This window comes from Jeotgalibacillus marinus (assembly GCF_040801915.1).
Lineage (GTDB): Bacteria > Bacillota > Bacilli > Bacillales > Jeotgalibacillaceae > Jeotgalibacillus > Jeotgalibacillus marinus.
On sequence record NZ_JBFMIA010000001.1, the window covers coordinates 518,764 to 576,434 of the forward strand.

The 57,671-nt window shown below is 38.6% G+C and carries 53 protein-coding genes, 1 pseudogene and 2 other annotated features (1 of these 56 running past the window's edge); of the genes and pseudogenes, 19 read left to right on the plus strand and 35 right to left on the minus strand.

What is annotated here, in order from left to right; all coding sequences use genetic code 11:
- Positions 1 to 449: the 3' portion of a 30S ribosomal protein S4 gene (rpsD, locus tag AB1471_RS02645; RefSeq protein WP_367778013.1), read on the plus strand. It extends 154 nt beyond the left edge of the window; only the last 449 of its 603 coding nucleotides appear in the window; its start codon lies beyond the left edge, outside the window; it ends in the stop codon at positions 447 to 449.
- A 205-nt stretch (positions 450 to 654) separates the two neighbouring features.
- Here rpsD and AB1471_RS02650 read toward each other — a convergent pair whose 3' ends face one another.
- Positions 655 to 843 carry a MerR family transcriptional regulator gene (locus tag AB1471_RS02650; protein ID WP_367778121.1) on the minus strand — a complete coding sequence of 63 codons (189 nt, stop codon included), beginning with the start codon at positions 841 to 843 and terminating at the stop codon, positions 655 to 657.
- Positions 844 to 1,657: 814 nt separating this feature from the next.
- On the opposite strand from AB1471_RS02650, the gene AB1471_RS02655 reads away from it, so the two are divergent.
- Positions 1,658 to 1,885 (plus strand): hypothetical protein, encoded by a 228-nt coding sequence (locus AB1471_RS02655; protein ID WP_367778014.1) that lies wholly within the window; start codon positions 1,658 to 1,660, stop codon positions 1,883 to 1,885.
- Positions 1,860 to 2,192: a hypothetical protein gene (locus AB1471_RS02660; RefSeq protein WP_367778015.1), complete on the plus strand. Its 333-nt coding sequence runs from the start codon at positions 1,860 to 1,862 to the stop codon at positions 2,190 to 2,192. The genes AB1471_RS02655 and AB1471_RS02660 overlap by 26 nt, the downstream gene beginning before the upstream one ends.
- A 110-nt stretch (positions 2,193 to 2,302) precedes the next feature.
- Here AB1471_RS02660 and tyrS read toward each other — a convergent pair whose 3' ends face one another.
- Positions 2,303 to 3,562 (minus strand): tyrosine--tRNA ligase, encoded by a 1,260-nt coding sequence (tyrS, locus tag AB1471_RS02665; RefSeq protein WP_367778016.1) that lies wholly within the window; start codon positions 3,560 to 3,562, stop codon positions 2,303 to 2,305.
- Positions 3,563 to 3,615: 53 nt separating this feature from the next.
- Positions 3,616 to 3,831 (minus strand) — a binding site (T-box leader).
- A 160-nt stretch (positions 3,832 to 3,991) separates the two neighbouring features.
- Here tyrS and AB1471_RS02670 point away from each other — a divergent pair.
- Positions 3,992 to 6,868, plus strand: a complete 2,877-nt coding sequence (locus AB1471_RS02670) for a transglycosylase domain-containing protein (RefSeq protein ID WP_367778017.1) — start codon at positions 3,992 to 3,994, stop codon at positions 6,866 to 6,868.
- 195 nt (positions 6,869 to 7,063) lie between these two features.
- On the opposite strand, the gene acsA is transcribed toward AB1471_RS02670, so the two are convergent.
- Positions 7,064 to 8,782 carry an acetate--CoA ligase gene (gene acsA, locus AB1471_RS02675; protein WP_367778018.1) on the minus strand — a complete coding sequence of 573 codons (1,719 nt, stop codon included), beginning with the start codon at positions 8,780 to 8,782 and terminating at the stop codon, positions 7,064 to 7,066.
- Positions 8,783 to 9,186: 404 nt separating this feature from the next.
- Between acsA and AB1471_RS02680 the strand changes: the two genes are divergently transcribed.
- From AB1471_RS02680 to AB1471_RS02695, 4 genes are all read left to right on the plus strand, one after another.
- A complete protein-coding gene (locus AB1471_RS02680; RefSeq protein WP_367778019.1) occupies positions 9,187 to 9,819 on the plus strand; it encodes a GNAT family N-acetyltransferase in 633 nt (210 codons plus the stop codon).
- 23 nt (positions 9,820 to 9,842) lie between these two features.
- Positions 9,843 to 10,490, plus strand: coding sequence for an acetoin utilization AcuB family protein (locus AB1471_RS02685; RefSeq protein ID WP_367778021.1), 648 nt, complete (start codon positions 9,843 to 9,845; stop codon positions 10,488 to 10,490).
- The gene (locus AB1471_RS02690; RefSeq protein WP_367778022.1) at positions 10,460 to 11,686 is read left to right on the plus strand and encodes an acetoin utilization protein AcuC; all 1,227 of its coding nucleotides are present in this window, start codon (positions 10,460 to 10,462) and stop codon (positions 11,684 to 11,686) included. The genes AB1471_RS02685 and AB1471_RS02690 overlap by 31 nt, the downstream gene beginning before the upstream one ends.
- 278 nt (positions 11,687 to 11,964) lie before the next feature.
- Positions 11,965 to 12,615: a hypothetical protein gene (locus AB1471_RS02695; RefSeq protein WP_367778023.1), complete on the plus strand. Its 651-nt coding sequence runs from the start codon at positions 11,965 to 11,967 to the stop codon at positions 12,613 to 12,615.
- A gap of 170 nt (positions 12,616 to 12,785) precedes the next feature.
- On the opposite strand, the gene ccpA is transcribed toward AB1471_RS02695, so the two are convergent.
- Together ccpA and AB1471_RS02705 are read right to left on the minus strand one after the other, a co-directional pair.
- The gene (ccpA, locus tag AB1471_RS02700) at positions 12,786 to 13,787 is read right to left on the minus strand and encodes a catabolite control protein A (protein ID WP_367778024.1); all 1,002 of its coding nucleotides are present in this window, start codon (positions 13,785 to 13,787) and stop codon (positions 12,786 to 12,788) included.
- Between the two features lie 254 nt (positions 13,788 to 14,041).
- Positions 14,042 to 15,121, minus strand: coding sequence for a bifunctional 3-deoxy-7-phosphoheptulonate synthase/chorismate mutase (locus AB1471_RS02705; RefSeq protein WP_367778025.1), 1,080 nt, complete (start codon positions 15,119 to 15,121; stop codon positions 14,042 to 14,044).
- 268 nt (positions 15,122 to 15,389) lie between these two features.
- Between AB1471_RS02705 and pilM the strand changes: the two genes are divergently transcribed.
- Complete coding sequence (gene pilM / locus AB1471_RS02710; RefSeq protein ID WP_367778026.1) at positions 15,390 to 17,534, plus strand: pilus assembly protein PilM; 2,145 nt, start codon at positions 15,390 to 15,392, stop codon at positions 17,532 to 17,534.
- Between the two features lie 44 nt (positions 17,535 to 17,578).
- Here pilM and ytxJ read toward each other — a convergent pair whose 3' ends face one another.
- From ytxJ to AB1471_RS02760, 10 genes are all read right to left on the minus strand, one after another.
- Complete coding sequence (gene ytxJ / locus AB1471_RS02715; RefSeq protein WP_437342316.1) at positions 17,579 to 17,899, minus strand: bacillithiol system redox-active protein YtxJ; 321 nt, start codon at positions 17,897 to 17,899, stop codon at positions 17,579 to 17,581.
- Between the two features lie 80 nt (positions 17,900 to 17,979).
- Positions 17,980 to 18,489, minus strand: a complete 510-nt coding sequence (locus AB1471_RS02720) for a YtxH domain-containing protein (protein WP_367778028.1) — start codon at positions 18,487 to 18,489, stop codon at positions 17,980 to 17,982.
- Positions 18,490 to 18,549: 60 nt separating this feature from the next.
- Positions 18,550 to 19,023, minus strand: a complete 474-nt coding sequence (locus tag AB1471_RS02725) for a DUF948 domain-containing protein (protein ID WP_367778029.1) — start codon at positions 19,021 to 19,023, stop codon at positions 18,550 to 18,552.
- 382 nt (positions 19,024 to 19,405) lie between these two features.
- On the minus strand, positions 19,406 to 20,728 hold the full coding sequence (gene murC / locus AB1471_RS02730; protein ID WP_367778030.1) for a UDP-N-acetylmuramate--L-alanine ligase: 1,323 nt from the start codon (positions 20,726 to 20,728) through the stop codon (positions 19,406 to 19,408).
- 152 nt (positions 20,729 to 20,880) lie between these two features.
- Complete coding sequence (locus AB1471_RS02735; RefSeq protein ID WP_367778031.1) at positions 20,881 to 23,430, minus strand: DNA translocase FtsK; 2,550 nt, start codon at positions 23,428 to 23,430, stop codon at positions 20,881 to 20,883.
- 205 nt (positions 23,431 to 23,635) lie between these two features.
- Positions 23,636 to 24,244 carry a YtpR family tRNA-binding protein gene (ytpR, locus tag AB1471_RS02740; protein WP_367778033.1) on the minus strand — a complete coding sequence of 203 codons (609 nt, stop codon included), beginning with the start codon at positions 24,242 to 24,244 and terminating at the stop codon, positions 23,636 to 23,638.
- A gap of 12 nt (positions 24,245 to 24,256) precedes the next feature.
- Positions 24,257 to 25,072 (minus strand): DUF1444 domain-containing protein, encoded by an 816-nt coding sequence (locus AB1471_RS02745; RefSeq protein ID WP_367778035.1) that lies wholly within the window; start codon positions 25,070 to 25,072, stop codon positions 24,257 to 24,259.
- Positions 25,073 to 25,212: 140 nt separating this feature from the next.
- Positions 25,213 to 25,530 (minus strand): thioredoxin family protein, encoded by a 318-nt coding sequence (locus AB1471_RS02750; RefSeq protein ID WP_367778037.1) that lies wholly within the window; start codon positions 25,528 to 25,530, stop codon positions 25,213 to 25,215.
- A gap of 3 nt (positions 25,531 to 25,533) precedes the next feature.
- The gene (locus tag AB1471_RS02755; RefSeq protein WP_367778039.1) at positions 25,534 to 26,574 is read right to left on the minus strand and encodes a PTS sugar transporter subunit IIC; all 1,041 of its coding nucleotides are present in this window, start codon (positions 26,572 to 26,574) and stop codon (positions 25,534 to 25,536) included.
- A 98-nt stretch (positions 26,575 to 26,672) separates the two neighbouring features.
- A complete protein-coding gene (locus tag AB1471_RS02760) occupies positions 26,673 to 27,194 on the minus strand; it encodes a hypothetical protein (protein ID WP_367778041.1) in 522 nt (173 codons plus the stop codon).
- A 218-nt stretch (positions 27,195 to 27,412) separates the two neighbouring features.
- Here AB1471_RS02760 and AB1471_RS02765 point away from each other — a divergent pair.
- Positions 27,413 to 27,586 (plus strand): annotated as a pseudogene (locus tag AB1471_RS02765) (protein rep); the annotation flags it as partial.
- Positions 27,587 to 27,852: 266 nt separating this feature from the next.
- On the opposite strand, the gene AB1471_RS02770 reads toward AB1471_RS02765, so the two are convergent.
- The 3 genes from AB1471_RS02770 to AB1471_RS02780 form a co-directional block, all read right to left on the minus strand.
- The gene (locus AB1471_RS02770; RefSeq protein WP_367778043.1) at positions 27,853 to 28,371 is read right to left on the minus strand and encodes a hypothetical protein; all 519 of its coding nucleotides are present in this window, start codon (positions 28,369 to 28,371) and stop codon (positions 27,853 to 27,855) included.
- A gap of 301 nt (positions 28,372 to 28,672) precedes the next feature.
- Complete coding sequence (locus AB1471_RS02775) at positions 28,673 to 29,206, minus strand: DUF84 family protein (protein ID WP_367778044.1); 534 nt, start codon at positions 29,204 to 29,206, stop codon at positions 28,673 to 28,675.
- Between the two features lie 8 nt (positions 29,207 to 29,214).
- Positions 29,215 to 30,288, minus strand: a complete 1,074-nt coding sequence (locus AB1471_RS02780) for a M42 family metallopeptidase (protein ID WP_367778045.1) — start codon at positions 30,286 to 30,288, stop codon at positions 29,215 to 29,217.
- 182 nt (positions 30,289 to 30,470) lie between these two features.
- Between AB1471_RS02780 and AB1471_RS02785 the strand changes: the two genes are divergently transcribed.
- Positions 30,471 to 30,785 (plus strand): hypothetical protein, encoded by a 315-nt coding sequence (locus tag AB1471_RS02785; protein ID WP_367778046.1) that lies wholly within the window; start codon positions 30,471 to 30,473, stop codon positions 30,783 to 30,785.
- A 263-nt stretch (positions 30,786 to 31,048) separates the two neighbouring features.
- Positions 31,049 to 31,222, plus strand: coding sequence for a hypothetical protein (locus AB1471_RS02790; protein ID WP_367778047.1), 174 nt, complete (start codon positions 31,049 to 31,051; stop codon positions 31,220 to 31,222).
- Positions 31,223 to 31,893: 671 nt separating this feature from the next.
- Here AB1471_RS02790 and AB1471_RS02795 read toward each other — a convergent pair.
- The 6 genes from AB1471_RS02795 to thpR all read right to left on the minus strand — a co-directional run bounded on the left by AB1471_RS02795 (position 31,894) and on the right by thpR (position 37,062).
- Complete coding sequence (locus AB1471_RS02795; protein WP_367778048.1) at positions 31,894 to 32,745, minus strand: YtnP family quorum-quenching lactonase; 852 nt, start codon at positions 32,743 to 32,745, stop codon at positions 31,894 to 31,896.
- A gap of 90 nt (positions 32,746 to 32,835) precedes the next feature.
- Positions 32,836 to 33,483 carry a tRNA (guanosine(46)-N7)-methyltransferase TrmB gene (gene trmB / locus AB1471_RS02800; protein WP_367778049.1) on the minus strand — a complete coding sequence of 216 codons (648 nt, stop codon included), beginning with the start codon at positions 33,481 to 33,483 and terminating at the stop codon, positions 32,836 to 32,838.
- 129 nt (positions 33,484 to 33,612) lie between these two features.
- Positions 33,613 to 34,416, minus strand: a complete 804-nt coding sequence (locus tag AB1471_RS02805) for a phosphotransferase (protein ID WP_367778050.1) — start codon at positions 34,414 to 34,416, stop codon at positions 33,613 to 33,615.
- Between the two features lie 116 nt (positions 34,417 to 34,532).
- A complete protein-coding gene (locus AB1471_RS02810) occupies positions 34,533 to 35,477 on the minus strand; it encodes a diacylglycerol/lipid kinase family protein (RefSeq protein ID WP_367778052.1) in 945 nt (314 codons plus the stop codon).
- Positions 35,474 to 36,490 (minus strand): nuclease-related domain-containing protein, encoded by a 1,017-nt coding sequence (locus AB1471_RS02815; protein ID WP_367778054.1) that lies wholly within the window; start codon positions 36,488 to 36,490, stop codon positions 35,474 to 35,476. Before AB1471_RS02815 ends, AB1471_RS02810 begins: the two co-directional genes overlap by 4 nt.
- Before the next feature lie 23 nt (positions 36,491 to 36,513).
- The gene (gene thpR, locus AB1471_RS02820; protein WP_367778055.1) at positions 36,514 to 37,062 is read right to left on the minus strand and encodes an RNA 2',3'-cyclic phosphodiesterase; all 549 of its coding nucleotides are present in this window, start codon (positions 37,060 to 37,062) and stop codon (positions 36,514 to 36,516) included.
- A 149-nt stretch (positions 37,063 to 37,211) separates the two neighbouring features.
- Between thpR and cysK the strand changes: the two genes are divergently transcribed.
- A complete protein-coding gene (gene cysK / locus AB1471_RS02825) occupies positions 37,212 to 38,150 on the plus strand; it encodes a cysteine synthase A (RefSeq protein WP_367778056.1) in 939 nt (312 codons plus the stop codon).
- A 181-nt stretch (positions 38,151 to 38,331) separates the two neighbouring features.
- Here cysK and dat read toward each other — a convergent pair whose 3' ends face one another.
- The 4 genes from dat to AB1471_RS02845 form a co-directional block, all read right to left on the minus strand.
- Positions 38,332 to 39,198: a D-amino-acid transaminase gene (dat, locus tag AB1471_RS02830; protein WP_367778057.1), complete on the minus strand. Its 867-nt coding sequence runs from the start codon at positions 39,196 to 39,198 to the stop codon at positions 38,332 to 38,334.
- 29 nt (positions 39,199 to 39,227) lie between these two features.
- Positions 39,228 to 40,643 (minus strand): dipeptidase PepV, encoded by a 1,416-nt coding sequence (gene pepV, locus AB1471_RS02835; RefSeq protein ID WP_367778058.1) that lies wholly within the window; start codon positions 40,641 to 40,643, stop codon positions 39,228 to 39,230.
- Between the two features lie 84 nt (positions 40,644 to 40,727).
- Positions 40,728 to 41,867, minus strand: a complete 1,140-nt coding sequence (locus AB1471_RS02840; RefSeq protein WP_367778059.1) for an ABC transporter permease — start codon at positions 41,865 to 41,867, stop codon at positions 40,728 to 40,730.
- Positions 41,868 to 42,560, minus strand: coding sequence for an ABC transporter ATP-binding protein (locus AB1471_RS02845; protein WP_367778060.1), 693 nt, complete (start codon positions 42,558 to 42,560; stop codon positions 41,868 to 41,870).
- 297 nt (positions 42,561 to 42,857) lie between these two features.
- Here AB1471_RS02845 and AB1471_RS02850 point away from each other — a divergent pair, with 297 nt between their 5' ends.
- Positions 42,858 to 43,076, plus strand: coding sequence for a DeoR family transcriptional regulator (locus AB1471_RS02850; RefSeq protein ID WP_367778061.1), 219 nt, complete (start codon positions 42,858 to 42,860; stop codon positions 43,074 to 43,076).
- A 303-nt stretch (positions 43,077 to 43,379) separates the two neighbouring features.
- Here AB1471_RS02850 and AB1471_RS02855 read toward each other — a convergent pair whose 3' ends face one another.
- A complete protein-coding gene (locus AB1471_RS02855; protein ID WP_367778063.1) occupies positions 43,380 to 44,093 on the minus strand; it encodes a pseudouridine synthase in 714 nt (237 codons plus the stop codon).
- Between the two features lie 127 nt (positions 44,094 to 44,220).
- A complete protein-coding gene (locus tag AB1471_RS02860) occupies positions 44,221 to 45,840 on the minus strand; it encodes a putative polysaccharide biosynthesis protein (protein WP_367778064.1) in 1,620 nt (539 codons plus the stop codon).
- A 182-nt stretch (positions 45,841 to 46,022) separates the two neighbouring features.
- On the opposite strand from AB1471_RS02860, the gene AB1471_RS02865 reads away from it, so the two are divergent.
- Together AB1471_RS02865 and AB1471_RS02870 are read left to right on the plus strand one after the other, a co-directional pair.
- Complete coding sequence (locus AB1471_RS02865) at positions 46,023 to 47,291, plus strand: BaiN/RdsA family NAD(P)/FAD-dependent oxidoreductase (RefSeq protein ID WP_367778122.1); 1,269 nt, start codon at positions 46,023 to 46,025, stop codon at positions 47,289 to 47,291.
- A 224-nt stretch (positions 47,292 to 47,515) separates the two neighbouring features.
- Positions 47,516 to 47,755, plus strand: a complete 240-nt coding sequence (locus AB1471_RS02870; protein ID WP_367778065.1) for a hypothetical protein — start codon at positions 47,516 to 47,518, stop codon at positions 47,753 to 47,755.
- A 108-nt stretch (positions 47,756 to 47,863) separates the two neighbouring features.
- Here AB1471_RS02870 and AB1471_RS02875 read toward each other — a convergent pair whose 3' ends face one another.
- The 3 genes from AB1471_RS02875 to AB1471_RS02885 form a co-directional block, all read right to left on the minus strand.
- Entirely contained in the window at positions 47,864 to 48,178 is a 315-nt protein-coding gene (locus AB1471_RS02875) for a rhodanese-like domain-containing protein (protein WP_367778067.1), read from the minus strand.
- 132 nt (positions 48,179 to 48,310) lie between these two features.
- Positions 48,311 to 50,722, minus strand: coding sequence for a leucine--tRNA ligase (gene leuS, locus AB1471_RS02880; protein WP_367778068.1), 2,412 nt, complete (start codon positions 50,720 to 50,722; stop codon positions 48,311 to 48,313).
- A 63-nt stretch (positions 50,723 to 50,785) separates the two neighbouring features.
- Positions 50,786 to 51,010: a binding site (T-box leader), on the minus strand.
- A 92-nt stretch (positions 51,011 to 51,102) separates the two neighbouring features.
- Entirely contained in the window at positions 51,103 to 52,014 is a 912-nt protein-coding gene (locus AB1471_RS02885; protein ID WP_367778069.1) for an RES family NAD+ phosphorylase, read from the minus strand.
- A 505-nt stretch (positions 52,015 to 52,519) separates the two neighbouring features.
- On the opposite strand from AB1471_RS02885, the gene AB1471_RS02890 reads away from it, so the two are divergent.
- Positions 52,520 to 53,707: an MFS transporter gene (locus AB1471_RS02890; protein ID WP_367778070.1), complete on the plus strand. Its 1,188-nt coding sequence runs from the start codon at positions 52,520 to 52,522 to the stop codon at positions 53,705 to 53,707.
- Positions 53,708 to 53,756: 49 nt separating this feature from the next.
- Here the strand turns inward: AB1471_RS02890 and AB1471_RS02895 are convergent, their stop codons facing one another.
- Both AB1471_RS02895 and AB1471_RS02900 read right to left on the minus strand, forming a co-directional pair.
- A complete protein-coding gene (locus AB1471_RS02895) occupies positions 53,757 to 54,638 on the minus strand; it encodes a YihY/virulence factor BrkB family protein (protein WP_367778071.1) in 882 nt (293 codons plus the stop codon).
- Between the two features lie 27 nt (positions 54,639 to 54,665).
- A complete protein-coding gene (locus tag AB1471_RS02900; protein WP_367778072.1) occupies positions 54,666 to 55,079 on the minus strand; it encodes a YtxH domain-containing protein in 414 nt (137 codons plus the stop codon).
- Positions 55,080 to 55,468: 389 nt separating this feature from the next.
- On the opposite strand from AB1471_RS02900, the gene AB1471_RS02905 reads away from it, so the two are divergent.
- Both AB1471_RS02905 and AB1471_RS02910 read left to right on the plus strand, forming a co-directional pair.
- A complete protein-coding gene (locus AB1471_RS02905) occupies positions 55,469 to 56,833 on the plus strand; it encodes an alanine/glycine:cation symporter family protein (RefSeq protein ID WP_367778073.1) in 1,365 nt (454 codons plus the stop codon).
- An 82-nt stretch (positions 56,834 to 56,915) separates the two neighbouring features.
- Complete coding sequence (locus AB1471_RS02910; RefSeq protein ID WP_367778123.1) at positions 56,916 to 57,140, plus strand: DUF1128 domain-containing protein; 225 nt, start codon at positions 56,916 to 56,918, stop codon at positions 57,138 to 57,140.
- Positions 57,141 to 57,671 lie beyond the last annotated feature (531 nt).

The following is a 57,671-nucleotide window of genomic DNA, read 5'->3' on the forward strand; positions in this document are numbered from 1 at the left end:
AGGAAAAACAAAAGCTTCGTCACACTTATGGTGTAACTGAGCGCCAATTCCGTAACTTGTTCGACAAAGCTGGAAAATTACAAGGTAAACATGGTGATAACTTCATGATCCTTCTTGAAACTCGCCTTGACAACTTAGTATACCGCCTTGGTCTTGCTCGCACTCGTCGCCAAGCTCGTCAACTTGTAAACCACGGTCACGTTACAGTGAACGGATCTCGCGTAGATATCCCTTCATTCAGCGTTAAGCCTGGACAAGTAATTGGGATCCGCGAAAAGTCTCGCAAACTAAACATCGTAAAAGAGTCAATTGAACTAAACAGCTACAAGCCAGAATACGTAACTTTCGATGCTGACAAGCTTGAAGGTACGTTTACACGTCTTCCAGAACGTACTGAGCTAGCTGCTGATATCAACGAAGCTCTTATCGTTGAGTTCTACTCACGTTAATAAAACGCTTCTTAGATTCAATTTTTAAAGCCCTCAAAACCTTGATATATGAAGGTTTCGAGGGCTTTTTCTTTAAATCATTTTTAAATCCTTCTAAATTTTCAAGTGTTTCTTTGATGTCCAATAATGTTTCTACAGCTTCACTTTGATAAAGGTACTGGTGGTTAAATTACAGGAGCTTCAGTCCCTTCTGTATTCTTCTTTTTTAAGCAAATCTTTTATCATAATTTTTGAAAGATTTTTTCCTCATGGCTTTGATGTGATTAAAAGTTTCCACTTCAAAATCTGTATAATACCGTCCGATTTCATCTCTGGGAATTGTCAGTTCCAAATCAGCTTCCCACTGTCTCATAGTACCAACGGGTACTCCTATCATTTTTGAAGCCTCTTTAATTCGATAAGGTTTTTAAAAAAAATTTTTAAAACCTTCATCCTACCCTTGGTACATTTCTAAAAATTCCGAGACTCCCTTCTAATAGTTGATATATAAGGTTAAAATCTAATCCAATCTAATCCACTAATCGTAGAAATGCTCGACAATCAATTGTATCTGACACTTAAGAATTAAAAAAGGTATCTAAAAAAACGTGCTAGCCTCCTGCTTTCCAGTGGATTTTCTCTTGAGGTGTTAAATGTCACCATAAATATTTATCAATAAAAATCCCCTTCTCACATTAACTGTACTTAGTTGTAATTTAAATTGCGAATCCTCAAATTTCGTTTGTAAAGGTGTTAATTTATTAAAAATGTTTATAAATCCACCAGTGTAACCTTTATAAATTAAATTTCGTTTATTTTATAAGGAACTATCATGAGAATTTATTCAAAGTAAATCCGTTTGTTAATCATACTTTATAAACTACCTTATTTCATCGCCATCAGCTACTTCACTATTAGTTGTTGTTTTTGAAGTTGGACGCCCCTTACTGATCCACACTATGTCAGAGAGATCATCTTCCTCACAATTAAGAAGAGAATGTTAATAGTTTTTTCATAATACGTTCAAATATTTGTAATATGTTTTTGAGATGATGATTGTGGAATCAGAATCAACGTAAAAAGGTACCAAGCAGACTTTTATGTTCATAACTACAAATTCACAAAAGAGTACCTAGAAGTGTTTGCAATTGACCCAAAATAAAACTAAATATATGGATTACTCGATAAATAAAAATATTAGATTATTAAAACAGAATGGAGAGAATGACATGAAAAAAACAGCCGGTCGGTTGCTAATCAATAAACAAAACCGTGAATACATTAAAATGTATGTAGTACAGACAGCATATGGTTCAATTGATCAATCATTGTTTTCCATCAACCAAGTTAAGAGATCAGTTGATGGAAATGGAAATTCAAATTATATTGACATGAATCAATCTTCTCAAAAACTGATACATGGTGACTTATATGAAATCTATCATCAATTACCCTAGCAGTTCGCATAAAGAAATTGTAGAAGTGTTATATAGCAAACCTTTTAAAGAAGAGTTACGAGGGAAATTAGTTTTCTGCCAATATCAAATTATTGATATTGGTAAGCAGATGTATCAATTTCTCTACGTATGGAAAATCGATTCATGGAAACCGGTAAAATGGTTCAATGAAGATGGAGGTACAATTATAAAAAATAAAGATTTGATGGCGGATATTCGCAACACTTATTCTCTGTTTAATTATGAATTCCTTCCAGAATTAGCAAAAGAAAGGTTTAATACATTAAGTGGTCAGCTAAAAGTTTAAAAAGCGACAGTTTATGGTGATAATTGAGTTATAGGTAGATATTAACAAAAGTTAGAAGATATTGTAAAAAAAGAAGGATGTGTGTATCAACACGCATCCTTCTTTTTTTATTATGAGTATTGAATCATAAAGTATTTCTTCTTGCCGCGACGAATGATTGTGAATTTGTTTTCGAGACGCGTGTCTCCTTCAAGGACAAAATCGAGTTCGGTTACTCGATCTCCATTAATATAGACGGCACCGTTCGATACATCTTCTCGGGCTTGACGTTTTGATGAAGAAATTTTTGCATCAACTAAAACGTCTACAATGTTGGTTGAGTCCTCTTCCCCTACGACATATGTCGGAACATCTTTAAAGCCTTGTTTAATTTCACTGCTAGTTAAACCTTTAAGGTCACCGCTGAATAAAGCAGCTGTAATCTTTTGTGCTTGCGCTAACGCACCTTCACCATGAACCATACGTGTTACTTCTTCTGCTAAAGCTTTTTGAGCTGCACGTTTATGAGGTTCAGATTGAACAGATTCTTCAAGTTTTGTAATCGTTTCTCGATCAAGGAATGTAAAGAATTTTAGATATTTTACTACGTCAGCGTCTGTTGAGTTGAACCAAAACTGATAAAACTCATACGGCGATGTTTTTTCAGCGTCTAACCATACCGCACCGCTTTCTGTTTTACCAAATTTAGTACCATCCGCTTTTGTCACGAGTGGAATGGTCATACCAAACGCTTTAGAATCATCATTCATTTTGCGAATCAATTCAAGCCCTGTAGTAATATTCCCCCACTGATCACTTCCACCAATTTGTAGCTTACAATTGTGTACGTTGTATAAATGGTTGAAATCCATCGCTTGTAAGATCGTGTACGTAAACTCTGTGTATGAAATTCCCGTTTCTAAACGAGAAGCAATCGTGTCTTTCGCTAACATATAGTTGACACCGATATATTTCCCGTAATCACGAAGAAACGAGATCATGTCAATCTCACCGATCCAATCATGATTGTTCACCATAATTGCCTCTGTTTGCCCTTTTACATCAAAGATTTTTTGTAGCTGTGCTTGAATTGATCGTACATTGTGTTGAACTTGCTCTGTTGTTAGCAGCAAGCGCTCTTCTTTTTTGAAACTCGGATCACCAATTAATCCTGTTGCTCCTCCAACAAGTACTACAGGACGATGACCATGCTCCTGAAAACGTCTCATCGTTAAAAATGGTAGCAAGTGACCAATATGCAAGCTATCAGCTGTCGGATCAGCACCACAATACAGAGAAATTGATTCCTTCTCCAATAAGTTTTTCATGCCTTCTTCATCCGTTTGTTGATAAATAATGCCACGCCATGCTAAATCATTTATTAATTCCATGTTCAGTTCCTCCTCCAAATTAAAAAAACGCATAAAAATAGCCCCTTGCACGATGCAGGGACGCTTTAATGCGCGGTACCACCCAGCTTAAGAGCACTTTCGTCTCTTCCACTTCATTGTCATAACGGAATACAGATCCGGTTTTCCACTAAGGCAGAAAACAGCTCCGAGAGTGTAATTCACAGATCCTAATGTAACGGTTTGCAGCAACCACCGTTTCTCTACTTGTACAGGGAAGATCTCCTACTTAGTCTCTTCAACGCAATTGAATATTTATGTGTGTTAAAAATATTTTTATCACAGGTGAACAGTACATGTCAAGCAGCGTTCGATTGATTTTATTTGAAAACGGGCATTTTCTACAATTTCCAACTTGATTTTAACGTAATATGCTATAATAAGAGGATGTTTCAAGGAGGATGATAGCCATTGACGGATCATAAAACAAATATCCAAGAACGTATTGCTTCCATAAAAGCTACTTTAAAAAAACGCGACGTTACAAAAAAACTTCATACGTCATACCAAGTATTCTGGAATATATTTTTATTAGTCATTATATTTGGCGTATTGGGCGGTGCCTTTGCAGGTGGCGTTGGAGCAGGATACTTTGCGTCTCTTGTTAAAGATGAGAACGTGTTGTCATATGAATCACTAGAAAAAGATATATATGACTATACCGAAACATCCGATTTATATTTTGCAGATAATATCTATCTAGGGAAACTTCGAACAGATTTAGCACGTGATGAAGTTAAACTTGAAGATGTTTCACCTATGTTAATTAACGCAATCATTGCAACGGAAGATGAATACTTTGATGAACATAACGGTGTCGTACCTAAAGCAATTGCACGTGCGCTTTTCCAAGAAGTGACGAACTCAGCTAACCAAACGGGTGGTAGTACCCTCACCCAACAGTTGATCAAAAACCAAGTTTTAACGAATGAAGTATCTTTCGATCGTAAAGCAAAAGAAATTTTACTAGCTTTGCGTGTTGAACAATTCTTCGAAAAAGATGAAATTTTAGAGGCCTACTTGAATATTACAGATATGGGTAGGGACTCTTCAGGTCAAAATATAGCCGGAGTACAAACAGCAGCTCTAGGTATTTTCGGTGTGGATTCAAAGGATTTAACCCTACCACAAGCAGCTTTTATCGCTGGCTTGCCTCAAGCACCTTTTGGCTATACTCCATTTACAAGTGAAGGAGAGTTAAGACCCGTAGAGCTGTTACAGCCTGGGCTTGAAAGACAGCAAGAAGTGTTAAGCCGAATGCTTCGAAGTGATGCGATTTCACAAACGGAATACGATGAAGCAGTTAATTATGACCTAACAGCTGATTTTATTCCTCCAGCATCAGCATCGAGTTCTGTTGAGCTATACCTATATGACGAACTTGAGCGAAGAGCCGTTAACATCATGAAAGACGTGTTAGCAGAACGTGATGGGTATTCAGCTCAACAACTTGAGGACAGTGACACGTTAAATGACAAGTACATGACGCTTGCTGAACGTGATATTCGTCAAAATGGATATGAAATTCATTCAACCATCGATAAAGAACTGTATGATTCAATGCAAGATGTTAAAAATGAATTTAATAACTATGGGCCTGACCGGGCAGGAGAACCTGTTCAAGTAGGTAGTATTCTGATGGAAAACACGTCTGGACGAATCTTAAGTTTTATTGGTGGCCGAGACCATGAACAAGAACAGTTAAATCATGCTACGCAATCATACAGATCAAGTGGTTCTACGATAAAACCTTTAGCAGTCTATGCACCAGCGATTGAATATGGTTTAATCGGTGCAGGTAGTCATATTCCTGATGTTGCATTTACCGGTCCTGGTGGTTGGAATCCTTCTAACTTCGTTACAGGAAGAGAGTATGGCATGCTCCCTGCGAGGGAAGCTCTTGCAAAATCACACAATTTATCCGCTGCAAGGCTTTATGCTAAAATGTTGGGATTAGGTTACCAACCTGGTGAGTTCATAGAACGAACAAATCCAAAACGAATACAAGATGATGAATACGATAATCATTCATTTTCATTAGGTGGTTTAAAAGAAGGATTATCTGTAGAAGAAAATGTCGCTGCTTATTCAGCGCTAGGCAACATGGGGCAATACAATGAACCGTATATGATCGAAAAAATTGTCGATAAAAAAGGCAATGTCATATTTGAACATAACACAGACCCATTTGAGATGTTTTCTCCAGCTACTGCTTATGTCACGTTAGATATGATGCGAGATACTATGACAATTGGTTCAGGCCGAGCAGCACCCGGACAATTGAATTTCTCAGCTGACTGGGCAGCTAAATCAGGAACGTCAGATGAGGATTTTGATAACTGGTTTATAGCAACGAATCCAAACATCACTTTCGGAATTTGGTTCGGTTATGATAAACCAGCGGAATTGACACAAGGTAGCACGCGATCCATTCAACTTTGGGCTCAGTTAATGAATCGTGCCAACGAGCTTCGTCCAGAACTTATTAACCCAGGATATACATTCCAACAGCCTGAAGGGGTTCAATATCGGTCGTTCTGTACATTCACAGGTCAATTTGCAAACGAAGCTTGTTCGGATGCAGGCCTTGTATCGAGCGATTTATTTACAACAGCATATACACCAATGGGAACGGGTGATGGTCTACAAGAAAGTAAGTATGTCACGATTAATGGAGAACGTTATCTTGCACTTGATTCAACACCTGACGAATTTTCATCGACCGGAGCAATACTAAGTTCAGACTTTGCTGAGCAATTACTGTTTCCATACGGTGGAGATGCATCGAAACTATTCCCTGAAGATAATTCATTCTTCTCTAGTTTGCTAGCGACTAATAACCGTTTAGAAGATGATGGTAGCACTCCTGGCAGTGTAACAACACGAGTATCCGGGGACAGCATTACGTGGACACCTTCTGCCAGTAAGAATGTTATAGGGTATCGTATATACTCTGGTGACAAAAAAGTTGAGATCAGGCAAGCAGATGATTCTCTATCCGTTAAACTCCCTGATGGCACGTATGAAGTTGTCGCAGTGAATATAGCTGGTAAAGAGTCAAGCAGATCAAATAAAGTCACCATTGGCAATGCACCAGATGAAGATGAGGACAATGAATCTTCACCTCCAAATGATGGAGAAAATGATAATAGTGACGATGACGGTAATGACAGTGGTTCAACCCCTCCACCTGACGATAACGATTCGCCAGATGACAACGATGATGATGATGGCGACGATGATGACGATGATGATGATGATGACGATGACGATGATGATGAAGAATAATCTTTTTTGAAGGCGAGCTAAACCAGAAATGGTTTAGCTCGTTTTTTATATTGAATAGCATTGGATCTGACAAAGCTTATTCGTTCTTAACGGTTAAAAATTACAGTCACACATCCCATTCTATTGGATCACTTCATTACCTAAACAACAAAAAGACTACCCAAAATCTCGGTAGCCTTCTCTCCATTCAAACGATTAATCTTCCATTGTTGACAAATCACCCGTTGGCAAATCTAACTCCCATGCTTTCAGTACTCTTCGCATGATTTTACCGCTTCTAGTTTTTGGAAGCTTGTCTTTAAAATCAATTTCTCTCGGTGCAGCATGAGCTGATAAACCTCTTTTTACATATTGACGTATTTCTTCTTTTAATTCATCCGTCGGCTCGAATCCTTCAACTAGCGCAACAAACGCTTTAATAATTTCTCCGCGAACTGGGTCTGGTTTACCGATGACACCTGCTTCTGTTACAGCAGGATGTTCAAGTAATTTGCTTTCTACTTCGAATGGTCCCACTCGCTCGCCTGAAGTCATAATGACATCATCAATTCGCCCCTGGAACCAGTAATAGCCATCTTCGTCTTTATAAGCTGAATCCCCTGAAACGTACCAACCATTTGGCATAAAGTACGATTCGAATTTTTGCTCGTTGTTCCAAATCGCATTCATCATTGAAGGCCAGCCTTTTTTCACCGCAAGGTTCCCCATTCGATTTGCAGGTAACTCGTTGCCTTGATCATCCACAATCGCCGCTTCAACGCCAGGGAATGGTTTGCCCATTGAACCCGGACGAATATCGATAGCAGGATAATTACAAATCATTTGAGCACCTGTTTCAGTCATCCACCACGTGTCATGAATGCGGTGTTGAAATACCTTCATTCCCCATCGAATGACTTCGGGATTTAGTGGCTCTCCTACACTAAGTACATGACGTAGCCCAGAAAGGTCATATTCATTCACAAGCTCATCGCCAGCACCCATTAGCATTCTAAATGCTGTTGGCGCACTGTACCATACTGTTACTTCGAAATCTTCAAGCGTTTGGTACCATGCTTCTGGACTGAATCGACCACCCACGATGACCGAAGTTGCGCCTGTAAGCCATGGACCAAAAATTCCATATGAAGTTCCCGTTACCCAGCCTGGATCAGCCGTACACCAATATATATCATCGTCACGTAAATCTAGCACCCATTTAGATGTTTGGTAGTGTTGTAGCATCGCCTCTTGTACGTGTAATACTCCTTTAGGCTTGCCAGTCGAACCCGATGTATAATGAAGAATTAACCCATCATCACGCTCTAACCATTCAATTGAAAATGAACGAGTCGCCTCTTTGAAGTGCTTATTGAAGTCAATATGGTTATTTTTTTCTTCTACATTATCCCCAACTAAAAAGATATGTTTAAGGTGTGGTAATTCATCAACAGGTACACGCTCTAGTAGTTCTGGAGTCGTAATAATCACTTTGGCTTCGCTATCTTCTAAACGGTCTTTAACCGCACCTTCCATAAAGGCTTCAAACAACGGTCCAACGATCGCACCAATTTTAAGAGCACCAAGTAAAGCAAAATAAAGTTCTGGTGAACGAGGCATAAAGATGAATACACGATCTCCTTTTTCTACGTCACCATGGCTTTTAAGTACGTTTGCTGCTTTATTTGTCATTTCTTTCATTTCTCTAAATGTATATTTTTCATTACGGTTCGCATCACGATAATACAATGCGACTTTATTTTTCTTCTCACTTTCAGCATGGCGATCGATTGCTTCATAGGCCATGTTCATTTTTCCTGTTTCGTACCAAGAAAAGTTTTTCTCAACTTCTTTCCAATCAAACGAAGAAACGGTGTTCTCGTAGCTTTCCATGTTATACTTTCCTTTAACCAATGGTAACGCTTCCAATTTCATTTGATCGTCCCCCTATGTAAGAAATGTCTATCTAAGTATAGTACAAAACTAGACTTTTCTCAATTTTTAAAATTTCATACAAAAGCGTAAATCGGCTCTCCCATCACCCGAAATAGGCGCTTTTTGTCTACTGAGTGATGTTGCTAAAGTAAATTTTTCCCTACGGAACGAAAGGATACAAAAGCGCACGCAGTCTGTCTAGCACCCCCCCGAAGGGCTAGTTGTTAAAGCTAGTTTTTCACAACATTTTGCTATAATTGTAAACTGCTAGATAGTTAAGAGATTATGTTTCGTAAAAAAGACCAAGCTGATTCTTGTAAATTCAGTTTTTTGTTGAAAACGCTTTAATTATTACGATATGCTATATATATAGGATTATCAAGGAAATGTAGGTGATGACTAAAATGAAACATGTGAAACTATATAATGCGAAAGAAATAAAAACTACTAAAGGACCCATCGTGATTGAAGGGCCCGTGTCAACTAGCCAATTATCCTCTCTCGAATTTCACGAAGACCTAGTTGCTTTTCGTCCTCCTGCACAGCAGCATAAAGCGCTAATTGAGATTTCAACTTTACCTGAGGGCAGAATCATCATTGCCAGAGACCACAATACGATCGTTGGGTATGTCACTTATTTATATCCAGATCCCCTTGAACGTTGGTCGAAAGGCAAGATGGAAGATTTAATCGAGCTAGGTGCGATTGAGGTCATCCCCAAATTTCGAGGAGCTTCAGTTGGGAAAAACCTTCTGCGTGTCTCGATGATGGATGATGCGGTTGAAGACTATATTATTATTACAACTGAATATTATTGGCATTGGGATTTAAAAGGGACTGGTTTAAACGTTTGGCAATATAGAAAAATCATGGAAAAAATGATGAACGCCGGTGGACTCGAATACTACGCAACCGATGATCCGGAAATATGCTCTCATCCAGCCAACTGTTTGATGGCTCGTATTGGAAAGCGCATTAGGCAGGACTCAATTCAGCAATTTGATCAACTCCGATTAATGAATCGCTTTATGTACTAGAACGGTAAAGGGGACGCTTATCTATGATCATTGAAGAAATGATGATAACTGATGTACAAACTTTAGCACCGGATTCCACACTAGCTGACGCGATCTGGAAAATGAATGAACACCGCATTCGTCACCTTCCGATTGTTAACCCAGCAAATAAAGTAGTAGGAATCGTTACGGATCGTGACATAAAAGAATATTCGCCCTCTCCTTCTCAGACAAGTTTAAGCAATGAACTTTTTCAAACAAAGCTTTTGGATGTCATGGCTGCACCCGTAATTACTGGTCATCCGCTAGATTTTGTAGAAGAAGTTGCTGTGTTATTTATGGAAGAACAGATCGGATGCTTGCCCATAGTCAGTGAAGACCAGCTTGTTGGCATGATTACTGAAACCGATTTATTACATACATTAATTCAGTTAACAGGGGCTGGACAACCGGGGTCACAAATTGAAGTAAAGGTTCCGAACAAGGCCGGAATGCTTTTTGAAGTCGCAGGAATCATTCGAAAAAATCACTCAAATATTCACAGCGTTCTCGTTTATCCATATAAGCAAGATGAACGGTTTAAAATATTGGTATTTCGTGTACAAACGATGAATCCGATGTCTGTCATTGAAGATATATGTCAGGAAGGGCATGAAGTGCTATGGCCAAGTCTACCAACAACCCCTCTGTAAAAAAGGAGGCGGTGTTTATTTATTCCGAAGATCTATTAAACTACCATTTCTCAAAAGACCATCCTTTTAATCAAAAAAGACTGCAACTGACACTTGATTTACTACAAAAATCAAACGCGATTACACAAGAAGACATCGTCGCTCCACGGATTGCGACAGATGAAGAGCTTCGACTTATCCATGATCCAGCTTATATCAATGCCGTTAAACTAGCAGGAAAAGGTGAGCTGTCATCTGCCAAGGCAGAAAGTTATGGCCTTGGCACGGAGGATACACCGATTTTCAAAGATATGCATGAGGCGAGTGCAACACTTGTTGGTGGTACACTAACGGCTGTTGATTGGGTTATGACGAATAAAGCCCAACACGCTGTTAACCTTGGCGGTGGATTGCACCATGGTTTCCGTGGTAAAGCTTCGGGCTTTTGCATCTACAATGACAGTTCGGTTGCTATGAAATACATGCAAAAAAAGTACGGGGCTAAAATTTTATATGTGGATACAGATGCCCACCATGGTGATGGTGTTCAATGGTCTTATTATGACGATCCTAACGTATGTACATTATCGATCCACGAAACGGGACGTTACTTATTTCCTGGTACCGGCGCAGTAACAGAACGAGGACATGGCAAAGGATATGGCTACTCATTTAACATCCCGCTTGACGCTTTCACGGAGGATGAATCATTCCTTGAAGTATATGAACAATCTTTAAGAGAAATTATTGAGTTCTTTAAGCCTGACGTGATCTTAACTCAAAACGGTGTAGATGCTCATTGTTTAGATCCATTAACTCACCTTTCTTCGACAATGAAGATTTATCAAGAAATTCCGAAACTTGCTCATCGATTGGCTCACGAATACTGTGAAGGTCGTTGGATTGCGGTTGGCGGTGGTGGCTATGATATATGGCGAGTTGTTCCGCGAGCGTGGGCATATATCTGGATGGAAATGACCCAATATGCACACCAAACGAACGCTATTCCAAAGAGTTGGCTTGAAAAGTGGCAATCAGAATCACCAGTCCCTCTTATATCAACTTGGCAAGATCCTGTAAATCTATATGAAGCCATCCCACGTAAGAAAGAAATAACGGAGAAAAATCAACAATCCCTGGATAAAGCCTTGTATTCGGTTCGTTCAAAAAAAAAAAGAGCGGAGACTAACGTGGTCTCTTTGAAGGAGAAAATATAAATGAACAATTTTAAAAGCAAGCAGTTAGCTACGCTTTTAAAATTGTTCAATTTCTTTTGTTACACTTCTTAAAACATCAATTGATTAAACAGCGTTATTATCATAATTCAAACTATAATTAACATTGGGGAGACAATCTTGAGAAGCTGTTCGGGTTGTTCTTCAATTGATTGTATTTCTCTTCAATGTAACAATGGTCATCGTCTCAGATAACCTCCATTTGGAGGCCGATATGAAATGGATTGACATGTTCCACGAAAAATGAGGAGGAAAAACATATGGACTTTATCCTCGAACACAAGTGGGCATTCTTGATAGCCGCAGAGATCATCTTTTGGGTCTCGATCCTAACCTTTTTGACATTGAGATATTGGTTCAAGCTAAACAAGCTTAGCCTGATTTTCTTTGCCTTCTTCATCATCAACGACCTATGGATTGCAACAATGGGATTCATGGATTATTTAAGGTCAGGAGAATTCACAAGCTACCAATTGGTCATTCTGATTTTTATCGTTTACGCCTTCACGTATGGTAAATCAGACTTCAGGAGACTTGATGCCTTTATCCAGAAGAAGGTGGCGAAACTAAGGTGTGAGCCGGTACCCGATTTCGACCAACCTTGTGCACTTTACGGAAGTGAGTACGCCAAGAAAGAATGGAAACAATTTCTAGGTCACCTATTGATCTTCTCTATTGTCCATATATCCTTAATGTTTATTTTCGGCATATCGAAACAAACAGATGAAATCACTTCGTTGGATACCTTATTCACATTGTGGTTTGCAGAGAGTCCGGCTAGTTTTCCTTTCGATAATTCGGGAGCCAACAACCTTAGCCAAGTTTGGACCCTAGTTCTTGCAATCGATGCAGTCATCACCTCTTCCTATACTATCTTTCCAAAATCTAAGAAGAAAAAAATCACCTTATAACCCCTGATTACTTTCAGAAGGCATTGAGTGATGAGATTGAACCATAAAAGAAGTTTTTGTTTGTCAACCCAAAAAGAGATCACCATGATAGGAGATCTCTTTTTTTATATTCGTTTCATGTCATAAACTTTCAACCAACTCTCATACAGCTTGAAAGCTTCTTTAGAGAATTAGTTTTTCGTTGATTGTCTTTCTTCAATTCGGTGCGGCAATACAATTGTTTGATCATCAGTTGATTCTGCGTTCATTAATTTTGTTAATAAACGCATGGCAACAGCACCTATGTCATAAAGCGGTTGAACAACAGCAGTTAGCTGTGGGCGGACCATTAAAGCTAGTTTTGTGCTATCAAAGCTAATCACATCTAGATCACCAGGAAGCTCTAATCCTTGATCCTGCGCACCGTGAATAACCCCGAGTGCCATTTCATCATTGCCAACAAAAACAGCTGTAGGCTTATTGTGAAGCTCTTGGAGACGTACCCAAGCTTCTAAGCCACTGTCATACGTGTAATCTCCTTCAATCACAAGCTCTTCTTTATAATCGATACCTGCTTTTTGAATCGCTTCACGGTAGCCTTCCAGTTTTAACGCACGGTTGATTGTGTCGTGGAAAGGTCCACTTACAAAGGCAATATCTTTGTGTCCATTGTCTATTAAACGAGAAACCGCATCAAAGGACGCAGTGTGGTAATCGATATTTACCGACGGTGTTTGGTTTGTTGCTTCAACCGATCCTGCAATAACGATCGGTACAGGTGAACGTTTGAATTCAGCTACATGATTTTCTGTAATGTTTCCACCCATAAACACAATTCCATCTACTTGTTTGCCAAGCATTGTATTTAATAAATGAAGCTCTTTTTCTTCATTTTGATCTGAGTTACTTAAAATAATGTTGTATTTGTACATTGTTGCGATATCTTCAATTCCTCGTGCTAGTTCAGCAAAGAAAATGTTGGAGATATCTGGAATGATCACACCAACTGTTGTCGTCTTCTTACTAGCAAGTCCACGTGCTACAGCATTTGGTCGATAACCAAGACGTTCAATTACATCAAGCACCTTTTTTCTTGTTATTGGTTTTACATTTGGATTTCCATTGACAACACGAGAAACAGTCGCCATTGATACGTTTGCTTCCCTAGCAACATCATAGATCGTAATATTCATTGTTAACGCTCCTTTAAACATTTTCATTTTCATTATTTTTCATTTTACACAATCTATACTCTAAGAATCAAAAAAATTTCGTGTTATAGTTATGATTGCTCATTTATGTACATAATCATACGCTAGAGATGTAACGCTTTCAATCATTACAAGAATAATCCACAAAACGTTCTTTTCTAACATAAAAAATTCTTCAAATCTAATGCTTAAAAACAGCGTTAGATTTGAAGAACTAGGTTTAGCTTAAAAGTACCTTATTTAGCGTGACCGTTTGAAAACTTTTGTACAGCATCCCAGAATTCGTCAAATTGATTGAAGTCCATTTGCTGTGCTGAGTCAGACAATGCCACAGCTGGGTCAGGATGCACTTCTGCCATTACACCATCTGCACCAATTGCCAGTGCAGCTTTTGCTGTCGGAAGTAATAAGTCTCTTCTTCCTGTTGAATGTGTTACATCGACAAATACCGGTAAGTGCGTTTCTTGTTTTAAGATTGGCACTGCTGATATGTCTAACGTATTTCGTGTTGCTTTTTCATACGTACGAATACCACGTTCACATAAAATAATTTGTCCATTGCCTTGTGACATTATATATTCAGCTGCATTGATAAATTCATCAATCGTTGCAGCTAGACCACGTTTTAATAAAACTGGTTTATTTGCAGAACCCGCTGCTTTTAAGAGCTCAAAGTTTTGCATATTACGTGCACCAATTTGGATGACATCGATATAATCAACCGCTTCTTCAATGTGAGCTGGGTTAACAATCTCACTGATTACAGCCAAATCATATTTATCTGCTACACGTTTTAAAATTTGAAGACCTTCAAGTCCCAATCCTTGGAAATCATAAGGAGATGTTCTTGGCTTATAAGCGCCACCGCGTAATAATTTAAGCCCTTTTGCTTGAATTTGTTGTGCAACCGCTGCTACTTGCTCATACGATTCAACTGCGCAAGGTCCGAAAATAAATTGCGACTTGCCATTCCCGATTTTTTCACCTTTTAAATCAACAATTGTATCCTCAGCTTTTTTCTTGCGGGATACAAGTAAAGCTTTACGGTGATCATCTTTTTGTAATTCTAGGCCTGCTTTAAAGATTTCTTTAAAGATATGCTCAATCGTGGAATTGTAAAAAGGTCCATCGTTTTTGTCCTTTAATAAATCTAGCATTGCTCTTTCGCGTACGGGTTCGTAGCGATTTACACCTTGCTTTTCTTTTACTCGGCCAATCTCTTGAACTAACTCAGCACGTTGATTAATCACATCAAGCAGCTGCAAGTTCATCTCATCTACTTTTTTTCTCAGCTGATCCAATTCCACATTGCTCATCTAAAACATTCCTTTCTTTTAAAAAATCCAATCGATTCAGGGTTGATTCGTCTTTTCCACTCACCTAAAGTGTGATACATTTTGGGTAGTGAAAAGGGTTAAACCTAACGGAATCAAGGTTTAGTATTTGCTAAAATACAACAAACACGATCAACTTATCAATTGTTCATATTATAATCCAAATTTTCTAGAATGTCACGGAAAACTTTATTCATTAAACGCTTCTCAGCATTAAAGCAATCATTTTGTGAAGGATGTGCGTTTTTTTTTGAACACTGAAAAAATTTTCGCCTTAGATATTGGAACGAGATCAATCGTCGGGTTGATCTTATCAACGAATCAAGAAGATTACTATGTAGAAGACATGATACAAAAAGAACATAAAGAAAGAGCCATGTTAGATGGTCAAATTCATAACGTGCCAGCTGTTGCGGAACTAGTGTTAGAAATAAAAGAAGAACTTGAGAAAACTCATGGCCCATTAACAAAAGTATCTGTTGCAGCTGCGGGGAGAGCCTTAAAAACGAATCAAGCTTGTTTTTCCTTTCCTCTTGAAGGAAAACCTAGGCTAACTGCTCAAGATATTTTGCATATGGAACTAAGCGCTGTTCAATCTGCACAAGAGGCAGCGGCTTCACAAGATGAATATAGTCATCACTACCATTGTGTTGGCTATTCTGTACTTCATTATTCATTAGATGGTCAAGAAATTGGTAGTTTAGTAGATCAGCAAGGTGACGAAGCTGCTGTTGAAATTATTGCAACCTTCCTACCACGAGTTGTTATAGAATCACTTATTGCTTCACTAAAACGTGCAAATCTCCAGATGGGCGCATTAACGCTTGAGCCAATTGCTGCGATTAATGTACTCATTCCACCATCCATGAGACGACTGAATGTTGCACTTGTTGATATTGGCGCTGGTACTTCTGACATTGCCATCACGAATCACGGTACTGTCGTCGCTTATGGAATGGTACCAGTAGCTGGTGATGAAATGACAGAACGCATAAGTGATCATTATCTTCTTGATTTTCCACAAGCTGAGTATGCCAAACGAACCATTTCAACATCTGAAACAGTATCAATTACCGATATTCTAGGCTTTGATACTGAGATTCCTCAAGCGGAAATAACGGAAGTATTAAGACCTTCCGTTGAACGTTTGGCACAGACGATTTCCGAGGAAATAATGAATTTAAATAATCAACGAACACCAAAAGCAATTATGCTTGTCGGGGGCGGGAGTCTTACACCACTTCTACCTCAAATTTTAGCCGAAAAATTACAACTTCCTTCTAATCGAGTTGCAGTGCGTGGGAACGAAGCGATTCAACAATTAACGTTCCATGAATCGATTAAAAAAGGCCCCGAACTCGTGACACCTGTTGGCATTGCGATTGCTGCAAAAAAATCACCTGTTAACTATGTTTCTGTCACCGTCAATAAGCATGACATTCGATTATTTGAAGTAAAAGAGCTTTCTGTTGGTGATGCCCTCCTAGCAGCTGGTATCAAGTTAACCCGACTGTATGGTAAGCCAGGGTTTGCTCGTATGATAACAGTAAACGGACAAGTTCTCACGATCCCTGGTGAGCATGGACACCCTCCTATTCTCAAAAAGAACGGGGAAAATAGTACATTAGAAGAATCGATTGAACAAGGGGATGTGATCAGCATCACGCCGGGCCAAGATGGACAATCCCACTCTATTTCCATTCAAGATGTATTAGAAGAATCTCTTCACACGAGTTGCCACGTAAATGATCAATTAGTTGCGTTCAAAAAAGAAATATTTGTCAATGGTCAGATTGAATCACCAATGTATATCGTTCAAGATCGTGATCAAATCCAAATTCAGAAAGGACTCACGTTACGTGATGTTTGTCATCATATTGGCGTCATTTTTGATGATCAATCGAACAAACAATTCATGCTAGCAATTGATGGCAAACAAATATTTTTCCCTCATTGGGATATGCATGTTTATGTAAATGGCCGAGAAACGAAAAAAGAACAGCTGTCCCTGGAAGTAAAGCAAAATGACCTCATCCGAGTGCAGCCGGCAACAATCCCATCTGTTAAACAGCTGTTAGAACAACTCCATTACCATTTGGAACAAAAAGTGGTTGTTACCTTTAATGGCGATGAGGTCGAGCTAAAAGATCCACATGTGACTGTCAATAAAAATGGTGACATGTTGACACAAAAAGATTCCTTACACTATGGTGATGAAATTCAAACATCGATAAAAGAAACGCTTGAATATACCTTTCAAGATATTTTTAGATTTATCGATTGGCGTCCACCGAACGATCCAAGCGGTGAAATCATCATGCTCAAAAACGGCGTAAAAACATCTCTTACTGATCTCATTCAAACCGGTGACAAACTAGAACTTTATATTAAATAAAAAAATTCTCCATCACAATCTGTGATGGAGAATTTTTTTTATTATTATTCCATTTGTTCCTTTAATGTTTGTTCTTTTATTTTATTATGCGACGTGTGCCATATAGGCTTACCCTCTTTAAAAAAGAATACTTGTGGGGATTCATGTCTCACACCATGCTGCTCGGCGATGCGTGATGAAAGTTCTCGTGACTCTTGAACTGCTAAATAATACGTTTCAACCTCCTCATTATTTTTTGCAAATTGGCTGAATTCCTTATAAGCTGATGCACTTATTGGGCATGTTAGGCTATGTTTAAAAAAGAAAAAGGGATCACCCTTAGTTAGTAATTGATCAAACTGGTCAACTTGTTCAATTTTTTTCATCATTCATTCTCCTTTTTCTTCTGATTGGCAAAGAAAAAAACGATAAAGTCATTCTTCATCGTTTTTTACTATTATGGCTATTACGTGTTCAAATTATTTGGCTTATTAGAATGAGGAACCGGAATTTCTTGTGTTTGAGGAGTAGCAGTACCGACAGCAGTTACAGCCGATTCAGCTTCTGCTCCCATAGTGCTATCTACAGAACCAAATGTTTCTTCCTCAACATTTGAATCTGCATCCAGATCGCCTTTATATGATTTTATTTTTTCAACAAGAGCGTTTGATTGCGCTTGAACAGATTGAGAAAATTCAGCGCTTTTTTCTTTTGCAATTGAAGAAAGCTCTGCAGATTTCACTTTTGCTGTAGTTGCAAATTCAGAGCTTTTCGTGACAGCTTGATCTTTCCACTCATTCGAACGTTCTTTTAATAGAACAGCTTGAGTATTTAAGTCGTTGCGAAGCTCGCTACCGGATTTTGGAGCTAAAAATAACGCCGTTGCAGCTCCAATTGCTCCACCAATGATGGCACCCACAATAAAATCTTTTGAATTTGTTTCTGTTTTAGTTAACTGTTTTTCCTGTTGAGTCAAAGTAATTCCTCCCCCATATTGTAAATTAATCTTTACTTACTACTTTACTTATGGTCGTTGTTAATCAAGAGATCTCATTGCACGCTGTGGCTCAGGTTGCGTAGGTGAATCATACGTTTCTTTTGCTTTACGAGCCTTCCACTTGTCACGGATTTCCATGGCAACATTGCTCCACTGTATAACTTGTGCAATCTTCTCTTCGTTATTTTCAACAGAACGACTAACCGAATGAGTAATTTTTCCGATGGAGTTATTAAGTTGTTGAACATTCGTTCCAACACCTTTCACTGCATCAACAACTGAATTTAATTTCAATGATTTGTCTTGAATATCTTCAGCGAGACTATTTGTTTTATGTAGCAAATCTGTTGTCTCTCGTGTTACACCATCAAGTTGATTCTGCAAAGCACCTACAGTTCCTGTAAGATTGTTTAATGTTTTTTTCATTGCATTTAAAGTAACAGCAAGACTAATACAAAGAATTAAGAAACCACCAGCCGCTAGAGCAGCACTAATATACAATAAACTTTCCACAAACCTTAACTCCCTTCTGCATTCATCATTTAGCTATACACTTGCTTAAACGTACTGCTCTATTTATGTATTTCTATTTTTACAGGATTAAATCCTCCTTCTAGGAAGAAAATTCTTTTTTAAAAATTTCTGACCCACGAAGTAGGATAGCGATAGAGCGAAAGCAAGCGCTTAAACTCGACAGAAGTAAGTGATCCTGCGAGGAGGCAAGTCTTTGCCACCACAGCAGAATCGCTTATACTCCGAGAGACTGTTAATCACAATCAAAGCCTACTTACTGACTGTCTACCCTTAGCCCAAGAATTACTCATTTGAATCTAAGACTCGCTATTGTCGACTCTGTTATAGTATTACCTAACGAGCAGGATTTTTACCTATTAAATTACGCTTGGTCCCTCTGAAAATTAAGTAATAACCAATCCTCATATGATTTTTGAAATTTCTGAACATCTCCAGCACCCATAAAAATAAGAACAGCATCTGAATGGTCAAACAAAGGTGAAGGATCTTCTGCATCCAAAAGCACCGAATTGTCAATTTTATTTTGTAAATCATGAATGGTTAGCTTGCCATGATTTTCACGCGCCGAACCAAATATATCGCACAAATAAACACGATCAGCTTTTTTAAGACAGTCTGCAAATTCGTCTAAAAAAGTTTGTGTACGTGTAAATGTATGTGGTTGGAAAATCGCCACGATTTCGCGGTTCGGATATTTTTTAGATGCAGAATCAAGCGTCGCTTTAATCTCCGTTGGATGATGTGCATAATCATCAATTAGTACTTGATTTCCAACAACCTTTTCAGTAAAACGCCTTTTTACGCCTGAAAATGTTTTTAACTCTGCTTTGACCGTCTCCGTACTAAAACCTTCGTAGTGACAAAGGGCAATAACTGAAAGAGCATTTAAAATCGTATGGTCACCGAACATTGGAATTTCAAATGTTCCGTAAAATTCATTACGGACAAGGACATCAAATGTTGTACCCTCAGGCGTCGTTTCAATGTTACGCGCTTGAAAATCGTTTTCTTCATTAAATCCGTAAAACAATACTGGCACCTTCGCCTGCATTTTTTGTAGTTGTTCATCATCTCCGCATGCAATAATACCTTTATTCACTTGCATGGCCATCTCTTGAAATGCAGAAAATACATCGTCCACATCAGCAAAATAATCTGGATGATCAAAATCGATATTCGTCATGATCATGTAATCAGGTGAATAAGAAAGGAAGTGACGACGATATTCACATGCTTCAAATGCAAAATATTTGCTGTCTTCCATCCCTTTTCCTGTCCCATCACCAATTAAAAATGTCGTAGGATCCCCACCTTGCATAACGTGTGCTAGCAAACCAGTTGTTGATGTTTTACCGTGAGCACCTGACACACCAACTGAAATATATTTTTTCATAAAATCCCCTAAAAACGTATGATAACGAATCACTTCAAGCCCTTGCTTAAGTGCTTCATCAATTTCTTCGTGGGTATCAGGATAGGCATTGCCAGCTATAATGGTCATCCCAGGTTTTATATTATTTCGGTCAAACGGAAGGACGGGTATCTCTCGTTCTTCTAGAGGGGCCTGTGTAAAAAAGTACTTTTCTATATCAGAACCTTGAACGTGAAAATTCATGTCGTGTAAAATTTGAGCTAGAGGACTCATTCCTGAGCCTTTAATTCCTACAAAGTGATAGCTTGTCATAATTGTACCTCCAACAATCCTCTGCCTTTTTACAGTATATGATAGACAGACGATGTGTGTAATCATCTTCCTTAAAAACGGATATTTTTTTATTATAGCACGATTTAGTTTTACAACAAATTATTGACAAAAAAACTCATCAGGCGATTACTTTAAGAACTTGTTCCTGTCTCTTGTAAGGACCGCAAATCTTCCGCTGTCATAAGAACATCTCTAGGTTTACTTCCCTTCGCCTCAGAGATCCAGCCTTGCTTCTGCATTAAATCAATTAAACGTGCTGCTCGGTTGTAACCAATACGGAAATGTCTTTGCAAAAGCGATGTTGAAGCTCCTCCTTGCGTAACAACCAACTCACATGCATCCATTAGAAGTTCATCCCCTTCATCTTGAATTTCTACTTTTGCAAGTAGTTCTTCTTGATGGAACAAATAATTTACTTCCCGTTCTTTACGAGCATGTGCAACAACAGCGTCAATTTCATCGTCAGAAACAAAAGTCCCTTGCAATCGTACAGGCTTTGAAGCTCCATTTCCTAAAAACAGCATGTCCCCTCTTCCAAGCAAACGATCCGCACCAGGTTGATCAATAATGGTTCGAGAGTCTACTTGTGAACTTACAGAGAAAGCTACTCTCGTTGGCACATTTGCCTTAATCAAGCCCGTAATGACGTCAACAGAAGGACGTTGAGTCGCAATTAACAAATGAATTCCACATGCACGTGCTTTTTGTGCAATTCGACAAATAGACTCTTCTACGTCCGCTGGTGACATCATCATTAAATCAGCTAATTCATCAATTATAATAACTAGGTATGGTAGCTTTTGCCCAAATTGACGAGCTTCCTTTGCTTTTTGATTATAACGTCCAATGTCTCGAACACCAGCATGAGCAAACAGCTGATAGCGTCTCTCCATCTCCTCTACTGACCACTTTAGAGCAGCGGTCGCCGCCTTTACATCAGTGATAACAGGACTTACAAGATGTGGAATATGATTGTACGGCGCTAATTCGACCATTTTCGGATCGATCAACAGCAATCTTAGATCGTCTGGTGAAGAATGATACAACAAACTAACTAAAATAGAATTGATGCACACACTTTTTCCTGAACCAGTAGCACCAGCAATCAAGCCGTGTGGCATTTTGCCGATATCTGTCACGACAGGTTGTCCCTCTATATCTAGTCCAAGTGCAATTGGCAGTGTTGCGGTCGACTCTTTAAATGCCTGATGGTCTAGTATTTCCTTTAAAGCCACAGGTCTACTCGTTGGATTAGGAATTTCAATCCCTATCGCTGTTTTTCCTGGGATTGGTGCTTCCATTCGAATATCACGCGCAGCCAAACTAAGTTTGATGTCATCGGTTAAGCCTGTAACTTTACTTACCTTCACGCCCTTCTCAGGAAAAATCTCAAAGCGCGTAACTGACGGGCCTTGCGTCACATGTCTTACTTTAGCATTCACATTAAAATGAAATAATGTTTCATCTAAAAGTTCAGCTTGTTCATTTAGCCATGCATGATCAACTTCGGTATGTATGGGGGACGTCAATAAATCCATTGATGGAAACGCATAGTATGCAGGATCTTCTTCCTTTGATTGTAATGTTGCAGTTGGGATCGAAACAGATTCTGCTTCTTTATTACCGACTTCAGGTTGGACGTCTTTTTTTGGCGTTGATTGAACACTTGGCTCTGCTTTTTCAGTATTTAAAGTTGATGGTGTTGATGGTGTTGCTTCTTTACTTTTCAACTTGCGCCGGTCTTGTTTTAACATCATAACGTTAAAAGGTAATTGACCAGGTTTTTTTTCTTTTACTGGTTGCGGTTGTTGTTTTAATGTTTTAACTTTTGATTTCGGTTGTTGATCTTCTTGTTTAACAGATGGTGGTTCTGGTTCCCTTAGTGCTTCATGTTGATCCGTACATTTCTTCTCGTGCATATTCTGTTCTTCATTTGACGGAAGAGTTTCCTCACTAGGTTTCATTATCGACTTAAAATTTTGTGGGTCAATCTTTCCTGCAACCTTATTTTGTGTCGGTTCAGGTGACGAAACTGCCTCATCAGGCAAATCTGTATGAATGGTATATGGCTGTTGCACCTCAGGCCTAACAATGAGCTCTTCCTCCAAGATAGACGGTGATTCTGACGGAATATTTTTTTGAACAACTGTATTTTCTTCTGTGAACTTAGGATACTGGTCTTTATTTATATCGTCGTTACTGCTTTCCACTACTTTTTGCTCGTCAGTAAGTGGCTTTTGGGGCGATTCAACAACGTTCGTGCTTCTGGATGCCCTTTTTTTAGAATCTGGCAACTCATACTCGATTTCTTGTTCTTTAACCTTTGGACGGTTACGGAATCCATAAACCGGTGATGGCACTTCAGTTGGTATGAATGGTTTTTTGAAAGCATCACTTTTTAATTTTTCCGGTGTTTCATAATCATCCATTTCGTTTCTTATCGGTCGCTTGGCGTGATTTTCTCTTCTCTTTAGGTGCTGATCATGAGGATCGGTACTCTCAATACTTTCATCTGATATTAAAGGAAAGCCAAACTCCCCTTTTGGATACTGGTACACCATTTTCGCATCTAATTCTTTTTTATATATTAACTTTTCATTTTTGGACGGTGAACTTTTATATTCTACTTTTCCTTCTTCTTGGTCTTGTAAAAAAGATAACATCTTTTTAATCCAACTCATTCGTATCACTCATTTCTTTAAGTTCCATTCCATTCTATCAGTTTTTTATTCATTTACGAGTGAAATTGGTGAAATGATTCGATCGAATTAGAACGGTTTTCGAATGCTTGGTACTGCTCTTCATTTTTCCCCATAATAAAAAACCACCCCAGTTAGTTCCCGAGTGTTCCAGAAACTAAACGGAGCAGCCTGACTCATTCTTCGCTTATGTAAGAGAGAAAGATTGTCCCACTTCATATGAATCCTCGAGTACCAATATTCCTTTTTCTTGTGGAGCGTCTTTTAGCGCTAATTCTTTAGCTGAGCAAATCATCCCACGCGATGGAACTCCTCTAAGCTCAGCGTCTTTAATCACAAGACCACTAGGCATAACAGCTCCGACTTTTGCCACTACAACCTTTTGACCTTCGTCAACATTTGGTGCACCACAAACGATTTGGAGTGTTCCATTATCAACGTTTACTTGGCAAATGTTCAGTTTATCTGCATTAGGGTGTTTTTCTTTTGATTGTACAAAGCCTACAACAAATTTTGGTGAAAAGTCAGCTATGATTGGCTCTTCAAAGCCATTTTTGCGTAACGCATCATTGACTACAGATAACTTTTCTTTATCCATTTCAACAACACCATTGGCAGTAATCGTCATATAGTTTGAAGCATTGAATAAATTGTAGCCTGCAACTTCGCCTGATTCGCTATTTGTGATTCTTGCTACATCATTTTTGCGTTCAAATGTGCGTAGATCAGCTGGTACCGATTGCAATGTAATTAAAAGGACATCCCCTACACCGTTTTGATTATAAAATACATTCATATTGTGTTCTCCTTATTCTCTTCGTTTATTTTTCCCTAAAATAAATACTGGTTCTAGCTCTCCATCCTCGTAAATAAAGGAAAGTGCAGTAATTGGTACGTGACCATTCGCGAAAAAAGACATAGCCATTTGAGCAAGCACATCATAGCCCGTTTCATTCCTCATATCACCAATGATTAGTACATCTTGATGCGGCACAGCAACAGTCATCTCACCTTCCATCTTACCTGCCATTTCTTTAAGAAATGAATCATTCAAAATGCGGCTTGCATCGTAGCCGTCATTTGTATTCATAAAATAGAAGACATTTCCAGCTACTTCATCTTTTTTCACAGTTGTTGGAAGTGAGCGCACATTAAATTGAGCTATTTCTTTCACTTGCCCTTTTGTCCATCCTTGCTTAGCTAAAAAGTTTTCATCAATTAGACGATAGGTAGTCCCTAAATCGACTGCATAATAAATACGCGTTTCTGCTGTATGCTCATCAAAGACAAAAGGTACACCTTCACTAGCTTCCTCAGGAAATGAAGTCGAACGAATCACAGGGAGGACTTGCTTTTCAGCTGATTCCACGGTCGTTTCAGTGCCCATAACAGAAAGCGCTTCTTCTACATAATAGGACACCTCATCAATCGCTACATCCTTTTGGGCATTCCACTTGCCTATTACACTTGGAATAGACACTTCTATTCCCTTGCCTGTCGCTTTATTTTCGAACCGAATTTGATCTTTTTCACGATCATATGAGATTTTCCGATCATCTCGTTGTAGTCGTTCCTCTAACAATCGTTTCATCTCAATTGAATCCATTTTTATCTTCTTACTCATCATCTTCCTCCTATCTAGGAGTGTCTTATTTTGTCTCAGGCTCTATTGTACATCAAAATGACCTGGCCCTAAAGGGAGAAACCCTTTAAAAGGACCAGGTCGTTTATTTTTGGTTACAATTTACGAAATGAAGCGAAAAATTAAGCTGGTAATTCCGCTAAAAAGCTTTCAATTTCTTCTTGTGTTTTACTATCTTTACTGACAAATCGACCCTTTTCTTCGCCATTGTTAAAAGCAACAAAACTTGGGATCCCGAATATATCTAATTCGATGCATAAATCAATGAATTCGTCTCGATCAACATAGACAAACGTGAAATCCGAAAATGCTCTTTCTATATCTGGTAAGATTGGTTCAATCACGCGACAATCTCGACACCATTCTGCAGAAAACATAAAAACATGCTGACCTTCATTTTTCATTTCATTAAATTGAGCAATCGATTCTAGCTTTTTCATTTATTACTTACCTCCCGTATGAATCTTCATTTGTCCTTCTTTGATTAAGCCAATCTTTCTCATATAAATAGATAGTAACAAGGTAATTACAATAGGTCCAATAAAATGCAACAAAGCTACCTTAATAACAACATCCATCGTGAATCCCATCGTTTGAAAGGTCATGATTTGTCCAACTAACCCGCTTGTGCCCATTCCTGCTCCAGAAGAGTTATTTTCCATAATCCAAACAGTTGTACCGATTGGCGCAAGTATAATCCCTGCTAATGTAGGCGGAATTAAAATGAATGGGTTCCTTAAAATATTAGGCACTTGAAGCATAGACGTTCCAATTCCTTGAGCAATTAAACCAGCGAACTTATTTTCACGGTAGCTCGCCACAGCAAACCCTATCATTTGGGCGCTACAACCAATCGTTGCTGCACCAGCCGCTAATCCGTTTAAATCAAGCATGAGCGCAATCGCTACACTCGAAATGGGTGCTGTTAATGCAATCCCCATCAGCGCCGCTACGAGCATTCCCATAATGATTGGACGTTGCACTGTAGACCATTCTATCCAACCACCAAAGGTTGTCATAAATTGGGCAATTCCAGGACCCAAAAGTGCAGCTATTGAGTACCCTGAAAAAATCGTCACAAATGGGGTCACAATGATATCAATTTTTGTGGATTGGCTAACCATTTTCCCCACTTCTGTAGAAAATACAGCTGCCAAATATGCACCTGCTGGACCACCAAGAGATGCACCTGCAGCTCCAGTTACAGCAGCAGCAAAAAGTACTAATGGTGGCGCTTTTAAACCATATGCAACAGCTACCCCAATGGCAGGTCCTAGTAATGACATGGCGAGTGTTCCAATGTCTACGAAAAAATCACCTAAAAAAACAGTTGAAAAACCACGATTTATTTGTTCTCCAAGTGTTTTCATAATCAATCCAATAATAAGCGACCCAAAAAGTCCAAGAGCCATATAACTCAGTCCATCGATAAAATATGTTTTTAGCGATGGATTAATTCCTTTTTTCTTTAACCAATTCATCACAAGATCCTCCCTATAGAAGTCAACACCACTAGTGTAAAGACACTTGTCAGCAAAGTAAACAAAAAAATAGGACTTCAGCAATAAAAGTCCTAAATAAGTTATTCACTCTCATTATTCCATTCTACTGACTTCACCGTTTCCATCATCCAACTTGCGTTTTTCGAAAGATCTTCCAATGATGAAATAGTTGTCAGTTTAACATCATCAATGCCAGTAACAAGTTCATATTCCTCTTCATTTTCTTGACGCATCAATACGTATCCAATGCTGTCTCCGTCTTCAAACGTTTCGTTGACCATCCATGGGTTTTCTGTATCTTTTGTCGTCATTGTATAGACAACGTCGTTCCCAGCTTCTTCATTTTGATGATAGAACAGCACAAATGTATCGTTACTTTTTTCAATAATAACATTGTTGTCTGACTCTTCTACAATCGATGTTCTAAAAGGTAAGCGAAAAGATAACTCCTCTATATGTTCATTCGGTCTATTAGGTTCTTCTTCAAAAATTTGCTCTACATCTTCCAACGTTTTCTCTTTCTCTTCTTCGATGGTAGCGCTGCAGGCAACTAACACTGTGGTCATAACAAGGAGGACCACGAGTAGATATTCTTTCTTCATGATTCATTCCTCCTAAATCTAAAAAAGTATTCGCCTAACATGATACCTTTGAAGCCAGCCATTTGACAACCCATTTCCATCTGTAAATTTTTATGTAATTTTCCAACATGCTATACAAGTAAGTAAATTCTCGAGTGTTGTGTAGATAAAGGTGTCTTTTTAACTCAGTATGAAACTTCAATAGTTTAAATAGAACAAGTCCAAAAAACATTTAAATGTTGTCTTATAAACGATTGATTGCTTATGGTGGTCGTCTTTTGAAAGAAATACATAAAGAGTTGAACTTGGGTGATGCGGAAAATGGCGATCTTGTTCATGTGGATGGTGACTCGGATGAAGTCGCTAATGGTACGATTGAGGTCATGGCTTACTGGCATGTCGGGAATTGGTGAAGAGCATAAGGAGAAACTGGTACCATTTCATGGTTACAACCGCAGTGCGGTTGGTTATGTTAGTTTTAACTTGTAGTATTTACGCTTTCGATGTTTCTAGTTAAGTTAGTGGGAAAAATGTCTGATTTTCCTCCTTGAGATTAAAAAGATAATGAACAATATCGTGATTATTAAATTTGCTCTTTTTGTTTGAAAAGCAATTAGAGCGCCTTTAGGCGCTCTTGTTATTGATGGTTGCCCAGCTGGCTATTGATTTCTTTTCTTGATCACTTCACTTTATCCTCTATTAGTTCAAACATTCTCGCATACGCATTTTTTATATTTTTATCTGTTGGCTGATCGTTGTAAAGAGTTGTAGCAAACTTATCATCATTGTAATATCCCTGTAGATACCATCCGCTGTCATTTGGAAACCCTTTGTTGTACGGTACGTCTTTATCTAGAAAAGTTTGTGACATGACCACCGAATCAATAAAAACAAACGCTACATCCGTATCATTGAAAATATCCGTATACTTATTCTCTGCCACTGTATCAAGAAATTTTTTGTTTATGAATACAGCGTCCAGACCATCTTCAAAGCCTTTCTCTAATAACTGGTTAGTATCTAACGGTTTAAAGGTTGCATGATTCTTGTCTGCATCGTGGATCATTGGGAATTCTCCAATTACACCAATTACAAGTTCTCTTCCTTCATAATGATTTATGATATCTTCATTCTTGCCACAAGCAGAAAGAGAAAACATGATGCAGAAAAAACAAAAACTTAGGACGTATTTTTTCATGGCTGAACCTCCCAATTTAAAAGAGCCTCAGAATACTCTGAAGCCCTTAATGGTTTAATCTATCTAACTACTTGTTTATATTTCAAACCAGTATAAACAGACCCAAAGAAACTAGAGGTAGTTGAAACGGAATAATTAGCCGTAAGCCATTACTTAATCCAATAGACCCAACCTGTGTTGAATTTGTTTGATTGTAAAATTTTCCATTCACAACATAATTATATCCGCTTGTTTTTAAATCCACTTGAATAGTTCCGCTAAAATTGTGACTGCTCGCCTTTTCGGACTTGTTTAATTTTGTTTATTTATTACGGTATTCCCACTGACCAATGAGTAGCTCAACAATATGCCCAAACATTGACGCGCGATTTATGCGTCCATTGGTAAAGAAACCTACCGCACCTTCATGCATATGGTTATCAGTCTTTTGACTAAACGATTCCATAACAGGGCCTAACTCCTGCCCCGCTCTTATTCGTTCAGCTATTTCATCTGGCAATCGAAAACGAGCTCCACCAGCAATGAGTGGTTGGTCGTTCGTGTCATCTGTCAAAGCACCCCAATTACAAACAATAAGCCCATGAGGTGTTTCCACGACTCCACCTTCAAGTCCAATACCGATCGAAGCACCAATTTCTTTTTTTGCAGCCATAGAACGGTTAATTGCACCTGTAATCGTTTCATTATCCCCTATTGGTTGTTCAGAAACATCTGAAGGAACCGATACTCCGATTACATTTACATGTGAATAAGATAACTGTGTCAATGCTTGTTCTACAGCTCTTAGTTTTGCTTTATTGAGTGTCCCAACTGCAATCATTAATTGATCAACCATAATCAACCCTATGAGTTTTGCCGGATCGAATCAATTGTTGAACGATCACATGATTTCACTAGCTTCACGAGCAATTCTTTTGCTGCAGCATAGTCATCGATATGAATCATCGAAGCATGCGTGTGGATGTAGCGAGAGCAAATCCCTACAACTACACTTGGTACACCTTCATTTGACATGTGAACACGACCTGCATCCGTGCCACCTTGTGACACAAAGTATTGATAAGGAATTTTGTTCGACTCAGCTGTATCAAGTACAAATTCTCTCATACCATAATGCGTGACCATGCTGCGGTCAAGAATACGTAAGAGAGTCCCTTTTCCAAGCTGTCCAAATTCATTTTTATCACCTGCCATATCGTTTGCAGGACTTGCATCCATTGCAAAGAAAATGTCTGGCTTAATTAAGTTGGCTGCCGTTTGAGCACCACGCAAGCCTACTTCTTCTTGAACAGTCGCTCCACTGTAAAGTGTACTTCCTAATGTTTCCCCTTGAAGCTCTTTTAACAACTCAATCGAAATACCACATCCATAACGATTATCCCATGCTTTTGCTAAAATCTTTTTGTCATTTTCCATGGGTGTGAATGGACAAATCGGAACAATTGAATGACCAGGACGGATCCCCATCGATTCAGCATCTGCGCGATCATCCGCACCAACGTCAATGAGCATATTTTTAATGTCCATCGGTTTGGCACGCTTTTCATCACTTAAAAGATGCGGTGGAATTGAACCAATGACACCGATAATCTTCTTTTTGTCCGTGACGATTTCAACTCTTTGCGCAAGTAGCACCTGGTTCCACCATCCGCCAAGTGTTTGAAAACGAAGCATACCGTTTTCAGTAATGCCCGTAACCATAAATCCAACCTCATCCATATGACCTGCTGCCATGACGACGGGTCCATCCTGAGGTCCTTTTTTCAGACCAAAAATACTTCCTAAACCATCTTGAACAATTTCATCCGAATACTTCGATAGCTCTTGTTTCATAAATGAACGCACGGCATGTTCATTTCCTGGTGCCCCAGGAAGTTCTGTTAAGGTTTTAAATAATGATAAAGTTTCTTGATTCAAAACGGGAATCCCCTCTCTATAAACCTGCTTATGTATGTTATTTGCAATTAGTCTTCATTTTACAGAACTTTCTTTCGATTTTCCAGCATTTCATCCAACCTTTCCGGATAAAAGAATGGTGATTAAAACGCATTCTTTCTGTATACTAAGAATAGTTTGAGAAATTCGGAGGTGAATAACGAATGAATTGGAAGGATGTAACGGTTGGAGCGGTAGTTGGTCTAGCTGCTGGGATCATCATCAGTCAAGGCACATCATGCACCAGTTCAGTTTCAGCAGAGAAAGTGCTACAAGACGTAAAAAATCAATTTAAAAAACGAAGTTCAATTGATGGTTCATGGATACAAATGAAGCCAGAGGATCACCAAATTCTTGCTGTTAAAAACCAAGTCTACCGCGGTGGAATATCACGCCATCATGGAAATGAATTAGAACAGTTTGAATTTATTGCTGACGCAAAAACAGGCACGATTATGGATGTCTATAAAATTAAGTAAGCGTTGAGAAGATTCTTGTCCCAGGTTCATGAGACGAGAATCTTTTTATTGGTGGATTTGTTTCATCCGTAATACCCCAATCAAGCGTTACATCCTTTCCCCTTAACCCATGCCCTGTTGCTCCGCTATACTGCCCTCCATATCCTGCATCAAATTACATTCGACGCTACCCTAGTAGTTGCACAACAATTTAAAGTTCTATTTAAACTAATTATTACATAATTTATAAAGTGCCATTATTAAAAAAGAAAGGGGGATAATCTGTGCGTTTAACATATATAACAGCTCTAGATAAAAATTGTGTAGTTGTCCGTTCATCAAAAGATTCTATTGAAATAGCTGAAGGGGACACAGTAGCTCTACACCATACAGCTGACTTCGTAATTAAGGGGAAAGCAAAAGTGGTTGCTGATGCGGGAACTATTTTTTATACATAACAAAACCATTCTAACTCGGATTTCCAATTTTACTATTTATTTTTAAAATTTTTTAAAGCAGACGCTCTAAACGTAATAGCAGGAACAGCTTTAGTCTACGAAAAAACAAGGAATTAATTCTGCTTTATTGTATACTCTTGTTGTTTTCTGTCCCTTTCAAGAATCTTAGGTTACTTTTCACGAACCGTCTCTTTCAGCCAGTTAGAGGCGGTTTTTGTATTTTTAAAACAGGTGAAAATTGCATGTAATCAGTTTATCCCTTTAAGTAGTAGGAAGGTTTCTACCACCTTGCTACCTCTTTTGCCTGTACTCTATAAACACATTGCCACGATATCCTTCTTGTGCGATTAGCTTATGACGTCCAAGTAAGAGTAATTGGAATTGGTCCCTTATAAAAGCCAACACCTTATTAGGTATGAGGACAGCTTGATGTGGAGCAATGCATGATGACCTATTAGGTGAAGCCAGTAATGATTTGCTAGATTCCTCGGTAGAGAATCTAATGTGACGGGGCTCCATGTCCAGTCAACACCAGCTCAGGGTGAAATTCCGATAAAAAAGGAACAATTACCTTAGAAAGGGTAATTGCTCCCAGAGGTTTTCCATACTTCTACTGTTTTGAGGCTAGTCCAAGTCCTGAATGTGGATTTTTTCTTTACGACCCTATTACTCTATTCAAATGGAACTCTCTTCACGGAGTCAACAATCTCTTTTCCTGCTTCATCCCATTTCAAAGCGCGATAAAAGGAATCATGATAGAACATGAACCACCAGTTGTTCGCTATCCCTTTTTTAATCCAATCCTGCTTCGCAGCAATTGAGGTCATTGGATAATCATCATAAGCAAGCACCCAAAGTGGATTTTGATGCGCGTGTGTCGGCATTAAATCAGCCATGTGCACCATTGTTTCACCGTCTTGTTCCATTAAGACGATAGAATGACCGTTACTATGCCCACCCGTATGAATCATTTTTAAGCCGGGAAGCACTTCAATCTCTCCTTCAAATGTGATCACTTGCTCTTGGATGGGTTTCCAGTTTTCTTCCCAGTATGTATTTCGTGACCGTATGTTTGGACTTCTCATTTCATCCCATTCGACTGCAGACGTATAAATTTTGGCATTAGGAAAAGAAGAGACAAGTTTTTCTCCTTTAAATTCAGTTAGTCCGCTAGCGTGATCAAAATGCATGTGGGTCATTAAAATAATATCGATATCAATCGTTTTCAGGTCCAACTTTTCTAATGACTGCTCAATTTTCGATTCTCTCGTCACACCATAGTTTCGCTTCTTCTTATGTGAGAGCTTACCATGACCAACGCCTGAGTCGATCAAAATATGATGATTGTCAATCGTTAGTAACGCAGGCTCAGTTGTTAGCTCAATTTGATTTGCATCATTGTGTGGATATTTTTTCGACCATAGTGGTTTGGGCACTACACCAAACATCGCCCCACCATCCATATTTGTAATTCCACCATCAAGCCACGATAAATTCCATTGACCAAACTTAAAAGAGTCCATGATTTAACCTCCTTGTTGAATACGCTTTCAATTTTTATCATAGTAAAAACTGCACAGAAAGTAAAACAGAAGGTCATCATGACCTTCTGTTTACGATTCTTTCGGATAACGAACCTCACAACGGTAAATTCGTTGACCCTTCTTTGAAAATTTCTCTTCGTATTCTGTCATAATATTGCCTTCAAAACCGCTTTTATGAAGATCCAAACTCAGATACGTTAACAATAGACCATATGCTGAAAAGCTTTGAAGTGAGTATTCAAATAAACCTTGGTTGTCGGTTTTAAAGTGAATTTCTCCTTCTTCGGGTAGAACTGTTTTATATAAATCTAAAAAACTCGAAAAGGTAAGTCTGCGTTTTTCGTGACGGTTTTTAGGCCATGGATCTGAAAAGTTTAAATAAACACGCGCGACTTCTCCTTTATCGAATATGGTAGTTAAATCATTTGCATTGATATTTAACAATTTCACATTGGGCAAATCAGCTTCAATTAAGCGTTCAAGCGCCATAACGATGACACTTTCTGACAATTCAACTCCGATATAGTTTACGTCTGGATTGGCACGTGCCATTTCAATTACAAAACGTCCTTTTCCAGTCCCAACCTCAATGTGAATCGGATTTGTATTGTTAAATTCTTTTGCCCATAGACCTTTTTTAGATTCGGGTTCATGAACAATATAGTGCGGATGGGACTCAATTCTGTCTTTTGCCCAAGGTTTGTTTCGTGTTCTCATCTTTTTCTTGCACCTCATTTATTTTTTGTTCATCGACACACGTCTTAATTATTTCAAACAATCGTTTCCAAAGCAATTTAAAAATAGCCTCGATGATTTCTAAATCGTTCTTTAGAAAAAGTCACCGGGCTATTTTTTCTTCTCAATTGGGCAATCGCTTTGAAAACAATATTGAAGAAAGTTCATCCATTTTGTTACATCGTGAAGTCGACCTTTATTTTTTTGCCATTGAAGCATATTGAGCGCTTGGCATACAACATACCATTTCATTCGCAATCTGAACTCGTCGGTGAGAATTTCACCATATTGCTGCATCCATTGTGCCCAATTCTTTTCTGGTATATACAAATATAAGAGCATTCCAACATCAACTGCTGGATCTGCAAGCATAGCACCGTCCCAGTCAATTAAAAATAATTCGTTATTATCTGAAAGTAACCAATTATTGTGATTCACATCTCCATGGCAGACTACAAATTCTTTTGTTGTCACTTCACCCACATTTTTCTGTAGGAATTCAATCGCTTCCCTTACAGGTTTTAGAAGTGTTAGGTCTAGATCAAGTGTGGATTTTAGCTCATCAAGCATCACAGTCGCTTCATTCGGTTCTTTTCCTAAACGACGTATCATAGAGGTTAATGGTTTTGAACGATGAATTTTTTTAAGTAATTTTGCAACTCGTAGACCTGTCATTTCCTCTGATTTCAGCTCGCGCCCATTTAACCAATGTTGAGCGGTGATGACGTCTCCGTTTTCAAGGCGTTTGGTCCATTTCAAACGCGGGACGATTCCCTCAGCTGATAATACCGCGATAAAAGGAGAAGAATTACGTTTTAAGAACAGCTTTTGCTCGTCGAATCTAGCAAAAAACGCTTCACCTGACGCGCCGCCTGCCGATATGATTTCCCATTCTTGATCAAACAAGTGTTCCAACTTCATTCACCTTCTATGTGTTCTTTTTTATTAGTCTAGTACGCAATAGAAAAAGATAGCTATTATTTCTTTCATAGACAATAGAATAAAATTTTAACGTTTTATGGGGTGTTTCGTCAAGACCCATATTTATGCGCACGAACAAAAGTCCAATTTTGAGGATGGACCTCTATTTGTATCGAATTTTCTTTTGATAGTTGCCCGGCTTCCTCACCATCAGCATGAATTTTAGCTGTCTGCTCTGAATGAACATGAATTAATTTTCCTCTTCTCGTTGTAACTTCTTTAAAACGTAGATGATTCCCTTTAAATACGCTTATAAAAACAGCAAGAAATTTCCACCTCGATACATTGTGAACAATAGTTAAATCTAACTCACCATCTCTTGAATCGGCATTGGGAGCAATTTTCATCCCCCCTCCATAATATGGTTGATTAGACACCGTGACAAACCATACGTTGTCAACAGATTTTTCCTTACCATCTACTCTAATTTCCATTGTAATGGGGGCGTAAGTGAATAGATGACGGATCAAATAAAATACATAAATTAATTTACCAATTTTCATACGATTAAACCACTTTTTTAAAGGCGATTTGTTCACTGAGTATGCGACAAGTGCATCAAAACCGATCCCCAAATTGTTCACGAACCAGCCACTCTCTATTCCTTCATAAAAAGCACTATCATGTTGTTCTATCATCTCTCCATTCCACTTTGACAACTCAACAATTGACTCGTGTGAACGTGGAAAAGACTGAAAGGATCGCGCAAAATCATTTCCTGATCCAGCTGGAATACATGCAACAAGAGCATTAGTAAAGCCAGCAACACCATTAAGTACCTCATGCATGGTGCCGTCTCCCCCCACCCCAACGAAAAGCGCTTTGTCTGAAGGGTTTTGTAGGCACCAATGTTGAATTCGGCTTGATGCGTCTCCAGGTGCTTTTGTGATCCAATAATCAATCCCTTCGGTGTCACAAACCTTTTGTACAGAACGAAAATAACGAAGCGCTTGCCCACTTTTGGCTTTTGGATTGATGATCAATATTATCTTCATTCAAAAGTCTTGGACAAAGTTGAATCATCACTTTTATCCATACTCCATTGCATTCTTCTCACAGAAGTTGTTTTAGTGTGTTCAATGATCACTTTTGCTGCTTTCATTTGCATGTGCTTTAGTGGTGAGCGCGAGTTTCGCTGTTGTGCAAACCATTCTGAATAGCTTCTTTTATCTACAATGTTTAAGCCAAACGGAGCATCTGGAAAATCAATGTAGCCGTTTCGTGAAAGGATTGTTTTTTTAATTGGTAATTCAACATTTTGTTGTTTAAATAATTGTTTTAAAATATGTTCCGTTCGATCAAGCGAAATTAATGGGCTAAGTATTTTCTTGTCTTGCGTGCCTGTTTTTACTGTCCAAAAACGTTCTGTCGAACCAATATACGCAGACTTATCTAACCCTTCCAAAAGTAAAATACACCATGCAGTTGTAGGTGTAATAACCAAAATATCGAGTTCAACCGGAGCTTTTTTTATGAGAATAATTGGTTTATATAATACTAAATATGTATCTGGAAAACGTTGCAAAAAGTAACGTAATGGTTCTTCGCGCAAATATTTTGAGTCCATATACGATTTGTCCATTAACGTTGAACTGGCCCACTTTAATTGAAATTGATAAACCTGATCTAAATAATTATGCTTTAGATCTTCCAACGACTCCGGACGATTATACATGTGAGGTTCAAAATCAAACGATGATTCGTTACACGCGTTTGACTTTTCTTCAATTAGTTCCTTCATTGGTTCTTCAACAGTTTTTTCTTCTCGCACCCAAACTTTACGAAATCGTTTTATGAGACCGTCCTTACCGTCCTTACCCTCCATACCTTCGACTTCTTCTTTAAATTGTTGGAGGTCTTCCTCGTCCATAAAAGTCGAGCCTTCATCCCACTGCTGTTTAATTTTCTCCCACTTCTTCTTTTTTAAGTGAACGAATTGCGAAGGATAGCGAATCATGTCTTTTTCATAACGAGAAACATAGTCTTGTAGTTTAATTAACTGTGCCACGATGTGTTTCCCCTTTCTAGAATCTATAGAGTAGCTAATTTATATTGAGCAACGACTTCATATTTAGGCATGTTTTTAGGGTGAATGCGAAATAGACTTACAGTGTTTGCAGTAAATTCAATTGGATCGATCATATTAGGTAGCTGGAATCGTTCTTTTCCTTGCCACTTTTTTGCTAATGTAATATGAGGTCGAAATGGTCTGTTCTCAACTGAACCACAAACGTTAGTAACGATATTTTGGATAAGATCGTATAAATGCAAAAGAGGCTTCGAACGTTCCGGTCCTACCCAAAAAATCCGAGGAGCATCACGATGACCGAAATAATTCACCTGATCAATGCGAACAGTAAAGCTTGGACTGGTTGTCACAACGTCAGCTAACCTTTGTTGATATGATTGAAGATCGATGACTTCCAAAGAACCGAGAAAAGCGAGCGTTAAGTGGTAATCTTCCGTGTGAGTCCATTGTTTAAACGAACGCAACTCACACAACTCTTCCTTTTGAAGTTGAATCCTTTCCTTAACAAATGAAGGTAATTCTAGCGCAATAAAATAATGGGATGTGCCCACGAAAACGACCTCATTTCTTTTGAACCTTTTGTTGTTATTATACCCTTTATTAGGATTTTAGACATGAAGTTTTCATCAGAGCAATGATCATTGAATCCATCGCAACTTAACTGTAAAATGATGTGTATGATCGTGAAAGGGTGCATGAAATGAAGGTAGTTAATAATATTGCAGAATTGATTGGAGATACACCATTTGTAAAATTAAACAGATTACAAACACAAACAGGTGCAACGGTCTACGCGAAACTTGAAAATTATAATCCAAGTAAAAGTGTAAAAGATCGCCCGGCTTATAATATGATACTTCAAGCTGAAAAAGCAAGCCTGCTAAAGGAAGGTTCAACGATCATTGAACCGACAAGCGGAAATACTGGAATAGGAATCGCAATGAATGCAGCAGCACGTGGGTACCATTCAATTCTTGTAATGCCTGACACGATGACATCAGAACGCATCAACTTGTTAAAAGCATACGGTGCTGAAGTCGTGTTAACGCCAGGTGATGAAAAAATGCCTGGTGCGATTAAAAAAGCTCAGCAACTGGCCTTGGAAATTCCTAATAGCTTTATTCCGATGCAGTTTGATAATTCAGCGAATCCAGATGCTCATAGGTCATCCACAGCACTTGAAATCATTGAAGCTGTTAAACAACTAGACAAACCAATAGGAGCATTTGTTGCAACAGCAGGGACAGGCGGAACAATAACTGGTACAGGTGAGGTGCTGAAAGAACATTATCCTGACATTCAAGTGCATGTCGTTGAACCAGCTGGCTCCCCAGTCCTATCTGGTGGAAAGCCCGGTAAGCATAAACTCGTTGGCACAAGCCCTGGCTTCATACCACCGATTTTAAATCAATCTGTATACGACGAAATTCATAAAATTGAAGATGAAGATGCCTATGATATAACAAGGAGATTAGCTCGTGAAGAAGGAATTTTAGTAGGTCCTTCCTCTGGTGCAGCTTGCTATGCAGCATTAAAAGTAGCTGAAACACTTCCTGATGAATCCGTTGTCATTTTCATTGCATGTGATACAGGTGAACGTTATTTATCAAGTGATTTATTCCGATATGAAGACAACTAAATCATGAAAAATGAATCATCCGCATGAGAGTGTAGACTCATGCGGATGATTTTTTCGGGAAGAAGAAAACGGTTGGTCTCTGTTTCTGAGTAGATAACCATCATTTTGAGTTGAACTTACATTATTACAGAAAAGTGAACCTCCACTTTTCGCACAACGCCTTCTTACTGTCTCCCAATATTTATTCCTCTGCTCCTACAAGCTCTCCGCACTGCTGTTGGATCGCTCCTTTAAAGGCTACTTGAAGTTTTTTGGTCCATTCACCAGGTTTGCCATCACCAACCGGCACATCTCTAACTTGTACAAGCGGCATAATTTCAGCTGTGGTGCTTGCCATGAACACCTCATCTGCTGCGTATAACTCTTCTACTGAAAATGCTTCTTCTTTATACGTTAAACCAATCTCGTTGCACAATTGTAGAATGACTCTTCTTGTTATCCCATTTAAAATCAGGTTCGTAGCAGGGTGGGTATGTAGCTGATTATCTTTAATGATAAAAACATTTGATGACGAGCCTTCTGTTACCGTTCCATCACGATGTAAAATCGCTTCAAAACTTCCGTTCGCCATTGCTTCTTGTTTCGCTAAAAGATTCCCTAACAAATTTAAACTTTTAATGTCGCAGCGCAACCAACGAACATCATCTGCTACAGTCGCAGTCATACCTTTATTCATTCCTTCTTCAGGGCGACCCACTTCTTTCGTGTATGCGGTAAGAACAGGCTTACTTTGTCCAGGAAATTGATGCTGTCTCGGTGCTGCACCTCTCGTTACTTGTAAATAAATAGTGCCCGTATGAAGTTTATTCATCTCCATCAACTCTTGCAGCTTTGCTGTTAACTCTTCTTGAGTAAACGGTAGCTCCAGTAAGATTTTCTTTGAAGATTCAAAAAGACGAGTAAGATGTTCTTTTCCCGTGAACATTTTCCCACCATATACACGAATCACTTCATACACACCATCGCCAAACTGATATCCACGATCCTCAATATCAATACTTCCTTCTTCACGACTAATGAATTGATCGTTTACTAGAATTTTTCCCATGATGATTTCTCCTTTTGCTTCTAAGCAGATTATTTTTTACATGCAATTTCATAAATGGCTTGCGCGTATATCGCTGTTGCTCTCAATAAGTCGTCAATATCTATGTACTCATCTTTTTGGTGAGCCACATCTTCTCGTCCAGGAAACAATGCGCCAAATGCAACTCCTTTAGTCAATGATCTGGCGTACGTTCCACCACCAATTGCGAGTAATTCCCCCCTTTCCTTTGTTTGTTCTTCATATACACGTAAAAGTGTTTGGACAAACGGATCTTGTCCATCAACATGATGTGGTTTTGAGTCGTCGATGTTAGCGATTTCAATACCTAGTTCTAAAAGTTCTGAAGTCAACTTTTGGATCGCTCTATCCATATCATATGTCACTGGATAACGTACATTCAACCCCAAATAAGCTTCCTCATCGCTGTACCGTATTTTTCCGACGTTCATCGTTAAATCGCCACTTATTTCGTCTTTTCCAGCCAAGCCTAAAGCATGGGCTCTTGAATCATTATGTAAATTCTTTTTAGCAAATGAATAAAACGCTTGTGCTCTCGCATCAAAATCAAATCGTGCTAAAAAGGATAGCAACATCAGACCAGCATTAACACCATTATCTGGTTCCATGGCATGTGCAGATTTCCCGTTACACTCAAGTATCAAGACACCACCATCAATATAATAATCGCCTGTTACGCCCTGCTCTTTTAAAAACTCGTCATATTCTTGTAGTAAAAACGTTTGATCTAAATGCGGGACCAGAATAGCCTTCGCACGATCTGGAATCATATTATATCTTTCGCCCGATGTAAATGATCGCAACTCCATTTTGGGTGCTGTATCGTCTTTTTTGCGTTCTGTTAGGACTAAATCAAAATCAATTATCCCTTTTTCAGCATGAATGATTGGGAAATCTGCGTCCGGTGCAAAACCGATCGTTGGCATTTCTTCATGTTCGAAATAATGATCTACACATCTCCAATTACTTTCTTCGTCGGTACCGACAATCATTCGAACACGCTTTTGAAATGGAATACCTAAATCATTCACCATTTTCATTGCAAAGTAGGCAGCCATTGTTGGCCCTTTATCATCAATCGCCCCACGTGCATAAATACGATTATTGTCGATTTGTCCACTAAATGCAGGGTAACTCCATCCTTCACCAGCAGGGACAACATCAACGTGACAAAGCACTCCTAATATGTCCTCTCCTTCACCGATCTCTATGTGACCAGCAAGATTTCCGACATTTTTAGTTGTGAAACCGTCTTGATCACCTTGTTTTAGCATGTAATCTAATGCTTTTTTTACGTCTACACCGAGTGGGGCTTCTACTGTCGTATTTTTTTCATCTAAAACACTTGGAATTTGAAGCAACCCTTGTAAATCTTGAATGAGTTGATCTTTATACTTTTCAACTTCTTGATCCCATTGAATGGACATTAGCGCTGCACCCCTTACCGAGTAATGGTCCTATTATAGACGATTCGAGTAATACAAGCACGTTTCGAGTGGACAAAGATTCGTTTAAATAAGTAAAAATGCTAGAGCGAGGAGAATGATCGGCGTTAACATTCCAAACATCGTCCATTTTCTGGCACGCAAATAGCCATTATAAAATCTATATTTCCCCCCTATAGAATGGTTATCAATGAGCAACTCCCACATAATGTTCTGTATGGTTATACAGGTAATACATAGAACGGTAACAAGGATAATGAATACCCAATCCGCAGAAACAAAAGCTGCACTGAACGTGACTACACCAAACAAACGGAGATACTGATACAGAAATGTACGGTTTCTTAAATGATGTTTGAAAAAAAGTTCTAACATTCCAGCTGTAGGACTCATCGAACGAAATATTCGTTTTGATTGTCGGAAAAGCTTTGGTTTCTTGGGCAACTTAGTTTTTGGAGGTGTTTCAATATCAATGGCCCTCGCAAAAATACGTCGGATCCATCTCACCTTCCATTCCGCTTCTTGTGAAGCATGATAAGAAAGCTGCCACGTGCGATTTAGCATCGTTCGTTTAAAAAAGTAAATTAACATAGCTGAATAAAAGATTGCTAATACGATCACCATCCACGTCGCATAAACCAAACTGGCAATCACGGCTATCCAACTCAAGATCATCAAAAATACCAATAAAGAAATAAAACAAGCTTTTTGAAAACCGTTATATTTCATGTTCATCCAGTAAAGCAAGACCTTACAATTGCTACGAATAACAGTCAGCATAATGAACAACAAAACGCACTGGTAGACGGATACGTGAAGTATACCAATTAAGTAAGGTAGCAATAAAAATAAACAAACAGCAGAAAAAATGAGTGATGAACCAATATTATAATAAAAGCTTACTTTCAGCATCCCTTCTATCCATCGAGAACGTCGAACTAAAAAGATGGTATCTGCTTCATACAAATAGGTTCGCCACCTTTTCGTTAACGACAATAAGCAAAGAAAGAAAACCCACCCCGTCCAATAAATGAGTTCCAGCCATTCTGGTGGTGCAACCCACCACGATCGATAAAAAACAAACAAAAAAAACAACGAGGGAATAATTGCATACACATAAATCGTCCAATCCAGTACACTCGTAATAATATTTGTCTGATAGCGCCAATCTTTTTTTAATCGAACAAAAAAAAGATCCTGCTTCATTTATTCGTCTCCTTCAGGAAAACAGTCGTATAACGTTCCCCTTTCAACATTACATTGGGATAACACTTCACTCAGTGTGCCGCTTGCATGAAGTGTTCCGCTTTCGATAATGACAAATCGATCGGCGATCCGCTGAGCAGTATCAAGTATGTGCGTACACATTAAAATTCCTGCACCACGTTCCCTCTCTTCTTCCAGCGTGGCAAGTAACAGTTTCGTAGCAGACGGATCAAGCCCCATAAATGGCTCATCAATAATCCACAGTGATGGACGAGACATAAGTCCAAGCAAGATCATTGATTTTTGCTGCATCCCTTTTGAAAATGAACCTGGTAAATGATGGACAACATCTGTTAAACGTAAACGTTGCAACCACTCTTTTACAAAGGGTTCCCATTCATTTTGTTTTAATTCTTCTATTGAAGCGACAAACTGAATATGCTCCCATAACGTAAGATCTTCATAAAAAGTTGGCCTCTCAGGAATAAAAGAATAACGAATTCCTTTTTGTAATTCCACTTCTCCTTCAAGAAATGGCAATTGTCCCATTAATGCTTTAATTGTGGTGCTTTTTCCAGCACCGTTTGAACCAATCATAGCCACAAGTTCACCTTGATTTACCGACAATCGAATGTTTTTAATCGTTGGTTCATTTGGTTCGTAACCACCTGATTGAATCGCAACATGCAACATGCTTTACACTCCCATCAGTACCCTTTTCTCCTTTACGAAAAATAATTTAAAAAGTTTCACCTATTGTTTAATTATGGGCATATTTCACTGATTTTTTGTTAACAAATTAGAAATAATATCATTTCACTAGAAATATACTTACAAAAATTGTACAATGTAGTTGTCAGACAATATTATCGACTTTTTATGAAAAGGGGCTGTCTTAAGGCAAACCAACAAACCGTGTCGTTGATCGTTACTCAACATAGTGGTCTACTGTAGTCATTGCCTAGGGAAAAAAGATGAGGGAGTGGTTTTTTGAAGCCTACTACGAATCGAATGCTAACTCGAATCAAATCGGTCTACATGTTCATTAAAGAAAATGGAACTGTGACGACAAGTGATTTGGTTGATGAATTTGGCATCACACCTCGCACCATTCAAAGAGATTTGAATGTGTTGGCCTACAACGATTTAGTGACTAGTCCTAGTCGCGGCAAATGGACGACAACACAAAAAAAAGTAAAAATATCATAGAAACGAAAACGTAGGCGGCTCGTTTGGCCCTGACACGTTAAGAAGACTTGCACAAATAGGCGCTTTTTGCCTAATGGGCGAGTTAGCTTATCACCTCAAGGGGCTAGCCACTTGCGCTGGAAGATGATTTATTTAAATGTAAGTTATCCACCCAATTGCCGTAATATCGTTGTCTTATTCTATTTCTAAAAGCCCCCATCTCAATGTGTTGAGATGGGGGCTTTTGATTCGACTTAACTTGAAATGTAACAATGCGACTCTACAGTATTTAAGAAAAATAAATTTTCATGACTCCAAATCATATTATTCTCGATTTTGCAATTTTACTAATTCATCTTCTATTAATTCTCTATACTCGCCTATCTTGAGAACCGGATCTAATGTCAACGTTCCCATTGATATTCGCTGTAAATACGTCACTTCTTTGCCGACCGCTTGGAACATACGCTTTACTTGATGAAATTTGCCTTCTGTAATCGTTAATTCAATTTCTGATGTAGAACCAGAAGAAAGAATAACCAGATCGCCGGGTTTCGTTTCGTAACCATCATCTAGTATGATACCCATTTTAAATGCTTCTTGGTCATGCTCGGTCACTTCACCGTCAATACGAGCAAAATATGTTTTTGGCACGTGCTTTTTTGGTGACAACAATTGATGAGAAAGCTGCCCATCGTTCGTTAACAGCAAGAGTCCTTCCGTATCTTTATCTAACCTACCGACAGGAAATGGTTCAAACACTTGATATTCCACTGGCAACAAATCAATCACTGTTTTATGCTCACGATCTTCCGTTGCTGAAATGACCCCTTGTGGTTTATTCATGAGAATATAAATAAATTCACGATACTCAATTTTCTCTCCATTTACCACAACAACTTGTTTAAATGGATCAACTTGAGCCTTCCCTTCTTTAGCAGGAACCCCATCTATCAAGACTGTCCCTGATTTCAATAATTTCTTCATTTCTTTCCGACTACCATAACCCATATTTGATAAAAGCTTATCTAAACGCATATAAGTCACTCCTTTGCGAACCTAACAAAAGCCAGTGCTGAACTGGCTCCTTTTATTTAATAAAAGATAGTAGTGATTGATTTATTGCAACTTACGATAACGTCTACACCTAGCTGTCAAGACTCAACTAAGACGTAAATCTCTTTCTGAGACGTGTAATACGTTCTCCGAATAGTTTATCTGCCAGACGTGATTTCAAGCTTAAGACGAAATACACAAACGCTCCAACGATTCCACATACAGCGAGGATAAGTATCGCTTGCCAGCGGTTTGAAGGGTCAAGGAAAAACGTTAGTCCGAAATAAAACAGTAGCACAGGCACAGCCATAATAACGTTAAATATTACCATTAGCGTTGTGCGCTTAATCACTATTCTATATTTGTAAGCAGCAAAGTGACGAATCACGAGCAAATTGATCATAATAGCAACTACGTACCCAATACTTGTTGCTAAGACAGCCCCTTGAACTTCCATCATCTGCACAAGCGGGATATTGATGGAGAGCTTTACGAGTAAACCAACGAGTAGACTGAGCACACTCCAACGCTGTTCATTGATCCCTTGCATCATTGCAGCAGTAACGTGGAAAAGAGCAAACAAAATGGCCACTGGTGCATACGTACGTAACACTTCCGTACCTAATTCACTAGCACCGTAGAATACCGTATACGCTGGTTCAGCAAGTAACGCCAAGCCAATTGCTGCAGGCATTGTTAAGAAAAGTAATATTTGAAACGTTTGATCAAGCTGATTATTTAAGCCTCGCCAATCCCCCTTTGCAAACGTTTTAGTAACAACTGGAATAAGTGTCAGCGCGAACGCAGTTGCAAGTGAGACTGGGATGATCACGAGTTTATGCGTAGTAAAGGATAAGATCCCATACTGATCATCGGAGACTGCTGCTAATCCAATCGAAGCCATTGCACGGTTAAATGTCACGGTATCGACTAATTGGAACAACGGATTTGCCACTCCAACAAGGACAAAAGGAATGGAGTACAGCAAAATCTCTTTATACATATCTTTAATTGAAATTTGAACTTCACCGCGATTATTCTCAAGCATTTTATCTAAATGAGGCTTTCGTTTAAAGTAATACCAAATGAGTAATGCTAAACTAGCAGCCCCTCCAACAAATGCACCGAACGTTGCGACCGCAATCGCTGTGGTCATCGAACCGTCCATTACGTACAAAACAACATACACACCTACAAGGAGGAAAACAATACGTACGATTTGCTCAATAACATTCGATACAGCTGTTGGTCCCATCGACTCATGCCCTTGGAAAAACCCTCGTATTAAACTCATAAATGGGATAATGATAAGTGCAAAACTTACCGCTCGAATCACGGTCGTCACTTGCTCAATGGTAATTTGTTGCTCATCCGCTGGGATCGCTAAACCAGCAAAAAACGGAGCGAACGTATACATGATCAAAAAGGAGAGAAACCCCGTTAATGTCATTAACCATAGACCTGATCTGAAAAGCCTTCGCCCGATTTCATATTCTTCTAATGCATTATATTTAGCAACAAATTTCGACACAGCTAATGGGACTCCGGCTGTTGCAACCGATATAAAGATCGTATAAGGAATATATCCGTAAGAATAGAGAGCTGTAGCACTCACATCATTTCCTAGTAAGAATGTAAACGGAATCACAAAAAACAAACCAAGAAATTTTGAAATAAATGTCCCAAGCGTTAATATAAACGTTCCTCTTACTAATGTAGATTTTGACATAGATTTTATTTTCACTTCCCAATCTAAGGAAAAACTGATTTTTCGACACTAACCATTAGTTTACTACTCCATTAGAGTAATGACAATCGATTTACGACTCCTATTCGGACAAATCGTTGAACATCATGCGTAGTAACGATAAAATAAATCAAGTATGTATTGAAGAAAAGTTGGTGAGAAAAATGAAATATGACGTCATCGTCGTTGGCGGTGGTCCTTCTGGACTCATGGCCGCAATTGCTGCTGGCGAAAAAAAAGAGCGTGTATTACTCGTTGATAAAGGATCAAAGCTTGGCAAAAAGTTAGCCATATCTGGTGGTGGTCGCTGCAATGTAACAAACCGATTGCCAGTTGATGAAATCATTAAACACATCCCTGGGAATGGACGTTTTTTACACAGCGCTTTTTCCATTTTTAACAATGAAGATATTATTGCTTTTTTCGAAGGGCTTGGTGTGGCATTAAAAGAAGAAGATCATGGACGCATGTTCCCTGTTTCCAATAAAGCGCAGTCGGTGGTAGACGCATTGCTTCGCAGACTTGGAGAACTTCATGTAGAAATTCGAACAAATGTTGAAGTCGCAGATCTTCTTGTCAATGAGGAATCAGTCGAAGGCATCCAGTTAGTAAATGGAGATCAAATTATGGCTAATGCAGTTGTTCTGGCTGTTGGGGGTAAATCCGTTCCACAAACCGGCTCAACAGGTGATGGCTATCCATGGGTCGAAAAAGCAGGACATACCGTAACTGAGCTTTTCCCAACAGAAGTACCTTTGCTATCAAACGAACCATTTATCAAAAACCGAAAGCTACAAGGTCTCGCATTAAGAGGAGCTGCGGTTAGCGTGTTAAATAAAAAAGGCAAGCCACTAGTCACACACGAAATGGACATGCTCTTTACCCATTTTGGTTTATCCGGTCCAGCCATTTTACGTTGTAGTCAATTTGTAGTGAAGGAAATGAAAAAGCAAAAAGGGGAAGCCGTTGTTGTCCGCATCGACTCTATGCCTTCAATTAATGCCGAATCTCTTTTCCAACAGCTTCATAAAGAAGCAAAAGATCAAGCGAAAAAAGCGGTTAAAAATGTATGGAAGGGACTTATTCCAGAACGCTATCTGGACTTTTTAATGGAGCGTTCTGAGATTGATCCAGACCAACAAGCTGGTACCATTGCCACGGATAAATTTCGTTTGGTAGTTCATCTAATGAAATCGTTCGAGCTACGCGTGAATGGTACTCAATCCATTGAAAAAGCCTTTGTTACAGGTGGCGGAGTATCCGTTAAAGAAATCGAACCGAAAACGATGGCATCAAAAAAATGTAGCGGATTATTTGTTTGCGGTGAGTTATTGGATATTCATGGCTACACGGGAGGATACAACATTACCTCAGCGCTTGTAACTGGACGATTAGCTGGGACGAATGCTGGGATGATGGATGTTCCTTTATAAAATGGGGTCGCTTAATACGTTGAATGTAGAACACTTCAATGGTAAAGTGTGCGAACGAATTGAATTTATTGAAAAGGTCATTCTCTCCCTTAAGGTAAATGACCTTTTCAATTGTAGTCCTGAGAATAAATTTAAAAAGCCATTTGTCGGACTTTTTAGCGAATTAAACAAACTATTAAACTAAAGGTATAGTTTAGTGACTCTAGTTAATTGGAGCTTAATTTATGAAAAATAAAAAAACCACTGTTAAACAACTGATTTTAGGTTACATTCTGTTTGGGATATTCATTATACTGGGGTGTTTACAAATTATGTTAACTCCTTTCACTTTCGTTAGAGGTATTAATTTAATAAGTGTTATCGCTTTTTCGATGGGTGTAGGTGCATTTAGTAAGAGAGCATTTTATATTACAAAGAAGATGATTGATGAAAATCATAATCTAAAAATCCCCACCACAAAATAAGTTTCATATTAAAACTACAAAGCGCTTAATCCCTTTATAATCAAGGGATTAAGCGCTATTTTGTGAGTATATTTTTTAAAACCTTATTCAAGAGAGTGACCTATACGTTTATCCTTTTGGTTTTGTTTCGCCACCATATTCAAGCATACCGCCTGTCATGTTTACGACTTTGTAGCCGTGATCGTGTAAGAACCAGCCAACATTTTCACTACGGCGACCTGAGCGGCAGATTAAAATATATTCATTGTCTTGGTCAAGGTCGTCTAAACTCATTGCAATTTCGCCCATCACGATGTGTGTTGCTTGAGGAATCATCCCTTCAGCCACTTCATCTTCTTCACGAACATCGACTAAATGGAGTTCTTCCCCCGCTTTAAGCTTTTGTTGAACCTCTTGTGCTGTGATCGTTTTAAGTTCTGACATCGTTAACTCCCTTTCTTCCCTTTATAATTATTTATAGTATACCAAAAAAGGTCTTACGCCTAAAACAAAAGGTGTCATCCCTTCCCCAAACCTTTTGTGGGAGGAATGACACCGATCATAAATAGCGTTTCTTTAGTTCGCTACAATATTCACAAGTTTCCCTGGAACAGCAATCACTTTGCGAACGGTTTTGCCTTCGATTGCTGACTGGATTGATGCATCTTCCATTGCAATCTGCTCCATTTGATCCTTACTTGCCTCTTTTGCGATCATCATTTTACGTTTCAGCTTGCCGTTCACTTGAACAACAATTTCAACTTCATTATCAACTAACTTCGACTCATCAAATGTTGGCCATGCAGCATAGGTGATCTCTGTTTCACCAAGTTTTTCCCATAACTCTTCAGCTAAATGAGGGGCAAACGGTGACAGCATTTTAACGAATCCTTTCACATATTCAACTGGAAGCACATCTACTTTGTATGCTTCGTTTATAAACACCATCATTTGTGAGATGGCTGTGTTGAAACGAATACCTTCCGTATCCTCCGTTACTTTTTTCACCGTTTGATTATACACTTTATCCAATGCTTCGTTTGATTGATCTTTAACTGTTTCAGCTAGTGTACCTTCATTGGTAATAAACAAACGCCAAACGCGATCAAGGAAACGACGTGCACCATCAAGTCCATTTTCTGACCAAGCGATGGATGCATCAAGTGGTCCCATAAACATTTCGTAGACGCGTAGTGTATCCGCACCATGACTTTCAATGATTTCATCAGGGTTTACAACGTTCCCTTTTGATTTACTCATTTTTTCATTGTTTTCACCTAGGATCATTCCTTGGTTAAACAATTTTTGGAATGGCTCTTTCGTATGAACCACGCCGATATCATACAATACTTTGTGCCAGAAACGAGCGTAAAGCAAGTGAAGTACAGCATGTTCTGCACCACCGATGTAAATATCAACAGGTAACCAGTGTTTAAGTTTTTCAGGATCAGCAAGTGCTTCTTCGTTCGTTGGATCGATGTAACGAAGGTAATACCAGCAGCTGCCTGCCCATTGCGGCATCGTATTCGTTTCACGACGACCTTTTTTACCTGTTTCAGGATCAACAACATTTACCCACTCTTCAATGTTCGCAAGTGGAGATTCACCTGTACCAGATGGTTTAATGTTTGTTGTTTTCGGAAGTTCAAGTGGTAATTCATCAACTGGAACACCTGTTGTTGTGCCATCTTCCCAATGGATAATCGGAATCGGCTCACCCCAATAGCGTTGACGGCTAAATAACCAGTCGCGCAGACGATACGTAATTTTCTTTGAACCAAGTTGCTTTTCTTCTAACCATTCAATCGCTTTACTAATTCCTTCTTCTTTGCCGAGTCCATTTATGAAGTCAGAGTTAACATGGGTACCCTCGCCAGTGTACGCTTCTTTTGAGACGTCTCCACCTTCAACGACTTCAATGATTGGAAGGTCGAATTTTTGAGCAAACTCATAGTCTCGCTCGTCATGCGCCGGGACCGCCATGATCGCACCGCTGCCGTAGCTCATAAGAACATAATCGGCAACCCAAATCGGCATTTTTTCGTTATTTACAGGGTTAATCGCATAAGCACCTGTGAATACACCTGATTTGTCTTTCGCAAGATCTGTTCGTTCAAGGTCACTTTTTGATTTAACTTCGTCGATATAGTTAGCAACAGCTTCTTTCTGCTCGCCAACAGTAATTCGATCAACCAGGGGATGCTCAGGTGCAATGACTGCATACGTTGCACCAAATAAAGTATCAGGACGAGTTGTAAACACGTCAAAAGTTTCGTTAGTGTCTGCAATGTGGAACGTAATTTCAGCTCCTTCAGATTTGCCGACCCAGTTACGTTGCATATCTTTAATGCTTTCTGGCCAATCCAGCTCTTCTAAATCATCAATGAGACGATCTGCGTAAGCGGTGATTTTCAATACCCACTGCCTCATCGGACGACGTTCAACAGGATGTCCTCCACGTTCACTTTTGCCATCGATAATTTCTTCATTCGCTAACACCGTACCAAGTGCAGGACACCAGTTAACAGCCACCTCATCCACATAAGCCAATCCTTTTTCATAAAGCTTAAGGAAAATCCACTGTGTCCATTTATAATAGCTTGGATCTGTTGTGCTAATTTCACGATCCCAATCGTATGAAAAACCAAGTTCTTGAATTTGACGACGGAATGTATCAATGTTTATCTTTGTAAATTCTGCTGGGTCATTGCCTGTATCAAGTGCATATTGCTCTGCTGGAAGACCAAACGCATCCCATCCCATTGGATGAAGAACATTGTAGCCTTGCATGCGCTTGAAACGTGCTAAAATATCGGTCGCTGTATAACCTTCTGGATGTCCTACATGCAATCCAGATCCAGATGGGTACGGAAACATATCGAGTGCATAAAATTTCTTTTTACCAAGATCATCGGTTGTTTTAAATGTTTTGTGGTCAGCCCAATGCTTCTGCCACTTTTTTTCGATTTGTTGATGATGAAAACTCATGACAATTCCTCCTAATGCATCTAGTTCTATTTTCCTACAAAAATACAAAAACCCCCGCCCCTATAATGGGACGAGAGTTAGTTAGAAATCTCCCGCGGTACCACCCAAATTCGTGTACACGCACTTTGAAAAAGTTATCATCCTTATCGCGGAATACGGATTGTGCTACCATTTTTCGCACAATCGACTCAGAGGTGAGTTCATGATTCATTCGGCTAACTTCCACCGTCCGTTAGCTCTCTTTAGGCTCGAATTGAAATCCCTACTAATCCTCTTCAACGTCTAATTTTATAGAATTCTATTCCATTATATTCAATGAAAGACCGACTTACAAGCCTTTTCTTCCATGCAGTATAGTCGAATTCATCATTTTTTATTCATTAACAGAGAGCCTGCGGAATCGACTCAATAGCGTAATCATATCCAACTCCAGAAACGTTACATTTATCGAGAGTAATATATTCGAACTTTTTTAGGGAAAAGAAAACAAAATTCTCTCCTGCACCTAATGAACTCTTAAATTTTAGACCATCATAACCCAGGTTTTTTATTAGTTCTGTAAGGTATTGTGTTGGTATATATTCTATATCTGATTCAAAAGGATTAATTGGCTTGGATAGCTCATCGGAAAGCTTATTCAATAATATAATAGATTCAATATTTTGAGATAAATCATCCATGAGAAAAGGAGAACTAAGAAATACTTTCGAACTTAAATCTATGACTTCGATAGGTTCTTTTAAATGGATTGTAGCAATGGTGATTTCTGCTCCAACCCAAGGTCTTGTTTCGGCAATACAGGTATACTTATTACTTGCTACATAAAGGTAAGGTATTCCTTTTGGATTTCCTCTTCCTGAGGTTGCTTTATCGTAAGGTGGTGGGCCCATCTTTTCTAACGTATAATTACCGATTCTTGCTCTATAAAATACAGAGTTGGGGTCAAATTTTAAACTCTTCTTCGGGAGCAATGATTCTAATTTATTCGATAGATCATTTTTACAAAAGTATCTGTTTTCTTTTTTAATAGAGTCGGCGAAATTGTTCCATATATCGATATTACTAACATATGTAAATGAAGCGCTATCTCTTGAATACAGGTCACTATTATTTAAAGAATCATAATACTCTCTATGATAATTTAAGATATCAAATAAAAGTTTATCATAATCTTTTTCTTCAGAAAATACTTGCCAGTCCTCTTGAATTAATTCTTCCAACATAGCACCATGATCAGTAGGGCATTCAATTTGATGAAAATAATGTTCCCCATGTGTTGTAGGAGCATACATCGAAAACAGGTTTTCAAAATCTTCTACTAAACTTTAAATAGGAATAGATTTAACGTTTTTTTTTCTACAATAATCACAATCAGATATAATCCCGTCAGATTCTATTTTGTCTATTATAAAGTGATCTTCAAAACAATTTATGCAACATTGCATAACATCACAGCCTCTCGTGTTTACCTTTCGACATTAATATATTATACCACCAACTTTAAAGTATTACTTGCTTCTTAATGTACCCCATATAAGGAGCATACAAATTGAGTTATCCAATAACACGTCTTTTTATTATCAAATGATTACCAATTATACATATAGAAAAAAGACACCTATTTTGATACGATGGTAAGCGACAAAACCTACATCCTGTACACAAAGGTGCCTTTTATGAACTGGTTAACACTATTACCAACCTACTTGCACGTTTCATTTCTATAGATGAATGACATACCATCATCGAAAATCATGCTTACATATTCATAATTACTTAAGTCAGGAGCTTGTTTTTATGCACGTATCTACTTCATTTCGCTTTTGGATTTTAGTTTGTATTGTTGCGATATCAGGGTTTTCACAAGGCATGCTTCTGCCATTGATCGCTATTATATTTGAACAAGATGGCGTGTCTTCTACTATGAATGGTTTTCACGCCACAGGGATTTATATTGGAATATTAATTGCATCACCTTTAATGGAGGCGCCCCTTCGAAAGTTCGGATATAAACCGATGATTCTTTTTGGCGGATGTATTGTCGGTGTTGCCCTCCTTCTTTTTCCTTTATGGCCTCATTTTTGGTTTTGGTTTGCCTTACGTTTGCTAATTGGAATAGGAGATCAAATGCTACACTTCTCAACACAAACGTGGATTACTTCTTTTTCATCAGCAGAACGTCGAGGACGAAACATTGCCATTTATGGGTTGTTTTTTTCACTCGGATTTGCAATGGGACCAGCAATGAGTTCATTGGTTGAAATTGATCGGGCACTACCATTTATCGTGTCAGGCGTATTTACTTTTATCACTTGGGGATTTGTATTCTTTCTTCGCAATGACTTTCCAGATCACGGAGGTGTCGGAACAGCATCCCTACTTGGAACGCTTCACCGATTTAAACAAGTTGGAAAATATGCTTGGGTCGCATTCCTCCCCCCACTTTGCTACGGCTTTTTAGAAGCATCGCTGCATGGTAACTTTCCTATTTATGCGCTTCGAAATGGAGTTGAAGCGAGTGCGATCGCGATTATCCTTCCTGCATTTTCAATTGGCGCTATTGTGTTTCAGCTTCCGTTAGGCATTTTGAGTGATAAGTTTGGACGTCATCGTATCTTGATGATGGTCTTATTTGTCGGTGCAATTTGTTTTATTGGCTCAGGCCTTGCTGGAACATCTGCTATTTGGCTATTTATTTCGTTCTTTGTTGCTGGTATGGCAGTTGGATCAACGTTTTCACTAGGTATTAGTTATATGACTGATCTGCTTCCAAAAAATTTATTACCAGCAGGAAATATTATGTGCGGCATTGCATTTAGTTTGGGTAGTGTTAGCGGACCAACTTTTGGAGGTTTAATTATTCAGTGGTTTCCAGGAGGATTTTTCTATTTGATAAGCACCATGCTTCTGGGTGTTTGCTTGAGTTTATGGATCTTTTCCGTTATGCAAAAAAACAAGAGATTTCCTGTTCCTCCTTCGCATTAACGAATAAGGTTCGGCGCAAGCCAAACCTTATTTAAATCGGAAAAAATCATCATGATTCAGTATGACGTTTTTTTGCTGCCATTATGGCATTGACTTGAGCTCCAATCATCATAATGATGCCCGATAAGTAAAGCCAAACCATCAAGACGATAATTCCTCCAACACTTCCGTATGTAGAGGCATAGTTACTGAATCTTCCAACGTAATATGCAAAAAGAAAAGAAATGATTAACCATCCAGCAGTTGCCAAAATCGCTCCTGGAATCACACTTACAAAGCGAATTTTTACATTCGGTACAAAAGCATACAAACCAGTGAATACGATGATCAAAACAAATGGCGTTACGCCAAATCGTAATACGTTCCAGATTGTCAAGAATTGATCGGATAATCCAAAGGCAGAAAAGGCGATATCTCCAATGTGATGCCCGAAAATTGGTAGCAATAATGCAATTATGAAAACTCCTATCATGCCGATTGTCCATACGATAGCCATGCCTCGTGCCACAATAAATGAACGCGTTTCTTCTACTTCATACGCTTGGTTAAAAGATTTCATAAGTGCATTCATGCCATATGATGCGGACCAAAGTGTGCCTAATAAACCTATCGATAAAATGCCAGTGTTATCGCCTGTGTTTACTTCAGTGATCGTTGATTCTATAACGGACATGATTTCACCCGGTGCAAACTCAGAAAAGAAATTTAACATTCCCTGTTGTGTTATTGGTAGGTAAGGAATAAGTGCCAATGCAAAAATTAGCAACGGAAAAAGAGATAGTAAAAAGAAATACGCCAGCTGTGCACTTAGTCCCAATGTATCACTCTTTGTAAATCTTCTTATCACTTCTTTGACAAATCCACTTATTGTGTTTAACTTCCCTTTATCTACAGAATCTGTTCGATCAGCTGAAGGTTTTTTTGTATTCATTGAATCCTCCTAACTGTATACTTTACGTCAACTTTGTCCTTCCGGATGATTTCGTTGGTTAAAGAGATTTTCATTTTCTCCCTTTCCATCCTGATCTTCTGAAAACACTTGCTTATAGTTTTCTCCTGAAGATTCAAACGTTTCCTTTGTTTCTGTAAGGATATTCTGTAGTTGAGGTGTCATGTCTTTAACTTCATTGTATTTTGATGATAAAAATTCGTAATCGTCTTGTATTTGATCTACTGTTCCTTTTAGTTGCTCTACTTTAGCTTGTATTTTGTCAGAAAGCTCTCTCGGATTTGTGGAATAATACGAAATAGCTTGTCCACTTTTTTTAGCAGTATCGAACGTTTGTCTTCGTGTTTCACGATCTAACAAACTAACTGCCCCTCCAATAATTGCTCCAAGAATGATCCCAGTAGAAAATTTGTTTTTTGACATTAAGACTCCCCCAAATAAGATGATATTTTTTATTTTGATAAAAATGCCAGATATCCTTCATCTATTTAATCATAGATTTCTTCAATATCTCCAGAATAATGTGGTTCAGGTACATTAACTGTATAGGAATCGGTTAATTCTAACAATAACAGATTCTGCAATTGTTGACCTGCATGTATTTCTCATACTTACAAATAAAACGCTGATCATGTATAGGTCCCGAAGCCTTACTTCCCCCTTCTTATTTTACCTAAACTAGCCTTTCTAAAACCTACTATATTTTCCAAATGGGAAAAAAACCTTGACAAAACCATTGAATTTTCTTAATATTCGATATAATACGTGCGGAAATTGTTCTTTTTACATCCTATTTGTAGAGGAGGAGTTCCATGGAAGCTTTTGAAAACTTTTTGATTAACGTCAGTGATCTTGTTTGGGGAGCACCATTGTTAATTCTTTTAGTTGGGACAGGGATCTACTTAACATTCCGATTAGGGTTAATACAATTTAGATTCACTGGTTACTCCCTAAAGCTAGCCTTTTCAAGAAATCAGGACAAGCACTCTAAAGGAGATATATCTCATTTTCAATCGTTAATGACGGCAATGGCCGGGACGGTTGGAACAGGGAATATCGTCGGTGTCGCCACAGCTGTGGTTCTAGGTGGTCCTGGAGCGATTTTCTGGATGTGGCTATCTGCAATATTCGGAATGGCTACAAAGTATGCGGAGGCCGTGCTAGCCGTTAAATACCGTGTTCAAGATGCGGATGGTCAGATGTCAGGCGGTCCTATGTACTATCTTGAACGAGGCCTTAAGCAAAAATGGCTTGGTATTTTATTTGCCCTATTTGGTGCAATCGCAGCTTTCGGAATAGGTAATATGGTTCAATCAAATGCCGTTTCTGGTGTTGTGGCAGATACGTTTAGCATTCCAACTTGGATAACTGGAATCGCCTTAACCATTTTTACTGCATTAGTTATTCTTGGTGGTATTAAAAGCATCGGTAAAGTAACGGCTTTTATTGTTCCCTTCATGGCTGCTTTTTATTTAATCGCTGGATTATTTGTTATGATACTAAATTTTGAACTTGTGCCTCAAGCGTTTGCCACCATTTTCTCTCTTGCATTTGGAAATGAAGCCATTGCTGGTGGTGTCATCGGTGCAATTATCCGTTATGGTGTCGCACGTGGCGTATTCTCGAATGAAGCAGGTCTTGGCTCGGCTCCAATCGCTGCTGCAGCAGCTAAAACAGACTTGCCTGGACGTCAAGGACTTGTATCCATGACACAAGTCTTGATCGATACGTTAATTATTTGTTCGATTACAGGTGTTACGATTGTCATGTCAGGACTTTATGAAGTCGGAAATTTAACGGGTGGTGCATTGACGTCTGCTTCATTCGGTTATTTCCTTGGTGATATGGGTAATTTGGTTGTCACGATCGGGTTAATTTTCTTTGCTGCTTCAACCATTATTGGCTGGTCTTATTATGGTGAAAAGTGTTTTCAATATTTAGTCGGAAATAAAAAGTTGAATACTTTTTACCGTTTGCTTTTTGTTGTTGCCATCATGGTCGGTTCAGTCGCTTCCCTTGATGTTGTTTGGCTATTCTCAGACGTCATGAACGGTTTAATGGCATTTCCGAATTTAATCGGTTTACTTGGATTGTCAGGTGTCGTTGCGTATGAGACGAAACGAATCAAAGAAAAGATTAAAGAAGAAAAAGCTGAAGAGAAAAGAAAAATTGCCTAGTGGTGCATGACAAATTCATGTTGACAGAACATTGAAAGCATGGAAAGATGAATAAGAATGGCTGAAAGGACTGATGACAACAATGAATTTGTCTGTTAAATCAACTGAAAATGCTGAATATATGATTGAAGAAATTAAAGATCGTCTTCGCATCGTCAATGCTGGCGCAATCAAAGCTTCTCACTTTGATGCGGAAATGTATGAAGAACTTCATGATCTCTATACGATGGTAATAAAGCGTGAAAAATTTAGCACAAGCGAAATGCAAGCAATTGCTGAAGAGTTAGGTAACTTAAGAGCTACATAAGAACATCCTTCCAATAACAACTGGAATACATTTGAATTAGCATAGGAAAAGGTATGGCTTTTAATCAGCCATACCTTTCTTAATGTTCATATATTCAACTTTTAGAATACTCATCTCAAAAGGTCAATGAATACGCCTTTTCATTTTCAATGTCTACTGAGCGTTTATATCTAACTGACTAAATCCAAAATCAAGCAGTTCTTTCATAGCGGCTAATCCATATCCTTTCCCCTAGAAACTTTTATCTCCCATAGCAATTCCTAATTCAGTGTGGTTATTTAAATTATCGATATTTTTTTAAAATCAACCCAACCAATATGTTTTCCTTCTTCATTAAGGGTCGTCTTTTGCTCACGTCCATTCGTTTTATTAATACACTTTTCTATCCATGTTCTCGTTTCCTCCTTAGTAAAAGGTGGGTATTTTGGACGTAAACATATGTGTTTCGATTATTGAATTTTAAGATTAACTATTTCGCCCAATCATATGAAGAACAAGTAACGCTAAAAGGGGTGGGTTCTTGCAACCGAA

Bases quoted from the DNA above. Each gene is read 5' to 3' on its own strand.
- AB1471_RS02885 (WP_367778069.1), bottom strand. From the start codon at position 52,014: ATGTATGCTCCTACAACACATGGGGAACATTATTTTCATCAAATTGAA.
- AB1471_RS02745 (WP_367778035.1), bottom strand. From the start codon at position 25,072: ATGAGTAAGAAGATAAAAATGGATTCAATTGAGATGAAACGATTGTTA.
- AB1471_RS02775 (WP_367778044.1), bottom strand. From the start codon at position 29,206: ATGGTTGATCAATTAATGATTGCAGTTGGGACACTCAATAAAGCAAAA.
- AB1471_RS02685 (WP_367778021.1), top strand. From the start codon at position 9,843: ATGATCATTGAAGAAATGATGATAACTGATGTACAAACTTTAGCACCG.
- pepV (WP_367778058.1), bottom strand. From the start codon at position 40,643: ATGTCCATTCAATGGGATCAAGAAGTTGAAAAGTATAAAGATCAACTC.
- AB1471_RS02795 (WP_367778048.1), bottom strand. From the start codon at position 32,745: ATGGACTCTTTTAAGTTTGGTCAATGGAATTTATCGTGGCTTGATGGT.
- AB1471_RS02785 (WP_367778046.1), top strand. From the start codon at position 30,471: ATGAATTGGAAGGATGTAACGGTTGGAGCGGTAGTTGGTCTAGCTGCT.
- trmB (WP_367778049.1), bottom strand. From the start codon at position 33,483: ATGAGAACACGAAACAAACCTTGGGCAAAAGACAGAATTGAGTCCCAT.
- leuS (WP_367778068.1), bottom strand. From the start codon at position 50,722: ATGAGTTTTCATCATCAACAAATCGAAAAAAAGTGGCAGAAGCATTGG.
- tyrS (WP_367778016.1), bottom strand. From the start codon at position 3,562: ATGGAATTAATAAATGATTTAGCATGGCGTGGCATTATTTATCAACAA.
- AB1471_RS02865 (WP_367778122.1), top strand. From the start codon at position 46,023: ATGAAATATGACGTCATCGTCGTTGGCGGTGGTCCTTCTGGACTCATG.
- AB1471_RS02870 (WP_367778065.1), top strand. From the start codon at position 47,516: ATGAAAAATAAAAAAACCACTGTTAAACAACTGATTTTAGGTTACATT.
- dat (WP_367778057.1), bottom strand. From the start codon at position 39,198: ATGGGAAAAATTCTAGTAAACGATCAATTCATTAGTCGTGAAGAAGGA.
- AB1471_RS02695 (WP_367778023.1), top strand. From the start codon at position 11,965: ATGGACTTTATCCTCGAACACAAGTGGGCATTCTTGATAGCCGCAGAG.
- acsA (WP_367778018.1), bottom strand. From the start codon at position 8,782: ATGAAATTGGAAGCGTTACCATTGGTTAAAGGAAAGTATAACATGGAA.
- AB1471_RS02760 (WP_367778041.1), bottom strand. From the start codon at position 27,194: ATGAAGAAAGAATATCTACTCGTGGTCCTCCTTGTTATGACCACAGTG.
- AB1471_RS02840 (WP_367778059.1), bottom strand. From the start codon at position 41,867: ATGAAGCAGGATCTTTTTTTTGTTCGATTAAAAAAAGATTGGCGCTAT.
- AB1471_RS02895 (WP_367778071.1), bottom strand. From the start codon at position 54,638: ATGAATACAAAAAAACCTTCAGCTGATCGAACAGATTCTGTAGATAAA.
- AB1471_RS02770 (WP_367778043.1), bottom strand. From the start codon at position 28,371: ATGAAAAAATACGTCCTAAGTTTTTGTTTTTTCTGCATCATGTTTTCT.
- AB1471_RS02680 (WP_367778019.1), top strand. From the start codon at position 9,187: ATGAAACATGTGAAACTATATAATGCGAAAGAAATAAAAACTACTAAA.
- AB1471_RS02905 (WP_367778073.1), top strand. From the start codon at position 55,469: ATGGAAGCTTTTGAAAACTTTTTGATTAACGTCAGTGATCTTGTTTGG.
- AB1471_RS02655 (WP_367778014.1), top strand. From the start codon at position 1,658: ATGAAAAAAACAGCCGGTCGGTTGCTAATCAATAAACAAAACCGTGAA.
- AB1471_RS02810 (WP_367778052.1), bottom strand. From the start codon at position 35,477: ATGAAGATAATATTGATCATCAATCCAAAAGCCAAAAGTGGGCAAGCG.
- ytxJ (WP_437342316.1), bottom strand. From the start codon at position 17,899: ATGAAAAAAATTGAACAAGTTGACCAGTTTGATCAATTACTAACTAAG.
- AB1471_RS02735 (WP_367778031.1), bottom strand. From the start codon at position 23,430: ATGAGTTGGATTAAAAAGATGTTATCTTTTTTACAAGACCAAGAAGAA.
- cysK (WP_367778056.1), top strand. From the start codon at position 37,212: ATGAAGGTAGTTAATAATATTGCAGAATTGATTGGAGATACACCATTT.
- AB1471_RS02845 (WP_367778060.1), bottom strand. From the start codon at position 42,560: ATGTTGCATGTTGCGATTCAATCAGGTGGTTACGAACCAAATGAACCA.
- AB1471_RS02860 (WP_367778064.1), bottom strand. From the start codon at position 45,840: ATGTCAAAATCTACATTAGTAAGAGGAACGTTTATATTAACGCTTGGG.
- ccpA (WP_367778024.1), bottom strand. From the start codon at position 13,787: ATGAATATTACGATCTATGATGTTGCTAGGGAAGCAAACGTATCAATG.
- AB1471_RS02855 (WP_367778063.1), bottom strand. From the start codon at position 44,093: ATGCGTTTAGATAAGCTTTTATCAAATATGGGTTATGGTAGTCGGAAA.
- AB1471_RS02660 (WP_367778015.1), top strand. From the start codon at position 1,860: ATGAAATCTATCATCAATTACCCTAGCAGTTCGCATAAAGAAATTGTA.
- AB1471_RS02690 (WP_367778022.1), top strand. From the start codon at position 10,460: ATGGCCAAGTCTACCAACAACCCCTCTGTAAAAAAGGAGGCGGTGTTT.
- ytpR (WP_367778033.1), bottom strand. From the start codon at position 24,244: ATGAATGTATTTTATAATCAAAACGGTGTAGGGGATGTCCTTTTAATT.
- AB1471_RS02910 (WP_367778123.1), top strand. From the start codon at position 56,916: ATGAATTTGTCTGTTAAATCAACTGAAAATGCTGAATATATGATTGAA.
- AB1471_RS02890 (WP_367778070.1), top strand. From the start codon at position 52,520: ATGCACGTATCTACTTCATTTCGCTTTTGGATTTTAGTTTGTATTGTT.
- AB1471_RS02875 (WP_367778067.1), bottom strand. From the start codon at position 48,178: ATGTCAGAACTTAAAACGATCACAGCACAAGAGGTTCAACAAAAGCTT.
- AB1471_RS02900 (WP_367778072.1), bottom strand. From the start codon at position 55,079: ATGTCAAAAAACAAATTTTCTACTGGGATCATTCTTGGAGCAATTATT.
- AB1471_RS02750 (WP_367778037.1), bottom strand. From the start codon at position 25,530: ATGAAAAAGCTAGAATCGATTGCTCAATTTAATGAAATGAAAAATGAA.
- AB1471_RS02705 (WP_367778025.1), bottom strand. From the start codon at position 15,121: ATGAGCAATGTGGAATTGGATCAGCTGAGAAAAAAAGTAGATGAGATG.
- murC (WP_367778030.1), bottom strand. From the start codon at position 20,728: ATGACAAGCTATCACTTTGTAGGAATTAAAGGCTCAGGAATGAGTCCT.